Source organism: Hamadaea sp. (assembly GCF_013362815.1).
GTDB lineage: Bacteria > Actinomycetota > Actinomycetes > Mycobacteriales > Micromonosporaceae > Hamadaea.
The window spans coordinates 1-57,671 of the sequence record NZ_JABFVK010000069.1; the positions used below are offsets into that span (position 1 = coordinate 1).

At 68.8% G+C, this 57,671-nt stretch carries 49 protein-coding genes; 14 read left to right on the forward strand and 35 right to left on the reverse strand.

All coding sequences use genetic code 11. From position 1 onward, the window contains the following. Window positions 1-1,229, reverse strand: a 1,229-nt coding sequence (locus HOV77_RS27750) for an extracellular solute-binding protein (protein ID WP_290866806.1), incomplete at its 3' end; no start/stop codon positions are given. Between the two features lie 327 nt (window positions 1,230-1,556). Here HOV77_RS27750 and HOV77_RS27755 point away from each other — a divergent pair. Both HOV77_RS27755 and HOV77_RS27760 read left to right on the forward strand, forming a co-directional pair. Beyond that, complete coding sequence (locus HOV77_RS27755; protein WP_290866809.1) at window positions 1,557-3,410, forward strand: ricin-type beta-trefoil lectin domain protein; 1,854 nt, start codon at window positions 1,557-1,559, stop codon at window positions 3,408-3,410. A 363-nt stretch (window positions 3,411-3,773) separates the two neighbouring features. Continuing rightward, window positions 3,774-5,033 carry an ROK family transcriptional regulator gene (locus HOV77_RS27760; protein WP_290866812.1) on the forward strand — a complete coding sequence of 420 codons (1,260 nt, stop codon included), beginning with the start codon at window positions 3,774-3,776 and terminating at the stop codon, window positions 5,031-5,033. A 129-nt stretch (window positions 5,034-5,162) separates the two neighbouring features. Here HOV77_RS27760 and HOV77_RS27765 read toward each other — a convergent pair whose 3' ends face one another. Continuing rightward, window positions 5,163-6,404, reverse strand: coding sequence for a family 16 glycosylhydrolase (locus HOV77_RS27765; protein ID WP_290866815.1), 1,242 nt, complete (start codon window positions 6,402-6,404; stop codon window positions 5,163-5,165). Window positions 6,405-6,505: 101 nt separating this feature from the next. Here HOV77_RS27765 and HOV77_RS27770 point away from each other — a divergent pair, with 101 nt between their 5' ends. Next, window positions 6,506-7,513: a lactonase family protein gene (locus HOV77_RS27770; RefSeq protein WP_290866818.1), complete on the forward strand. Its 1,008-nt coding sequence runs from the start codon at window positions 6,506-6,508 to the stop codon at window positions 7,511-7,513. 75 nt (window positions 7,514-7,588) lie between these two features. On the opposite strand, the gene thrS is transcribed toward HOV77_RS27770, so the two are convergent. The 19 genes from thrS to HOV77_RS27865 form a co-directional block, all read right to left on the reverse strand. Beyond that, window positions 7,589-8,800 (reverse strand): threonine--tRNA ligase, encoded by a 1,212-nt coding sequence (gene thrS, locus HOV77_RS27775; protein WP_290866821.1) that lies wholly within the window; start codon window positions 8,798-8,800, stop codon window positions 7,589-7,591. A gap of 171 nt (window positions 8,801-8,971) precedes the next feature. After that, the gene (locus tag HOV77_RS27780; RefSeq protein ID WP_290866824.1) at window positions 8,972-9,952 is read right to left on the reverse strand and encodes a TAXI family TRAP transporter solute-binding subunit; all 981 of its coding nucleotides are present in this window, start codon (window positions 9,950-9,952) and stop codon (window positions 8,972-8,974) included. Next, window positions 9,949-10,356, reverse strand: coding sequence for a roadblock/LC7 domain-containing protein (locus HOV77_RS27785; RefSeq protein ID WP_290866981.1), 408 nt, complete (start codon window positions 10,354-10,356; stop codon window positions 9,949-9,951). The genes HOV77_RS27780 and HOV77_RS27785 overlap by 4 nt, the downstream gene beginning before the upstream one ends. A 76-nt stretch (window positions 10,357-10,432) precedes the next feature. After that, window positions 10,433-12,673 (reverse strand): nitrate- and nitrite sensing domain-containing protein, encoded by a 2,241-nt coding sequence (locus HOV77_RS27790; RefSeq protein ID WP_290866827.1) that lies wholly within the window; start codon window positions 12,671-12,673, stop codon window positions 10,433-10,435. A gap of 181 nt (window positions 12,674-12,854) precedes the next feature. Further along, window positions 12,855-13,865, reverse strand: a complete 1,011-nt coding sequence (locus HOV77_RS27795; RefSeq protein ID WP_290866830.1) for a sugar phosphate isomerase/epimerase family protein — start codon at window positions 13,863-13,865, stop codon at window positions 12,855-12,857. Between the two features lie 108 nt (window positions 13,866-13,973). Next, complete coding sequence (locus tag HOV77_RS27800; protein ID WP_290866833.1) at window positions 13,974-16,046, reverse strand: ThuA domain-containing protein; 2,073 nt, start codon at window positions 16,044-16,046, stop codon at window positions 13,974-13,976. Further along, complete coding sequence (locus HOV77_RS27805; protein WP_290866835.1) at window positions 16,043-19,249, reverse strand: carbohydrate-binding protein; 3,207 nt, start codon at window positions 19,247-19,249, stop codon at window positions 16,043-16,045. Before HOV77_RS27805 ends, HOV77_RS27800 begins: the two co-directional genes overlap by 4 nt. 203 nt (window positions 19,250-19,452) lie before the next feature. Continuing rightward, window positions 19,453-20,664, reverse strand: coding sequence for a Gfo/Idh/MocA family oxidoreductase (locus tag HOV77_RS27810; RefSeq protein ID WP_290866837.1), 1,212 nt, complete (start codon window positions 20,662-20,664; stop codon window positions 19,453-19,455). Between the two features lie 31 nt (window positions 20,665-20,695). Continuing rightward, window positions 20,696-21,742 carry a substrate-binding domain-containing protein gene (locus HOV77_RS27815; RefSeq protein ID WP_290866840.1) on the reverse strand — a complete coding sequence of 349 codons (1,047 nt, stop codon included), beginning with the start codon at window positions 21,740-21,742 and terminating at the stop codon, window positions 20,696-20,698. A gap of 87 nt (window positions 21,743-21,829) precedes the next feature. Continuing rightward, the gene (locus tag HOV77_RS27820) at window positions 21,830-22,825 is read right to left on the reverse strand and encodes an ABC transporter permease (protein WP_290866984.1); all 996 of its coding nucleotides are present in this window, start codon (window positions 22,823-22,825) and stop codon (window positions 21,830-21,832) included. 33 nt (window positions 22,826-22,858) lie between these two features. Further along, window positions 22,859-24,370, reverse strand: a complete 1,512-nt coding sequence (locus HOV77_RS27825) for a sugar ABC transporter ATP-binding protein (RefSeq protein ID WP_290866842.1) — start codon at window positions 24,368-24,370, stop codon at window positions 22,859-22,861. Beyond that, window positions 24,367-25,527, reverse strand: coding sequence for an ROK family transcriptional regulator (locus HOV77_RS27830; protein WP_290866844.1), 1,161 nt, complete (start codon window positions 25,525-25,527; stop codon window positions 24,367-24,369). Before HOV77_RS27830 ends, HOV77_RS27825 begins: the two co-directional genes overlap by 4 nt. A 208-nt stretch (window positions 25,528-25,735) precedes the next feature. Continuing rightward, window positions 25,736-26,587 (reverse strand): MauE/DoxX family redox-associated membrane protein, encoded by an 852-nt coding sequence (locus HOV77_RS27835; protein ID WP_290866846.1) that lies wholly within the window; start codon window positions 26,585-26,587, stop codon window positions 25,736-25,738. Between the two features lie 69 nt (window positions 26,588-26,656). Continuing rightward, a complete protein-coding gene (locus HOV77_RS27840) occupies window positions 26,657-27,271 on the reverse strand; it encodes a cell wall protein (RefSeq protein WP_290866848.1) in 615 nt (204 codons plus the stop codon). 12 nt (window positions 27,272-27,283) lie between these two features. After that, window positions 27,284-27,694, reverse strand: a complete 411-nt coding sequence (locus HOV77_RS27845; RefSeq protein WP_290866850.1) for a hypothetical protein — start codon at window positions 27,692-27,694, stop codon at window positions 27,284-27,286. Window positions 27,695-27,799: 105 nt separating this feature from the next. Beyond that, window positions 27,800-28,552: a peroxide stress protein YaaA gene (locus HOV77_RS27850; RefSeq protein ID WP_290866852.1), complete on the reverse strand. Its 753-nt coding sequence runs from the start codon at window positions 28,550-28,552 to the stop codon at window positions 27,800-27,802. 21 nt (window positions 28,553-28,573) lie between these two features. Continuing rightward, window positions 28,574-29,032 (reverse strand): NUDIX domain-containing protein, encoded by a 459-nt coding sequence (locus tag HOV77_RS27855; protein WP_290866854.1) that lies wholly within the window; start codon window positions 29,030-29,032, stop codon window positions 28,574-28,576. Window positions 29,033-29,041: 9 nt separating this feature from the next. Beyond that, window positions 29,042-30,001: a hypothetical protein gene (locus tag HOV77_RS27860; RefSeq protein WP_290866857.1), complete on the reverse strand. Its 960-nt coding sequence runs from the start codon at window positions 29,999-30,001 to the stop codon at window positions 29,042-29,044. A 331-nt stretch (window positions 30,002-30,332) separates the two neighbouring features. Further along, window positions 30,333-30,848: a DUF1877 family protein gene (locus HOV77_RS27865; protein ID WP_290866986.1), complete on the reverse strand. Its 516-nt coding sequence runs from the start codon at window positions 30,846-30,848 to the stop codon at window positions 30,333-30,335. A gap of 73 nt (window positions 30,849-30,921) precedes the next feature. Between HOV77_RS27865 and HOV77_RS27870 the strand changes: the two genes are divergently transcribed. Continuing rightward, on the forward strand, window positions 30,922-31,695 hold the full coding sequence (locus HOV77_RS27870; RefSeq protein ID WP_290866858.1) for a hypothetical protein: 774 nt from the start codon (window positions 30,922-30,924) through the stop codon (window positions 31,693-31,695). On the opposite strand, the gene HOV77_RS27875 is transcribed toward HOV77_RS27870, so the two are convergent. From HOV77_RS27875 to HOV77_RS27885, 3 genes are all read right to left on the reverse strand, one after another. Next, the gene (locus HOV77_RS27875; RefSeq protein WP_290866861.1) at window positions 31,670-32,476 is read right to left on the reverse strand and encodes an AAC(3) family N-acetyltransferase; all 807 of its coding nucleotides are present in this window, start codon (window positions 32,474-32,476) and stop codon (window positions 31,670-31,672) included. The two genes, HOV77_RS27870 and HOV77_RS27875, sit on opposite strands and share 26 nt — an antisense overlap. A gap of 61 nt (window positions 32,477-32,537) precedes the next feature. Then, on the reverse strand, window positions 32,538-32,918 hold the full coding sequence (locus HOV77_RS27880; RefSeq protein ID WP_290866864.1) for a DUF2784 domain-containing protein: 381 nt from the start codon (window positions 32,916-32,918) through the stop codon (window positions 32,538-32,540). Window positions 32,919-33,048: 130 nt separating this feature from the next. Further along, window positions 33,049-34,518 (reverse strand): beta-N-acetylhexosaminidase, encoded by a 1,470-nt coding sequence (locus HOV77_RS27885; protein WP_290866866.1) that lies wholly within the window; start codon window positions 34,516-34,518, stop codon window positions 33,049-33,051. A gap of 128 nt (window positions 34,519-34,646) precedes the next feature. Between HOV77_RS27885 and HOV77_RS27890 the strand changes: the two genes are divergently transcribed. Continuing rightward, window positions 34,647-34,853, forward strand: a complete 207-nt coding sequence (locus tag HOV77_RS27890; protein WP_290866869.1) for a DUF2277 domain-containing protein — start codon at window positions 34,647-34,649, stop codon at window positions 34,851-34,853. Between the two features lie 4 nt (window positions 34,854-34,857). Here HOV77_RS27890 and HOV77_RS27895 read toward each other — a convergent pair whose 3' ends face one another. Then, window positions 34,858-35,133, reverse strand: a complete 276-nt coding sequence (locus tag HOV77_RS27895; protein WP_290866872.1) for a DUF2630 family protein — start codon at window positions 35,131-35,133, stop codon at window positions 34,858-34,860. A 120-nt stretch (window positions 35,134-35,253) separates the two neighbouring features. Between HOV77_RS27895 and HOV77_RS27900 the strand changes: the two genes are divergently transcribed. Beyond that, the gene (locus HOV77_RS27900) at window positions 35,254-36,243 is read left to right on the forward strand and encodes a lysylphosphatidylglycerol synthase transmembrane domain-containing protein (protein WP_290866875.1); all 990 of its coding nucleotides are present in this window, start codon (window positions 35,254-35,256) and stop codon (window positions 36,241-36,243) included. Window positions 36,244-36,323: 80 nt separating this feature from the next. On the opposite strand, the gene HOV77_RS27905 is transcribed toward HOV77_RS27900, so the two are convergent. Further along, the gene (locus HOV77_RS27905; RefSeq protein WP_290866877.1) at window positions 36,324-36,734 is read right to left on the reverse strand and encodes a DUF2795 domain-containing protein; all 411 of its coding nucleotides are present in this window, start codon (window positions 36,732-36,734) and stop codon (window positions 36,324-36,326) included. 45 nt (window positions 36,735-36,779) lie between these two features. Next, window positions 36,780-40,706: a P-loop NTPase fold protein gene (locus tag HOV77_RS27910; protein WP_290866880.1), complete on the reverse strand. Its 3,927-nt coding sequence runs from the start codon at window positions 40,704-40,706 to the stop codon at window positions 36,780-36,782. Window positions 40,707-40,911: 205 nt separating this feature from the next. On the opposite strand from HOV77_RS27910, the gene HOV77_RS27915 reads away from it, so the two are divergent. Further along, window positions 40,912-42,135 carry an SLC13 family permease gene (locus HOV77_RS27915; protein WP_290866884.1) on the forward strand — a complete coding sequence of 408 codons (1,224 nt, stop codon included), beginning with the start codon at window positions 40,912-40,914 and terminating at the stop codon, window positions 42,133-42,135. Between the two features lie 85 nt (window positions 42,136-42,220). Here the strand turns inward: HOV77_RS27915 and HOV77_RS27920 are convergent, their stop codons facing one another. Beyond that, window positions 42,221-43,225 (reverse strand): serine hydrolase, encoded by a 1,005-nt coding sequence (locus HOV77_RS27920; RefSeq protein ID WP_290866886.1) that lies wholly within the window; start codon window positions 43,223-43,225, stop codon window positions 42,221-42,223. 190 nt (window positions 43,226-43,415) lie between these two features. Here HOV77_RS27920 and HOV77_RS27925 point away from each other — a divergent pair, with 190 nt between their 5' ends. The 3 genes from HOV77_RS27925 (at window position 43,416) to HOV77_RS27935 (ending at window position 45,886) form a co-directional block, all read left to right on the forward strand. Further along, window positions 43,416-44,459 (forward strand): DUF4037 domain-containing protein, encoded by a 1,044-nt coding sequence (locus HOV77_RS27925; protein ID WP_290866889.1) that lies wholly within the window; start codon window positions 43,416-43,418, stop codon window positions 44,457-44,459. A gap of 41 nt (window positions 44,460-44,500) precedes the next feature. Continuing rightward, window positions 44,501-45,034, forward strand: coding sequence for a hypothetical protein (locus tag HOV77_RS27930; RefSeq protein ID WP_290866892.1), 534 nt, complete (start codon window positions 44,501-44,503; stop codon window positions 45,032-45,034). Window positions 45,035-45,100: 66 nt separating this feature from the next. Next, window positions 45,101-45,886 carry an SdrD B-like domain-containing protein gene (locus HOV77_RS27935; RefSeq protein WP_290866894.1) on the forward strand — a complete coding sequence of 262 codons (786 nt, stop codon included), beginning with the start codon at window positions 45,101-45,103 and terminating at the stop codon, window positions 45,884-45,886. Here HOV77_RS27935 and HOV77_RS27940 read toward each other — a convergent pair. The 3 genes from HOV77_RS27940 to HOV77_RS27950 all read right to left on the reverse strand — a co-directional run bounded on the left by HOV77_RS27940 (window position 45,883) and on the right by HOV77_RS27950 (window position 48,581). Further along, entirely contained in the window at window positions 45,883-46,626 is a 744-nt protein-coding gene (locus HOV77_RS27940) for a hypothetical protein (RefSeq protein ID WP_290866897.1), read from the reverse strand. The two genes, HOV77_RS27935 and HOV77_RS27940, sit on opposite strands and share 4 nt — an antisense overlap. A gap of 175 nt (window positions 46,627-46,801) precedes the next feature. After that, window positions 46,802-47,194: a nuclear transport factor 2 family protein gene (locus HOV77_RS27945; RefSeq protein WP_290866900.1), complete on the reverse strand. Its 393-nt coding sequence runs from the start codon at window positions 47,192-47,194 to the stop codon at window positions 46,802-46,804. Further along, the gene (locus HOV77_RS27950; protein ID WP_290866903.1) at window positions 47,148-48,581 is read right to left on the reverse strand and encodes a peptide ligase PGM1-related protein; all 1,434 of its coding nucleotides are present in this window, start codon (window positions 48,579-48,581) and stop codon (window positions 47,148-47,150) included. The genes HOV77_RS27945 and HOV77_RS27950 overlap by 47 nt, the downstream gene beginning before the upstream one ends. 220 nt (window positions 48,582-48,801) lie before the next feature. Here HOV77_RS27950 and HOV77_RS27955 point away from each other — a divergent pair, with 220 nt between their 5' ends. Together HOV77_RS27955 and HOV77_RS27960 are read left to right on the forward strand one after the other, a co-directional pair. Beyond that, a complete protein-coding gene (locus HOV77_RS27955) occupies window positions 48,802-49,398 on the forward strand; it encodes a LemA family protein (RefSeq protein WP_290866906.1) in 597 nt (198 codons plus the stop codon). A 20-nt stretch (window positions 49,399-49,418) separates the two neighbouring features. After that, window positions 49,419-51,338 (forward strand): M48 family metallopeptidase, encoded by a 1,920-nt coding sequence (locus tag HOV77_RS27960; protein ID WP_290866909.1) that lies wholly within the window; start codon window positions 49,419-49,421, stop codon window positions 51,336-51,338. 87 nt (window positions 51,339-51,425) lie between these two features. Here the strand turns inward: HOV77_RS27960 and HOV77_RS27965 are convergent, their stop codons facing one another. Both HOV77_RS27965 and HOV77_RS27970 read right to left on the reverse strand, forming a co-directional pair. Further along, on the reverse strand, window positions 51,426-52,466 hold the full coding sequence (locus HOV77_RS27965; protein ID WP_290866912.1) for a hypothetical protein: 1,041 nt from the start codon (window positions 52,464-52,466) through the stop codon (window positions 51,426-51,428). Window positions 52,467-52,911: 445 nt separating this feature from the next. Then, window positions 52,912-53,484: an AAA family ATPase gene (locus HOV77_RS27970; RefSeq protein WP_290866915.1), complete on the reverse strand. Its 573-nt coding sequence runs from the start codon at window positions 53,482-53,484 to the stop codon at window positions 52,912-52,914. A 23-nt stretch (window positions 53,485-53,507) separates the two neighbouring features. Between HOV77_RS27970 and HOV77_RS27975 the strand changes: the two genes are divergently transcribed. Next, window positions 53,508-53,813: an MTH1187 family thiamine-binding protein gene (locus tag HOV77_RS27975; protein WP_290866918.1), complete on the forward strand. Its 306-nt coding sequence runs from the start codon at window positions 53,508-53,510 to the stop codon at window positions 53,811-53,813. Here HOV77_RS27975 and HOV77_RS27980 read toward each other — a convergent pair. Beyond that, a complete protein-coding gene (locus HOV77_RS27980; RefSeq protein WP_290866920.1) occupies window positions 53,795-54,913 on the reverse strand; it encodes a hypothetical protein in 1,119 nt (372 codons plus the stop codon). The two genes, HOV77_RS27975 and HOV77_RS27980, sit on opposite strands and share 19 nt — an antisense overlap. A 73-nt stretch (window positions 54,914-54,986) precedes the next feature. On the opposite strand from HOV77_RS27980, the gene HOV77_RS27985 reads away from it, so the two are divergent. Continuing rightward, a complete protein-coding gene (locus HOV77_RS27985) occupies window positions 54,987-57,098 on the forward strand; it encodes a DEAD/DEAH box helicase (RefSeq protein WP_290866923.1) in 2,112 nt (703 codons plus the stop codon). An 85-nt stretch (window positions 57,099-57,183) separates the two neighbouring features. On the opposite strand, the gene HOV77_RS27990 is transcribed toward HOV77_RS27985, so the two are convergent. Then, complete coding sequence (locus tag HOV77_RS27990) at window positions 57,184-57,630, reverse strand: carboxymuconolactone decarboxylase family protein (protein WP_290866926.1); 447 nt, start codon at window positions 57,628-57,630, stop codon at window positions 57,184-57,186. Window positions 57,631-57,671: the final 41 nt, after the last annotated feature.

Genomic DNA, 57,671 nt, shown 5'->3' on the forward strand with positions numbered 1-57,671 from the left:
GCGTCGGGCGTCTGCTTGCCCTGCTCCACACGGGTCAGGCCGTTCTGGATGGCGGTGTTGATGTCACCGGCCTTCGGCCCGAGGTACTGCGCCTTCATCGTCGTGATCGACTCGGAGAAGATCTTGCCGACGGGCGCGTTGTTGAAGAACGGGTTCTTGAAGTCGGTGATGACCGGGTCCTGGTACAGGGTGACCGTCGACGGGAAGTTGCCCGCCTTGCGGAACACCTTGGCCTGCTGCTCCGGGCTGGTCAGCCACTTCGCGAGCTCGTACGCCTCCTTCTGGTGCTTGCCCTGCTTCGGCAGGGTCAGGAAGGAGCCGCCCCAGTTGCCGCCGCCGCCGGGGATCTTCGCGATGTCCCACTTGCCGGCCGCATCCTTGGCCTGCTCCTGGATGTACGCCATCATCCAGGACGGGCAGGCGATGGTCGCGAACCGTCCCTTCTGGAATCCGGCGTTCCAGTCGGCCGACCAGGCGGCGATCTTCGCCGACAGACCCGCGTTGATCGCCTCGACCGTCTTGTCGAACGCAGCGCGCACCGACGGGTTGGACTCGACGATCACGTTGTCCTGGTTGTCATAGAGGCCCTGGTCGAACTGGCCGAGCACCGAGCGGTACATGACGGTCGGGCCGTCCATGAAGGCGGAGTTGGGCACCTTCGCCGCGGCGTACTTCTTGCCGGCGGAGATGTAGCCGTCCCAGTCCTTCCACAGCGCCGAGACCTGGTCCCGGTCGGTCGGCAGGCCCGCCTTGGCGAACAGGTCGGTCCGGTAGCACATGGCCAGACCGCCGACGTCGGTGCCGAGGCCGATCTGTGCGCCGTTCTTGCCGACCGAGGTCTGCCACTTCCAGTCCGGCCACTGCGACTTGATCTCGCTCGCGCCCAGGTCGTTGAGGTTCACGAACTTGTCGGGGGTGGCCTTGAACTGGCCGATCCAGCCCTCTTCGATCGCCTCGATGTCGGCCGCGCCCTGTCCGGTGGCCAGGTGGGCCGCGAGGTTCTTGTGGTGGTCTTCGGCCTTGGTGACCCGCTCGGTGATCTCGATGTCCGGGTGCGCCTTCATGTACTCGGCGTAGAGGTCCTTGTACCCGAACTCGCCGAACGTCGCGACGACGAGCTTGACCTTGCCGCCGCCGCCCGAGTTACCGCCGTCGTCGCCACATGCGGCGACTCCGGCGAGCAGTGCCACCGACATCGCCGCGGCACCGATTTTGTGCAGGTTGCGCATCAACTCCACCCCTTCACGGGCGCGTTCAAGAGGAACTCTGCAAGGGAGACCCGGAGAGCTGGAGGAGCGAGTGAGAGCGCTCTCCGGGCTTATTTCGTGATGCGATTTAAGGCCCGATCGCTCGCGGTGTCAAGCGTTGACTTCTTCGAAACACCGTGTTTACAGTTCCGCTCACAGAAGGCTCCATCGATGGATGTCGGGCAGGGCATCGTGATGGAAGCCGGGTGACGGGCCCGTGAGCTGCGGGTTCCCTGCGAGGTGCGTCGTGCCTGCTGCGCGGGACGGCGAAGGCCGTCACCGCCGATTCCCCCGCAGAAAGGCACATCCATGTCTCGACGTACTCCCCGGTTGGCTGCGCTCGCGGCGCTGGCCCTCGTCGCCGGGTTACTCGGACCGGTCCCGGCTCAAGCCGCCGGCGAGACCGTGAACGTCTGGCTCACCACGACCTCCGACTCCGGCGGCCGCACGGTGACCCGGGGACTCCAGCAGCAGACGCCGGTGGCGTTCGCGGCGAGCAGCCCATCCGGCAACCAGACCGTCACCGTCAACGAGAACGTGACCTACCAGCAGTTCGAGGGCGCGGGCGCGTCGTTCACCGACACCGCGGCGTACCTGCTCGACGGGGGCGTCCTCAGCACCGCGACGCGCGACGAAGTGATGCGCAAGCTGTTCTCCCCCACCGACGGCATCGGGGTCAGCTTCCTGCGCAATCCGATGGGCGCCTCCGACCTCGCCCGCTACAACTACTCGTACGACGACACGTGCTGCGACCTCAACGACTTCTCGATCAACCACGATCTGGCCGACGTCGTGCCGCTGACCAAGCAGGCGCGGCAGCTCAACCCCAACGGCGTCAAGCTGATGATGGTCCCGTGGAGCGCACCGGCCTGGATGAAGGACAACAACAACTTCATCGACCAGGGCTGGCTGATGTCGCAGTACTACTCGATGTACGCGCAGTACTTCGTCAAGACGCTGCAGGCGTACGAGTCGCAGGGCATCCATGTCGACTACATCTCGGTGCAGAACGAGCCGACCTGTTGCGGCGCGGGCACCACGTACGCCTCGATGAACTGGAACGGCAGCGGCCTGCAGTACTTCATGAAGACGAACCTGTGGCCGGCCCTGCGGGCCGCCGGGCTGACGACGAAGACGCTGGTGCTGGACTACAACTGGGGCAACTACAACGACCTGGGCTCGGTGCCGCTCGCCGACTCCGCCGTACGCGGTGACTCGCTGTTCGGCGGCATCGCCTGGCACGGTTACGGCGGCGACGTCAACCTCCAGACGACGGTCCACAACCAGTATCCGGGCGTCAACGCGTACATGACCGAGCACTCGGGCGGCACCTGGATCGCCAATCAGCAGACCGAGGACATGCTCAACCTCATCGACTACACCCGGAACTGGGACCGGTCCTGGGTGAAGTGGAGCCTGGCGGTCGACCAGAACCACGGGCCGCACTCGGGCGGTTGCGGTACCTGCACCGGCCTGATCACCGTCCACAACGGAGACTCCCGCAGCGGGCAGGTCGACTACACGATCGAGTACTACACGATGGGCCACCTGACGAAATTCGTACGCCCGGGAGCCGTCCGGATCGACTCGACCGCGAATTCCTCGGTGCCCAACGTCGCCTGGAAGAACCCGGACGGCAGCAAGGCTCTCATCGCGTACAACAACACCGGGAGCACGCAGTCGCTCAAGGTCAATTGGGGCGGCCAGTCGTTCACCTACAGTCTGCCCACCAAGACGTCGGCCACCTTCACCTGGTCCGGTACGCAGTCCGGCGGCGGTTCCCGCGTCGGTCAGATCACCGGATACGGCGGCAAGTGCGTGGACGTGGCGGCGGCCAACTCGGCGAACGGCACCCAGGTGCAGCTGTACGCCTGCAACGGCACGAGCGCTCAGCAATGGACTGTGGGGACCGACGGCACCATCCGGGCGTTGGGCAAGTGTCTGGACGTCTCCGGCGGCGGGACCGCGAACGGCACCAAGGTCCAGATCTGGGACTGCAACGGCTCCGGCGCTCAGCAATGGACCTACACCGCAGCGAACGACCTGGTGAACCCGCAGGCCAACAAGTGCCTCGACGCCACCGGGCCGAGTTCGGCCGACGGCACCCCGCTGCAGATCTGGACGTGTGGCGGCACCGCCAACCAGAAGTGGACGCTCCCCTGACCCTCGGGTTGGCGGATCGCGCCCAGATGATCTGACGTCCTTGGCGGAGATCAACGGAGAAAATGTGGGGTCATGGCACCGCGAATCTTCCGCTGATCATGGCCCACGGTCATGTGATCATGACCAAAGGGGCGGCGACACGCCGCAAACGGGGACCATAGGTTCATGATCAACACGAAAGGGCGCCCGCTTCAACGGTCCGAAGGCAGCGGCCGATGAAGCGGGCGCCACACGTGCGAGGTCTCAGGGCGAGGTGACACCGAGACATCTACACGCCTCTACTTTGAGACTTATTTCATATCATAAAATCGAGGCCTGAGGCATGCTGAGACGTTGCTCGAACGCAGAGGTAGGTTGCGACAGATGGTGGCGAGACGGGCGACGGTGCGAGACATGCGCCGGTCGAACAGGGCAGTCCTGCTCTCGAAGATCTACCTGGACGGTCCGCTGAGCCGGCACGAGCTGACCCAGCTCACCTCGCTGTCACCGGCGAGCGTGAGCACGCTGGTCGCCGAGTTCATCGAGGAAGGCCTGGTCGAAGAGGCCGGCTCGGTCGAGTCCGACGGCGGCCGCCCGCGGGTGCTGCTTCGGGTCGCGCCCAGCTTCGGCCACGTCATCGGGGTGGACGTCGGCGAGACCCGGGTGACCGTGGAGCTCTTCGACATGTCGATGGCGGCACTGGCCAAGGCCGACTACCCGATCGAGCCCAACCAACTCGAACCCAAGGTCACGGTCGCGCACATCCTCGAGGGGATCACCGCCGTCTGTGCACAGGCCGGGGTCGATCAGTCCACAGTGCTCGGAGTCGGCGTCGCCTTTCCCGGGGTCGTCGACTCCGGCGAGGAGGGCCTCGTCCACGCTCAGCATCTCGGGTGGGCGGACGGCGTACCAATTGGAACTATGCTGCGCGCGGGCACGCAGATTCCCGTCCACATCGACAACGGCGCGAAGACCTTGGGCCAGGCGGAGATGTGGTTCGGCGCGGGGCGCGGCACCCAACACGCGGTGATCGCGCTGGTCGGGTCGGGTGTCGGTGCGGCAGTCGTGGCCGACGGCGCGAGCTACCGCGGTTCGCGCAGCAGCGCGGGCGAGTGGGGCCACACGACGCTGGTCTACGGCGGGCGTCGGTGCCGGTGCGGCGCGCTCGGCTGCCTGGAGGCGTATGTCGGGGCCGAGGGCATTCTGGACCGCTATCGCGACGCGAACGGGCGGAGCGCGCCCGGAATCGACGAGGAGTCCGCGATCGGCGCGCTGATCGCCGCCGCCGATTCGTCACCGACCGCAAGCGAGGTGCTCAACCAGACCGTCGGTTACCTGGGCGCAGGCATCGCGACGTTGATCAATCTGTTCAACCCCGAGCGGATCGTGCTCGGCGGCTGGGCCGGCACCGCGCTCGGCGGCCGCTGGCTGCCCGAGATCCGCGCGGCGGCCGCGAAACACGCCCTCAAGCTGCCCTTCGCCCAGACCACCATCACCCTGTGCGAGCTCGGCCCGGACGCCGTCGCGCTCGGGGCCGCGACGCTTCCGGTCGCCCGTCTGCTCGCCGACGGCGGCTTGCGGCCCGCTGCGGCTGCTCAAGCAGCACTGGTACGCGGTCCCCGCGTTCGCATCCCACCGCGTTGATCATGAACCCAAGGTCCCCGTTTGCGGCGTGTCGCCGCCCCCAACGCCGTGATCAACACCGTCTCCCGGGTTGATCACGATGGATGGGGCGGCGACACGCCGACCGGAGCGATCAACGCTGAGCGGGGGTCACGGGAGGGTCCACTTCTGGTTGGCGCCGCCGCCACAGGTCCAGATCTGCAGCGGAGTGCCGTCCGCCGAGCTGACCCCGGTGGCGTCGAGGCACTTGTTGGACTGTGGATTCACCAGGTCGTGCCCGGACGTGTAGGTCCATTTCTGCGCCCCGGTTCCATTGCAGTCCCAAAGCTGGACCTTGGTCCCGTCGGCGGTTCCGCCGCCGGAGACGTCCAGGCATTTGCCCAACGCCCGGATGGTCCCGTCGGTGCCGACGGTCCACTGCTGAGCGTTCGTGCCGTTGCACGTCCACAGCTGGATCTTCGTACCATTGGCCGTTCCCGCCGAGGCGACATCGACGCACTTGCCGCCGTACCCGGTGATCGGGCCGACGTGGGTGCCGCCCGAGGTCCACGAGTACGCCCGGACATAGTCGATCGTCATGGTCTGCGGGAAGACCGTCGAGGCGTTCGGCGAACCGGGCCAGTTGCCGCCGACTGCGACGTTCATGATCAGGAAGAACGGGTGGTCGAAGACCCACGGATTGCCGTTGGTCTCGGCCGACGTGTGCCGGGAGTACTGAATGCCGTCGACGTACCAGGTCACGGCCCCGGGTTCCCAATCGACGGCGAAGGTGTGGAAGCCGTCGGCGAAGGACTGCCCGCCGGGCAACGTGTACGCACCACCGAGACCGCAGCAGCCGGAGTACCCCGGGCCGTGGATCGTTCCGTGCACTGTGGACGGTTCGAAGCCGACGTTCTCCATGATGTCGATCTCGCCGCTGTTGGGCCAGCCGACGCTGCCGATGTTGTCGCCGAGCATCCAGAACGCGGGCCACAGTCCCTGCCCACGCGGGATCTTCATGCGCGCCTCGAAGCGCCCGTACGCCTGGGTGAACTTGCCCTGCGTCTTCAGGCGGGCCGAGGTGTACTGACAACTGCCGTACCAGCAGCTGTAGCCGGACGGGTTGCCCGCCCGGGCGGTGATCACGAGGTTGCCGTTGCCGTCGAGCGCGGCGTTGCTCGTGCTGGTCGTGTAGTACTCCAGCTCGTTGTTGCCCCAGCCGGAGCCGCCGACGTCGTACGCCCATCGGGCGGAGCTGGGCGCAGTGCCGGCCGCGCCGGTGAATTCGTCGGACCAGGTGAGCCCGCCGATCGCGGCCGCGGCCGGCGGCGCTGCCGGTGCGGCCGCCAGTCCGGCGGCGAGGGTGAGTGCGGCGCTCAGGGCCAGAGCACCGCGAAGGAGGATTCGGGACATAGAAAGAACGCTATTCTTTACTAAATATTGTTGTCAATAAAAGTACCGAACAAAGCAGCGACCCCACTCTGGCTCCGATGATCAACCGGTACGCTGACCGAATGCTGATCTACGTGGGCGCGTACACCTCGACCGGGGGCGGCATCCGCTGCTATGAGCAGGACCCATCGACCGGCGTGCTCACGGAGGCACACCCTCCCACGACCGCCGTCGATCCTTCCTTCCTCGCCTGGGACGCCGCGAGGGCGAACCTGTACGCGGTCAGCGAGTCGACCGGTGGCGTCGAGGCGTTCGCCCGCTCGGATCACGGCCTGCTCACCTCGCTCGGCCAGCAGTGGACCGGTGGCACCGACCCCTGTCATCTGGTGGTCGACCCGACCGGGCGGTTCCTCGTCACGGCGAACTACGGCACCGGCTCGGTCAGCGTCCACCCGATCGAAGCCGACGGCTCCCTCGGTGAGCGGCGCGACCTCGTCGAGCACGGCGGCTCGGGGCCCGATGCCGAACGGCAGGAGGGCCCGCACGCGCACATGATCGCGTACCGGCCGTCGGGGGGTTCGTTCTACGTCACCGATCTCGGCACCGATCAGATCCACGAGTACGCACTCAGCCCGGACGGCGCGATCCTCCCCGTCCGCACGATCCCGGCCGAGGCTGGAAGCGGCCCCCGCCACGTCGCCATCCATCCCACGACAGGCATCGTCTACGTCTCGGCCGAGCTGGACTCCAGCGTGCTGATCTATCGGCCGCAAGGCGATGGGCTCACCCTGACCGGCAAGATCGCCGCCACTGCCGAGCTGCCCGCCGAACGCAACTACCCGAGTCACATCGAATGCTCGGCGGACGGCCGGTTCGTCTACGTCGGCAATCGAGGCGCGGACTGCGTCACCGTCTTCGAGGTCACCCCGGACGGGCTCACCCCCGTCATCGACGTGCCTGCCGGCGGCCGTTGGCCTCGGCACTTCGCCGTCATCGGCGACTTCTTCTACGTCGCCAACCAGTACTCCGGCACCGTCACGGCGGGGCGCATCGACCCGGCTACCGGCGTACCGGACGACCTGGTCGTCGTGGCCGAGGTGGCGGAGGCTTCCTGCGTCCTCGCCGGCTAGTTTTCTGGGACCAGATCACGGATATCCATGCTACGAAGCTCCATGATCACATGGATATCCGTGATCTGGTGGTAATTACAGGAGTGCAACCGAGCGAGCGGCGACGACGGACCGAATGAGGTCCAGCGCCTCCCCCACCGGCTGAGGATCGAGCGACCGCCCGTCCCGCAGACGCAGCGCGACCGCACCCGCTGCCGCCTCCCGTGCCCCGATGACGGCGGCATACGGGATCTTCCGTTGGGCGGCTTCGCGTACGCGCAACGACAATGAGCCTTCCTCCAGCACCTCCACTCGGAGTCCGGCGATCGAAGCCTGCGAGTGCAGAGCCCAGGCGGCGTCGCGCTGGTCCGCTCCGATCGGTACGACGGCCAGCTGCACCGGGGCGTACCAGGCGGGAAAAGCGCCCTGATGCACCTCGATGAGGTGGGCGAACAGCCGCTCCAGGCTGCCGATGATGCTGCGGTGCACCATGACCGGCCGCTGCTTCACGCCTTCGCTGTCCACATAGGCCAGATCGAATCGCTCGGGCTGCGCGAAGTCCACCTGAATGGTCGCCAGCGACAACTCCCGGCCCTGCACGTCGCGGATCTGCAGGTCGATCTTCGGGCCGTAGAACGCCGCTTCCCCCGGTGCCTCGAAGAACGAGACGCCCTCCGCGATCAGCGCGTCGCGCAGCATCCCCTCCGCCTCGTCCCACACCGAGGGCTCGCCGAGGAACTTCTCACCCCGCAGGGACAGCCGATAGGAGTCCACGGCGAAGCCCAGTGCGGCGTGCGCCCGCTTGATCAAGGCGAGCATCGCGGCGACCTCCGCGCCCACCTGATCCACGCGGCAGAACACGTGCGCGTCGTTGAGCGAGATCGCGCGTACCCGGGACAGACCCGACAGGACGCCGGACCGTTCGGCTCGGTACTGCCCGCCCAACTCCGCGATGCGCAGCGGCAGCTCCCGATAGGACCGGCCGCGCGCGCCGAACACCATCGCATGGTGCGGGCACATGCTCGGCCTCAAGACGAGCGCCTCCTCCTCGGGCGAAGAGGCCATCGGCGGGAACATGTCGTCGGCGAACTTCGCGACATGCCCCGAGCGCACGTACATCTCGTGCTTGGCCATCGGCGGCGAGTAGACGTGCTGGTATCCGGCGAGGCGTTCCTCCTCGCGGATGTACTCCTCGACCGCGTGACGCGCGGCCGCGCCGGCCGGCAGCCAGATCGGCAGGCCCGCGCCCACCAGCGGGTCCGAGTGAAACAGCTCCAGCTCACGGCCCAGCTTGCGGTGATCGTTCATCGCTCTTCCTCCCTAGGGGTATGCCCAAGGCCGGTCCGAAGAGCGCGAAACGGCTCCGGGACTAGCCCGGAGCCGTTCGGTTGACTGAAATGTCAGCAGGTCAACAGAAGGTCGCCGGGAAACCCGGCGTCGTCGTGCTCTGCTGCTGCTGATGCATGGATCAACCGTACCTCACACGCCGTAGTAACCGCGAGCACCCGGATGCAACAGCACCGGATCGGTTTTCGCGGCGACCCCGCGATCGATGTTCTTCCCCTCGGGATGCACCGCGGCGAGCTCGTCCTGGTGCTCGAAGAGCAGCCTAGTCAGCTCGTACGCCACCTCGACCGGCATCGACGGGGATACCACCAACAGCGCAGGGACCGCCACGGTCGGCACGTCCGCCGCCAACCCGTACGCACTCTGCGGGATGCTCGCCGCGGTGTAGACCCCCGGGTACGCCTTCTCCAGCGCGGGGAGCACGGCGTCGGCCCGCAGGAAGGCGACCTGGCCGGGCAGCTTGGCGAACAGGGCGGTGATGCCGACCACCGGCAGACCGGCGGTGTAGAAGAACGCGTCGAGCTGCCGGGCGGCGAAGGCGCTGGTCATCTGACTGAGCGAGGCGGTGACCCGCCGCACGTCCTTGTCGGGGTCGAGACCCGCCGCCGTCAGCACCCGCAAAGCCATGATCTCGGTGCCCGAACCAGCCGGGCCGGTCGCCACCCGCTTGCCCTCGAGATCGGCGAGCGACCGGATCCCGGCGTCCGAACGCACCACGACATGCGTGTACGCCGTGAACAGCCGGGCCAGCGCGCGTACCTCCACCGGCGAACCGGCGAAGGAGCCCTTGCCCGCCACGGCGTCCCCGGCGACGTCGGCGAACGTGAAGCCCACGTCGATGTCGCCGCGGACCAGCCGTTGCAGGTTCTCCGAGGCGCCGTTGGTCGGCATGGCGACCGCCTCGAACCCGGTCAGGTGCCGGTTCACGACGTCGGCGTACCCGCTACCGAGCTGGTTGAAGACGCCGTTGGTCGGGCCGGTGCCCACGGTGAGCCGGCCGTGCTTCCAGAGCTGGAGCCGGGCGTCCAGTTGCGGCTGCGCACAGCCGGTCGCCGCGACCAGCGTCCCGACCAGGAGCGAGAGGAAGGCGGCGGCCGCCCGGCGTGCCCTCACAACTGGCCCGGCACCCGGGCGCCCGGCTCGAGCGCCACCGCGACTCGCTGCGCCAGCAGGGCGGTCTCGTAACCGGTCTGGCCGAGGTCGCAGCCGGGTGCGGCGAGCACGGCGAGGTGCGCCCGGTCCCCGACCGCCATGATCAGCAGTACGCCGCCGTCCATGTCCACGACCGTCTGGCGTACGCGGCCGGTGGTGAGCACGGTGGACGCGCCCATCGTGAGGCTGACCAGGCCGCTGGTGATGGCGGCGAGGCGGTCGGCCTCGTCGAGCGGCAGGCCCTCGGTGGCGGCGAGGGCGAGGCCGTCGACCGAGACCGCGAGGGCGTAAACGATGTCGGGCACGCGCCGCGCGAAGGCGGTCAGCAGCCAGTCGAGGCTGGCCGGGTCGGTGCCGGTGGTCATATCGAGGGACATGCTGTTCTCTTTCTTGACGGGTGTGCTCCAACCGGCGGCTCACACCACCGGCTCACACCGGCGCTCACACCGGTGGTGGGGCGTGCCGCTGGGCGGCGGCGAGGCCGGAGGCCAGGCTGGACAGGCGAGCCCGGGCCAGGTCGGGGTCGATCACGCCGGTCGCCGCCGCCGCGACGACCGTGGCGCGTCCCCGGACGATTCCGGCGGAACCATTGAGGCTCGGAGCCGGCGAACTAGGCGTGTCAGACGTATTGGGTGGGCCGGAATCGGGCCGTATGCGCGGCATCACGGCGTGGGCGGGCAACAGCATCCGGTTGGGCAGCTGGACGAGGGCCACCGTGCCGGCGGACGGAGCGCTGCGCAGCTCGACCTGTACGCGCAGCCGCTGCGCGAGGCGGGCGACGACGAGCAGCCCCATCCGGCTGACGAGCTCACCGGTCAGCACGACCGGGCGGCGCAGCTGCTCGTTCAGCTCGGCGAGCTGTTCCGGGCCGATGCCGATGCCGTGGTCGTAGACGGTGATGGTCAGCTCGTCGACAGTCCTATGTGTAGAGACCTGCACCTTGCTACCGGGCGGCGAGAAGACCACGGCGTTCTCGAGCAGCTCGGCCAGGAGGTGCACGAGGTCGCCGACCGCGGTCGCGTCGATCCAGATTTCGGCGATCGAGCTCGTGTCGATCCGGGAGTACTGCTCGATCTCCGCAGCAGCGGCCATCACGACGTCGGCCAGCGACTCGGGTTCCACGAACGCCCGGCCGGGTTCGGCTCCGGCCAGCACCAGCAGATTCTCTTCGTTGCGGCGCATCCGGGCGGCGAGATGGTCGAGCTGGAAGAGGCGGCCGAGCGTATCGGGATCGGTCTCCGCCTTCTCGAATTCGTCGAGCAACTGCAACTGCCGCTGAACGAGGGTCTGACCGCGCCGGGATAGCGCCACGAAGATCCGGGCCACGTCCATCCGCAACAGCGCCTGGTCGGCGGCGAGTCGCAGCGCCTGCCGGTGCAACCCCGACAACGCCGTGCTCAGCTCGCCGATCTCGTCCGAACCGGGAGCCAGCCACGCGGTGACGCGTTCCTGCGAGGCGTGTTCGACGTCGCGGACGGTTTGCGGGCTCGGCGCGAGGCTGACCTCGGCGATCGCCTCCGGCAGTTCGGTGCTGGTGACCTGGTGGGCGCCCGCACGCAGTTTCCGCAACCGGCGGCTGGTCTGGACGGCCAGGGCGACCGCGGCTCCCAGGCTCATCGCGACCAGACCGGCCGTGACACCGGTGATCGTGGTCGCCTCGTTGCGCGAGTCGGCCTCCAGCACGGCCGCGTCCTGCTCCAGCATCGAGATGACGTCGAGCTGGAAGAGGTAGACCTTCCGCATCGCGTTGGTCTGCGCGATGTACCAGGTGTCCGGGTCGACCTTCAGCGCTTCCGGCTGGCTCTCGTACCGCAGCGCGCCCTCGACCAGGCGGGCGGCCTGTTCCACATCCGGGCCCTGCACGGTGGTGGCGTACCGCTCGCGGGTGGTGGTCGAGGCGACGCTGCTCAGCTGGGCGATCCGGTCGGACTCCGAGCCGCGCAACTCCGCGAGTTCGGCCAGCTCGCCCGGCTGGAACCGGCCCCGGCCGAACACCTCACGCAGAAGACTGCGCTCCTCGGCGGCCCGATGCTCGGCCGCGCTCAGGGTGGCCACGATCCGGGCGTTCTCGGCCAGCGCCGGGGCCATCGGCTCGGCTGAAATTGTTTCCGCCACGGTGACCAGGGCGTGCGTGAGGTCGTCGTAGGCCGCCTCCGGCGTACCGTCGTCGGGGGAGCCGGAGTGGCTGGAGTCGAACAACGCCTGGTCATCGTCTTCGTTCTCGGGATGCATCGCGGCGTCCCGGACCAGCGGCAGCTTCGCGAGTTCACCGCGAGCCGCGGCGACGGCGGCGGCCATGTCCGGCGCGAGCTTCGCCACCGCCGCAGCCGCCTGGTCGTAGTTCTCGACCGCCGCGTCGGTACGCGCCTGCTGCGCCGTCAGCAGTTGCTGCCCGGTCTTTCCGCCGCGCAGCAACAGATCCGCGGTCTCGGCGATCTCCTGCTCGACCTGGTGGTTGAGCTTCACCGTCGCGGTCAGCCCCCAGGCCAGCGTCCGGGCCCGTTCGCCCTCCTGCGCCGTGGTCAGCGCCGATCCACTCTGGAGGACGCCCAGCACCGTCATGCCGATCGTGGCCACGCCGATGGGCAGCAGGAGGCGAATGCGGATCGACCGCAACGGGCTGCGGCGGCCGTGCTGGGCCGGCTCCCGCTCGAGCCGGGTGACGCCGCTGGTTGTACGCATTTCAGATGACGACCTCCCCCGGAGTGACCTCTTGAGACTCCGCTCACGCCGGGGGCTGCCGCATCCTCCGAAGGGTTTGCCGTTATGTCACATGGCATTCAAAAACTTGACACATCACGCCATTGAGACCCGTCAAACCGGAAATATCACGCGTCCAACCGAAGCGTCGCGCCCGGCCGGATCACGGCGAGTCCGAACTGAACGCCGCGTCGAAGGCCGCCGACGGCGCGTCGAACGCGAGCCGCCGGACGAAGCCGACCGCCTCGGCCGCCCCGACGAGCCGGTCCATTCCGGCGTCCTCCCACTCGACCGAGATGGGGCCGGCGTACCCGATCGTGTTGAGCGCCCGGAAGCAGTCCTCCCACGGCACGTCGCCGTGGCCGGTCGACACGAAGTCCCAGCCGCGCCGCAGATCCGCCCAGCCCAGATGGGACGACAACCGCCCGCGCCGGCCGTCGCCGACGCGTACCTTGGTGTCCTTGCAGTCCACGTGGTAGATGCGGTCGGCGAAGTCGAGGATGAAGTTCACCGGGTCGATGTCCTGCCACACCATGTGGGACGGATCCCAGTTCAGCCCGAAGGCCGGCCGGTGGCCGATCGCTTCCAGGGTCCGCTTCGTGGTCCAGTAGTCGTAGGCGATCTCGCTCGGATGCACCTCGTGCGCGAACCGTACGCCCACCTCGTCGAAGACGTCGAGGATCGGGTTCCACCGCTCGGCGAAGTCGGCGTACCCGTTGTCGATCATCGACGGCGGGACGGGAGGGAACATCGCGACCGTATGCCAGATGGCCGAGCCGGTGAATCCCACCACTGTGGACACGCCGAGCTTGGCCGCGGCCCGAGCGGTGTCCTTCATCTCCTCGGCCGCCCGGCGGCGTACGCCCTCCGCTTCGCCGTCGCCCCAGATGCGGGCGGGCAGGATCGCCTTGTGCCGTTCGTCGATCGGGTGGTCGCAGACCGCCTGGCCGACGAGGTGATTCGAGATCGTCCAGACGTTGAGGTTGTACTTGGCCAGCGTCTCGCGTTTGCGGGCGACGTACGAGTCGTCGGCCAGCGCCTTGTCGACCTCGAAATGGTCGCCCCAGCAGGCGATCTCCAACCCGTCGTAGCCCCATTCCGAGGCCAGCCGGCAGACCTCCTCGAACGGAAGGTCGGCCCACTGACCGGTGAAAAGTGTGATCGGCCTGGTCATCTCGATTCCCTCTCGTTGTCTCGGTGGTGCCGGGGTGCCCGTCGGCGTCGGCCACCCCGGCTCATCAACTCGCCGTCCGCACCGCCACGGCGGACGCCGAGCCGTCTCTCACGGCAGGTTCCACCGCTGGGCGGCCCCACCGCTACAGGTCCAGATCTGGGCCTGCGTGCCGTCGGCGGTCGCGCCACCCGCCGCGTCCAGGCATTTGCCCGACTGCGGGTTGCGCAGGCTGCCGTCGGTCTGGGGACTCCAGTTCTGCGCGCCGGTCCCGTTGCACGTCCACAGCTGCGCCTTGGTCCCGTCGGCGGTGCCGCCGCCCGAGACGTCCAGGCACTTGCCCAGCGCCCGCCAGGTCTGCCCCACCGGCGACCACAGCTGCGCGCCGGAACCGTTGCAGGTCCAGAGCTGGATCTTCGTGCCGTCCGCGGTGCCCGCGCCGTTCACGTCCAGGCATTTGCCACCCGGCCCGATGATCGCACCGCTGCCGAGTGCGCGAGCCAGCGTGAAGTCGTCCACATCGAACAGCCCGCTGCCGCTGCCGGTGAAGGTCAGATACAAGATCTGCACTCCATTGGGTACGCCGGAAAGCTGCGTGCTGACCTCGGCGAAGGTCGTCCACCCACCCGTGTTCGGGACGGCCACCGAGCCGAGCACCGTTCCGGTGGCCGAACCGGCGCGGATCTGAATCGTGCCGCCGGGACCCCCGGAGACCACCCGCGCCTTGAACCTGGTCACCCCGGTGAGGTCGAGTCCGGCGTACGCCGCCCAGTCGCCCGGGTCGACGTAGCCGAGCGTCTGCCCGTTGTGCGCTCCGCTCTTCGTGTACGCCGAGACTCCCGACGCGCTGCTGAACGCCTCGGCCTGAACCGTGCGGTCCACCCCGGCCGGTTTGATCCGGACGTTGCGGAAGGAGACGTCGTCGCCGGTGCCGTGGTTCTGCAACCCGATGTACCCGGCCAGCGACCGAGCCGGGTCGGTGTTGGTGAAGTCGTTGACCTTCACCCCGTTGAGGAACACCTGCAGCCGCTCACCGGCGACCGTGATCTCGAAGGTGTTCCAGCTCCCCGGCGGGTTCAGTGCGGCGTCCCGGGCGGCCACGTCGGCCGACTGGAATCCGTAGACCGCCCCGGTCGTGCGATCGGCGCTGTCGGTCGCGTCGATCTGGATCTCGTAGCCGTTGTTCACCGCCGACCAGGGGTCCGCCGACGCCGGGAAGCCGATGAACACCCCGGAGTTGCCGTCGCCGGCGAGCCGCCAGTCGAGCTTGAGCGAGTAGTCGGTGAACTGCTGCGCGGAGTACCAGAACAGGCCCATGCCGTCGTAGGAGCTCAGCGTCGCGTCGGAGTTCGTGAAGCCGCCCGGCCCGGCCTGCGACCAGCCGGTCGTGGAGCCGTTGTAGAGCGTGGTGTATCCGGTCTCCGGACGGCAGTCGGCGTTGACCCGGCGGGCGGCGTACCGGATGCCACCGAGCAGGAGCGCCCGGAACCCGGCCTCGGAGTACGCGGCCTGCGTATGCCCGCTGCCGGTGTAGAACGATCGTCCACTCCCGACGGTCTTGCACCAGGTGTGGGGATGGTCGCCGCCCATGCTCCCGCCGGTGTAGCTGGACTCGTCCAGGCTGGCCAGGACGTGCGCGGTCGAACGCGGGTTGGTCTGGTAGTTGTACCACTCGTCGGTGCGGACCCAGGTAGGGCTGAGCCCGGCGGTGGCCGCGTGGGCGCGATCCTCGACCTTGATCGTGGCCTGCTGGATCGCGGGGTGCGAGGCGAACCACGCGCCCACCAACTCGCCGTAGAACGGCCAGCCGTACTCGGTGTCTGCTGCGGCGTGCACGCCGACATACCCGCCCCCGCCCCGGATGTACGCCTCGAACGCCGTCTGCTGCGCGTCGTCGAGCACGTCGCCGGTCGTGTTGAGGAAGACCACTGCCTCGTACTGGGCCAGATTGCTCGCGGTGAATGCGGCGGCGTCCTCCGTCGCGGTCACGGTGAAGTTGTTCGCCGCACCCAGGTCGCGGATGGTCTGGATGCCGACCGCGATGGAGTCGTGCCGGAAGCCCGCCGTCTTGCTGAACACCAGCACGTCGTACGCCGTGTCAGCGGCACAGGCAGCGGTTTCGGCTCCGGCGACCATGGTCGACGCGAGCGCGACCGACCAGAGAACGTTCCTCAGGATTCTCATGGCAGCGTCCACTTCTGGTTGGCGCCGGCCCCGCAGTCGTAGATGGTCAACTGCGTGGCGTCGGCGGTCGAGCTTCCGGGGACGTCGAGGCACCGCCCCGACTGCGGGTTGCGCAGCGTTCCGTCGGCCTGAGCGACCCAGTTCTGTGCGCCGGTGCCGTTACAGGTCCACAGCTGCACCGCCGTGCCGTTGGCGGTGTTGCCACCGGACACGTCCAGGCACTTACCCAGCGATCGCCAGGTCTGACCGACCGGGGACCACCGTTGAGCGTTGGTCCCGTTGCAGGTGTAGAGCTGGACGTGGGTGCCGTCGGCGGTGTTCGCCCCGGCGACATCCATACACTTGCCCGCCAGCCCGACGACCGCGCCGGCTGCGCCACTGCCGAGCCGGTTGAGCGTGAAGTTGTCGACGTCGAAGAGCGCACCGCTACCCCCGGTGAAGACCAGGTACAACGGGCCGGTGGCCGACGCGGTGAGGGTCGTCGACACCGTCTGGAAGGTCTCCCAGCCGCCGGTGACGGGTACTGCAACCGAGCCCAGCTGCGTACCGGTCGGGGAGCCGGAGCGGATCTGGATCGTGCCGCCGGCCCCGTTCGACGAGATCCGAGCCGAGAAGCCCACTGCGCCGGCCGTGCTGATCCCGGCGTACGCCGCCCAGTCCCCGTTCTCGATGTAGCCGAGCGTCTTACCCCCGGTCGCCGGCGTATGCGTGGCGATCCCGACGCCCGACTGCGACGTGTAACTCTCACCTTCGGCCGCCGCCGCGTTGTTCGTCACGAACGTGAACGAGTCGAGGTCGAACAGCGCTCCGGTGCCACCGGCGAAGACCAGGTAGAGCCGTTGCGTACCGGACGGTGGGGTGGTGATCGCACCGCTGACCGTGGTGAACGAGTCCCAGGCCCCGGTCACCGGTACGCTCGCCTGCCCGATCAGTTGTCCCGTCGGGGAGCCGACCCGCAGTTGCAGGGTGCCGCCGACCCCCGCCGACGAGGTACGCGCGACGAACGACGAGGCGTTGCCAACGGCGTACGGGTCGAACGCGATCCAGTCTCCGTTGTTGATGTCACCGACGGTCTTGCCCCCTTCGGCGGCCGTCTTGCTGAACTGGTTGATCCCCGAGGCGGTCGTGTAGTGCTCGGCCTGCCGATGCCTCGGCTGCGCGATGTTCTGTGCGTGCGTGGTCAGGGCGGGCTGGCCGTTCGCGCCGTTGTCGGTGTACTCCGCGTCGAAGACCCCGAAGATGTTCGCGGCGTCGTCGTGCTCCCCGTCCACCGGTACGCTGATCGACCCGGAACAGCCGAGCTGCGACGTGATGGCGTGGCCGTGGTTGTCGTGGCCGAGCACGTAGGTCAGTTTCACCCGGCCGCAGTCGATCGCGCCGTCCTCCGGATCGCTGACCGTGACCTGATAGGGCACCGTGTCACCGAAGGAGAAGAGCGCGCCGTCGGCCGGCAGCAGCACGCGTACGCTCGGCGCAGTGTTGCCGACCGTGACGATGACACTGGAGGTCCCCGTGTTACCGGCCGGGTCGCGTACCGTCAATGTCGCACTGAATTGGCCGTTGCTCGAGTAGGTCTTGCTGGGGTTGGCCGCGGTCGACGTGGTTCCGTCGCCGAAGGCCCAGCTGTAGGTGAGCGCTCCGCCTTCCGGATCGGCCGACCCGGCGGCGGAGAACGCGACCGTGAGGGGCGCGAGCCCGGAGGTCTTGTCGGCCGAGGCCTTGGCGATCGGAGCCCGGTCGGCTCCGGCGATGTACTCGATCCGGTAGAGCGCCGAGTTGGCGTCGCCGTTGAAGTAACCGGTCCCGTAGTCCAGGACGTAGAGCGCGCCGTTCGGGCCGAAGGCCAGGTCCATCACCTGTTTGCCGGTCCATGGGAAGTCGGCGATCGCGCCGGGCGAGCCGTCGGTGTTGACGTCGATCGCCTTGATCCAGCCGCGGCCGAACTCGCCGGCGAAGAAGTGGCCGTCCAGCTCGGCGGGGAACTTGACCGCCGACGTCGAGGCCGCGTTGTACCGGTAGACCGGCCCGCCCATCGGCGACTCCGAACCGGTGCCGAACTCCGGTGGCGAACCGGCGTCGCCGCCGTAGCGGATCCAGGCCGGGCGGGCGGCGGGCAGCGTCGTGAGCCCGGTGTTGCGGAAGGAGTTGTTCGTCGGCCCGGTGGAGCACGCGTACTTCGGTCCCGTGGTGTCGGTGGCGAAATTCCACTCGTTGTAGGTCTCGGTCGTCGTGTTCGTGCCGGTGCAGTACGGCCAGCCGTAGTTGCCGGGCGACGTGATCCGGTTGAACTCCACTTGCCCGGCCGGGCCCCGGTTGGGATCGGTGCTCCCCGCGTCGGGGCCGTACTCGCCGAGGTAGACGGTGCCGGTCGCCTTGTCGACGCTCATCCGGAACGGGTTGCGGAAGCCCATCGCGTAGATCTCCGGGCGGGTCTTCGCCGTACCGGGGGCGAACAGGTTGCCGGTGGGGACCGTGTAAGTGCCGTCGTCGGCCACCTTGATCCGCAACAACTTGCCGCGAAGGTCATTGGTGTTCGCCGCCGTACGCTGCGCGTCGTACGCCGGATTCCGGTCGGTGCGCTCGTCGATCGGGGCGTACCCGGCGGAGGAGAACGGGTTGCTGTCGTCGCCGGTGGTCAGATAGAGGTTCCCGGTCGCGTCGAAGTCGATGTCGCCGCCGACGTGGCAGCAGATGCCCCGCTCGGCGGGGATCGACAGGACGACCTTCTCGCTGGCCAGGTTGAGCGTCCAGTCCGCGTTCAGGGTGAACCGGGACAGCCGGTTGACGCCCTGCCAGGCGGAGAAGTCGGTGCCGGTCGCCGGAGCGTCGCCCGCCGGAGTGGACAGCGGTGGTGCGTAATAGAGGAAGATCGCCCGGTTCGCCGCGAAGTTCGGGTCGACGCCGACGCCTTGCAGCCCTTCCTCGTCGTGGGAGTAGACGGGCAGCGTGCCGATCACGGTGGTCGTTCCGGCCGCGTCGGTCCGGCGCAGCTTGCCGTCGCGCGCCGTATGCAGAACCGACGTGTCGGGCAGCACCGCGAGCGACATCGGCTCGCCCATCTCGGCTACGCCGCGGGCCATCTCGACCTGCTGATAGTCGGCGGCATTGATAACGGTATGCGCCGCGGCGGGACTGGCGGCCAACGGCACGAGGAGGAGTCCAGCGGCGAGCACTAACGTCGCGGGGAGAGTGGAGCGGTTCATGTGGGTGCCTTCCTGACTCGGGGGAAGCCAGGCGCGCGCCGCCGCGCCGTTTACGGGGGTAGGGCCTGCGAGCGGCTGGACGCTCGCCGCTCGCAGGCGGGTCGGCAGCGCTGGATCAGCGATCCGGGTCGAATCTTGGGGCAAGATTCGACCGAGAACCCTGATCCAGCGCTCGTGCCGGGCCGCCGAAGCGACCCGGCGAGTTACAGCGGAGCCGCCGAAGCGGCCAGGGCGGAGTCGACCTTGGTCCAGGCGGAGTCGTTGGCGGCCGAGCGCAGGACCGCGTCGAGCACCTGTTGCACCTGCAGGGCGTCCTCGAAGGACGGTGCCGGGTCGGTGCCGTCGGCGATGGCCTGCACGAAGTCGCGCATCTGATGGGTGAAGGAGTGCTCGTAGCCGATGATGTGCCCAGGCGGCCACCAGGCGGCCAGGTAGGGATGCTCGGGCTCGGTCACGAGGATCCGGCTGAATCCCTGTTCCGGCCCGGGCCGAGTGGCGTCGTAGAACTCCAGCTCGTTGAGCCGTTCCAGGTCGAACGCGAGCGAGCCGAGGGCGCCGTTGACCTCGACCCGCAGCGCGTTCTTCCGGCCGGTGGCGAAGCGGGTGGCCTCATACGTGGCGACTGCTCCCCCGTCGAGCCGGGCGGTGAACAACGCCGCGTCGTCCACCGTCACCCGGCCCAGCTCCGGCCCGTTGCCGGAGGCCGCGAGTCCACTAGAGACGGACGGCATCGGCCGCTCCCGGACGAACGTCTCGGTTAGCGCGCTGACCCCGGTGACGAGCTGTCCGGTGACGTACTGGGTCAGATCGACGATGTGCGCGCCGATGTCGCCCAGCGCGCCGGAGCCGGCCCGGTCCCGTTGCAACCGCCAGACCAGCGGGAACTGCGGATCGACGATCCAGTCCTGCAGGTACGCCGCCCGCACGTGCCGGATCGCGCCGAGCCGGCCTTGCGCGATCAGCTGCCGCATGAGGGCGACGGCGGGCACCCGGCGGTAATTGAACCCGCACAGGGTGCGTACGCCGGACCCGCGCGCGAAGGCCGCGGCGGTGGCCATGGCGGTGGCCTCCTCGACCGTGTTGGCCAGCGGCTTCTCGCACAGGACGTGCTTACCGGCGGCCAGCGCGGCGAGGGTGATCTCGGCGTGGCTGTCCCCCGGCGTACAGACGTCGATCACGTCGATGTCGTCCCGGGCGACCAGCTCCCGCCAGTCCGTCATCGCGGACTGCCAGCCGAGGCGGTCGGCGGCGGCGGCGACGTTGGCCGCGTCCCGGCCGCAGATCGCCGACATCCGCACTCGCAGGGGCAGCTCGAAGGCCCGATTCACGGTACGCCACGCCTGTGAGTGCGCTGCGCCCATGAACGCGTACCCGACCATGCCGACCCGCAGTTCCCCGCTGTCTGTCGTGGACACTGAGCAAACCTCCCGCCGAAAGCGATGAACGTCAGAACCCGAGCTTCAGGTACGTGCTCGCGTTCTCCTTCGTGATCGTCTCGGAGGAGAGGATGATCTCCTTCGGAACCTGCAGTTCGACGAGATCCGCCATCCCCCGTCCCTGGGCGATCAGCCGGGCCAGCGAGATCGCCGACGACGCCATCGAGGGGCTGTAGGTGACCGTCGCCTTGAGCACGGACTTGTCGGCCGCGATGTCCTCGATCGCCTTCTTCGACCCGGCGCCGCCGACCATGAGGAACTCGCTCCGACTAGCCGCGGTGATCGCGGCGAGGACGCCGATGCCCTGGTCGTCGTCGTGGTTCCACAGCGCGTCCAGCTTCGGCAGCGCCTGCAGGAGGTTCTGGGCCTCCTTCTGGCCGCTGTCGGCGGTGAACCGGGCGGCTCGCCGGTTGGCCACCTTGAAGCCGTAGGTCTTCAACGCGTCGGCGAAACCCTTGCTGCGTTCCTGGGTCAGCTCCAGCTCGTCCATGCCGGCGATCTCGCCGATCACCGGGCTCGCGATGTTCTTCGCCTTCATCGCCTTGCCGATGTAGTGCCCGGCGGCCACGCCCATGCCGTAGTTGTCGCCCTTGATCTGCAGCCGGTACGCCAGCGCGTCGGGGAACGCCCGGTCCAGGTTGACCACCGGGATGCCGGCCTCCATCGCCTTGAGCCCGAACGCGTTCAGCTCCTTGCCGTCGTGCGGCAGCAGGACGATGACGTCGGGCTTCTCCGCGATCAGGGTGTCGAGCGCGGCCCGCTGGGCGGCCGCGTCCTTGCCCGCCTCGACCTGCTTGAAGGTCACGTCCGAGTACGCCGAAGCCTGCGCCTTGGCGTTGCTCGTGATGGCGGCGATCCAGCCGTGGTCGGCGGCCGGAGCGGAGAACCCGATGGTGACCGCCTTACCGGCGGCGGTGTTGGCGTTGCTCGCGTCGGCGCCCTTGGTCTGCGCCGTGGTGGGGTTGTTCGACTCGTTGCTCGTGCACGCGGCGAGGACCGCGCCCGCGCCGAGGGCCGCGCCGCCGAACAGCAGGCTGCGGCGGGACGGGTGGTTCATGCGCATGACAACCTCCGGATTGGACGGAAAAAGGGTGCGAGGAACCCAGCCGTCGCCACGGAATGACGACAGCCGATCGGAGAAGGATCAGGGTTTGCGGAAGAGAGCGGTCAGCGAGCGGAACCGGATCTGCTGAATCAGCACGGCCAGCACGATGATGCCGCCCTTGACCATGTTCTGGACCTCGGTGGGCAGGTTGGCGATGGCGAAGAGGTTGGTGATCGCCGAGAAGACGATCACGCCGAACATCGAGCCGACGATCGTCCCGCGCCCGCCGGAGAGCAACGTGCCTCCGATGATCGCGGCGGCGATGGCGTCGAGTTCGTAGAGTTCGGCCGCGGCTGCCTGGGCGGAGGTGGCCAGCGAGGTGAGCATGATCGCACCGATGCCGCAGCACAGCCCGGAGAGGGCGTACAGGAGCAGGGTGTGCCGCCGGACGTTGATCCCGGCCAAACGGGCGGCCTCGGCGTTGCTGCCGATCGCGACCGTACGCCGCCCGAACGTGGTGCGGTTGAGCAGCACCCAGCCGAGCGCCGCGGCGACGGCCAGGATGATGACGAGCATCGGGATGCCGGCGACCCGGGTGGTCGCGATCCCGTTGATGAACTGGTTGCCCGACACCTGGGTCTGCTTGCCCGAGATCTGGGCGGCCAGTCCCCGGGCGGCGACCAGCATCGCGAGGGTCGCAATGAACGGCACGAGTCGCCCGTACGCGATGAGCAGGCCGTTGAGGGCGCCGGCGATGGTGCCGACCGCGATGGCGGCGAAGATCATGCCGCCCGCGCCGTAGGACTGCGTCGCCAAGGTCGTCGACCAGACTCCGGCGAGCGCGATCAGCGCGCCGACCGACAGGTCGATGCCGCCGCCGATGATCACGAAGGTGACCCCGACGGTGACCACACCGATGGCGGCCGCCTGCTGCAGGATCACCAGCATGTTGTTGACGACCCAGTCGGAGTCGCCGTACAGGTCGGGCCGGATGATCGCGCCGATCACGAACAGCACGACCAGCACCCCGACCAGGCCGAGGTTGCGCCACAGCGACTCGGTGGGGATCGTCCGCCACCAGCCGCCACGCTCCACAACGGACGTTTGAGCCGTCACCGCACAAGCTCCTTAGGACGAAGTGGGGCTCAGTGAGCCCGCCATCACCAGGTCGAGGACGTCGTCCTCGGTCAGTTCGCCGGCGGGCGCCTGCTTGATCAGGCGGCCCTCGCGCATCACGAGCACCCGGTCGGCCAGACCGAGCACCTCCGGCACCTCGCTGGAGACCAGCAGCACGCCGACGCCGCGGCGCGCGAGATCACGGATCACCTGATACAGCTCCGCCCGCGCGCCGACGTCGACGCCGCGAGTCGGCTCGTCCAGCAGCAACAGGCGGGTGTCGCCGAGCAGCCAGCGCCCGACGACGACCTTCTGCTGGTTGCCGCCGGACAGCGTGCCGGCCGGTCGGCGTACGTCGCGGGGGCGCAGCTCCAACGCGTCCGCGATCCGGCTCGCCTCCGCCTGCTCCCGGCCCGCGTCGGTGAAGCCGCCGTGGGCGTACCGGCCGAACGTGGTCAAGGTGATGTTGCGGTAGACCGGCTCGGCCAGCAGCAACGCCTGGCTCTTGCGCTCCTCGGGGGCCAACCCCAATCCCGCCCGGACAGCGGCGGCGACGCTTCCCGCGGGCAGGTTCCGGCCCGCGAAGCTCACCGTTCCAGACTCAGGGGTACGCGCACCGTAAACCGTCTCGAGCAGCTCACTTCGTCCGCTGCCCACTAGACCGGCGATACCGACGATCTCCCCTGTGCGTACCGTAAAAGAGACGTCATGGAACTCCTGAGCGCGAGACAACCCACTGACCTGAAGCAGCACTTCGCCGGGGGTGCCCTCGCGGGGCGGGAAGACGTACTCGATGGACCGGCCGGTCATCTTGCTGACGAGGTCCCGAGTCGGCGTCGTACGCGCGGGCAGGTCCACCGCGGACGTCCGGCCGTCCTTGAGGACGGTGACCCGGTCGCCGATCTCGCGGATCTCCTCGAGCCGGTGGGAGATGTAGACGACCGCGATGCCCTCGGCCGTGAGCTCGCGGATGATGCGGAAGAGGTTCGCGACTTCGTCGTGGGCGAGGACCGCACTGGGCTCGTCCATGATGATCAGCTTCGCCTCGTGCGAGAGCGCCCGCGCCATGCTGACGATCTGCTTGCCCGCTGAGGGCAACGCCTCCACCAGCCGATGGACGGGGATCTCCGGATGGCCGAGTCGTTGTAGGACAGTGCGCGTGCGGCTGGCTGCGGTCCGCCGGTGGACGAAGCCGAACCGGCTGGGTTCCTGTCCGAGGAAGACGTTCTCGGCGACAGAAAGATGGTCGACGAGATCGAGTTCCTGGTAGATCGTCGCGATCCCGGCCTTCATGGCGGCCTGCGGATTGGCGAAGCTGACCGGGCTGCCCTGCCAGGTGACCGTGCCGGCGTCGGGCTTGTGCACCCCGGCGAGCACCTTGATGAGGGTGGACTTGCCCGCACCGTTCTGACCGAGGAGGCAGTGCACCTCACCCGCCCGAACCTGAAGATGGACACCGTCGAGCGCCCGTACGCCGGGGAACTCCTTCACCACCCCGTCCAGCTCCAGCACCGTCTCGCTCATGACGCCTGCTCGAAGGCGATCTCGCTGGCCAGCAGCGCGGCCCCGGCGACGCCGGCCCGGCTGCCCAGCTCGGACAGCACGAGTGGCAGATTGCCGGTGGCGAGCGGGAGCGAGCGTTTGTAGACGACACTGCGGATCTCGGCCAGCATCACGTGCCCGAGCTGGGCGAGCCCACCGCCGATGACGATCAGCGACGGGTTGACGAAGCTCACCAGGCTCGCCAGCACCGCGCCGACGCGGCGGCCGCCGTCCCGGATCAGCTGCATGCATACGACGTCGCCCTCGGCTGCTCCGGCCGCGACGTCCACCGCCGTCACACTCCCGTTCGCGGCGAGCCGCTCGGCGAGCGCGGGCGAAGCCCCGGAGCGAGCCGCGGCGGTCGCCTCCCGAGCCAGGGCACTGCCGCTGAACACCGCTTCCAGGCAACCGTGGTTTCCGCAGGTGCACACCGGCCCGGCCGAGTCCACCTGGATGTGGCCGATGTCCCCGGCACAGCCGTCAGAACCCCGGTAGACCTCGCCGTTCAGATAGATCCCGCACCCGATGCCGGTGCCGATCTTGACGAACAGGAAGTTGTCGACCGAGTGCGCGACGCCGCCGTGGCGTTCGCCGACGGCCATGATGTTGACGTCGTTGTCCACCACCGCCGGGCAACCATGCTCACGGGTGAGCAGCTCGCGCACAGGATAGCGGTCCCAGCCGGGCATTATCGGCGGCGACACCGGGATGCCGTCACGGAAGCTGACCGGCCCCGGTACGCCGATGCCGATGCCGTCGAGGTGGGTGTAACTTCCGTCGGCTCTCGCCTTGGCCAGCAACTCGTTGACGCGGTGGAGGATCGCCTTCGGCCCGGAGCGGATGTCCGCCGGTTCGCTGTACGCCGCCACCGGTTCCAGCCGTCCGTCGGTGATCTCGACGTCGATCGAGGTCGCGCCGAGGTCGACTCCGGCGTACCGGATCGAGGGGTTCAGCTCGACGAGAGTGGACCGCCGTCCGCCCCGGGACTGCGCCGGTCCGGCCTCGGTGACCTGACCGGCCCCGACCAGCCGATCCAGCTCGGCGAGCAGGCGCGGCCGGGGAACGTCCAGCCGGGCGGCCAACTCGGCCCGGGACAACGGGCCTTCGTCGCGCAGGAGCCGCAGGAGCCTGACATGCATGCCGTCTCTCCTCTATGGACGCATCGACGCTCGCATGTGCGTTGTGTGGCGCACACGTTACGAGCTTTCCCCAGTCGTGTCCATAGTTTTGGCGTGCCCATCAAAACTTTTGCTCAACTGATCAAAAGTTCTCGTCGGATGCAGATCAGGGTTATGCAGGCTTCCCGCTCGCGCGGAAGGCTGCATAACCCTGATCTGCAGGTAACGGCTAGACGGCGTACTCGGGTTGCGCGTGCGACTCGACGGCGGCCAACGTCCCACCGTTCTCGTCGACGATGGCGGCCCGGACCGCCTGCGGGTCGTAGCGCAGACGCGGGACGGCGAACACCGCCGACGCGGTCGCTCCGGCGTACCGGGCGGAGTAGACCAGCACTCGCCAGTCCGCCTCGTCCCAGTGCTCGCGGACGTCCGAGGTGACGCTGCGGGCCAGGTCTCGCCACGCGCTGCTCTTGTGGAGTTGGTCCACGGTCGACTCCAGCGGGACGTCGAACGCGCCTGGCGAGGCGAGCGGATGGGACAGGCGGGCGTACAGGCGGCGCAGCGGCATCAGCCAGTGCTCGTCGAACTCCGGCGAGAAGACGACGATCGCGGCGAACTCGGCCAGCAGCAGGGCGACCCCGGCGACCGGATGCGCCGCGAACGCACCGGGCCAGGCTGCTCCGGAAACCAGCGCCAGCACCGATCCGGCCAGCATCAACCCGGCCCGGCCGAAGCTGCGGCCGTTGATCGGGATGGGCTGCGCGCTCAGGCAACCGCAGGACGCCTTGGGGTCCTTGATCTTCGCGTACGCGAGATAGCCGAGGAAACCAGTGCTCAGGGCGGTGGCGGCGACCGCCTCCAGGCGTACGAGTCCGGGCAGGACGAGAGCCGCGCCCAGCACCGCTTCGACTCCGGCGAGCGTGCGATAGGCGAGCACCGCCCGATCCTCGCCGAGCAGCGGGGCGAGCGCCGTACGCCGGGCGTGCGCGGCCGCGTACCGACTGAAGAGCTTGGCTTGCGCGGACCACAGCAGGACCGCGCCGAGCAGGAGAGGTTGCACCGATCCGATCCAGGCAAGCATCACTTTCTCCCCACGGGAACCGGGCAGCCGGGCGGCCGCACCCGCGCCGGACTGCCTTGTGCATACCAGTTAGTGGTTGTGCTCGATGGTGGAGGTGTAGAGGGTGGCGATCTCGATCTCGTTTGTGTCGGGGAGCCACGCCCCGATCACCTGAGCGTGCCGTCCTACCTGGACCATCGTCATGTCGGCGATGGCCGGGGTGCTGTTGTAGGAGGCGGCCGTGACGCCGGGCACGACGTGCCCGATGATGCGCTTGCCCCGATGGTCGAAGTGGATCTTCTTCGGAGCCAGCGCCGCGATGTGGACCTGGAGGTTCACGATGTTGACCCAGATCGCGTCGGCGGCGAGCGTGCCGTCGCCGAGACGTACGCCCCGGGCGTAGAGACCGTCACCCACCGCGACCTTGTCGAGGCTGGTCGGGTGCAGTTTCCAGATGCTGGACGCGTTCGTGACCCGGATGCGCCACAGGGTGCCGTCCGAGCCGGCCACCAGCAGCATTCCCTCATTGATGCCGGTGACCCGGCCTTCGGCGAAGTTCGGGTCGGGCGCGCCCGGTTCGACGTCGTCGCTCTTGGCGAACGCCGCCTCGGGGGCGAGCGAACCGAGCGCGGTAGCGCCGACGAGCGTGGCACTGCCGAGCACGGCCGAGGTGAGCAGGGACCGGCGGTCCATGTTGAGAGCCATCTCAGTCCTCCCCTACACGATGTCGATGTACGCGGGCCGCAACCCGTAGGAAAGGCTGGAGATGGCACTGAACGCCGCGGGCGTCAGGTCGATCAGCCGGTTGGAGCCGCAGACCGATCCACAGCAGGTGCGCTCGCCGCAGAACAGGTCGGTCTGCGGGCCGCAGTCGGCGATGGTGGTGCCGACCTTTTGACCCGTGCAGCGGTTGGTGGTGTAGTGCTTGAACCCGCAGGTACGGCGGCTGAGGCTCTCGCCGCAGGCTTCCGGGTTCGTGATCGAGTGACAGGCGTCGGACGTGTTCGGCCAGGCGTGCTGGCGGCTGCCTGAGTTACAGGTGCCGCAGGCGCCGTGCCCCGCCGAGCCGCAGGGTCCCCAGGAACTGCCGCAGCAGAACCACGAGACCTCGCCGTAAATCCCGGCCATGGGCTACTCCTTTCAGGACTGGGGGTATTCCTGGGAGCGTGCGATGGCCATCGACACTTGTCGTAATCATGACGATAAGATCGCTGTTAGTCAATCCTTAACGATTCACAACTCGTGGACGATAATGTCGAACCCCTTCGGCGTCGGCTCGGCGGTGTACTTCAAGTCCCGCAACGTTCCCAGCAACTCGTCCGGCGTCGTCGGCTGCGCCCCGGACAGCAGCAGGTCGCGTACCAACCGGCCCTTGGTCGCCTTGTTGAAGTGGCTTACCACCGTGCGCTTGCCGTCCCGCTCCTGCAGCACGCGTACCGGCACGACGCCGTGGGCGGTCCAGGTCGCCGCGTAAGCGCCGGACCGCAGGTCCAGCACCAGCTCGTGGCCGATCTCGCGGTTCAGCGCCGGATTCAAGGCTTTCTTCCAGTACGCCGTGAGCCCACCCAACGGCGGCAGACTCACCCCGATCGAGCAGCGGTAGGGCGGGATCTCGTCGTCGAGCCGGACGACGCCCCACAGCCCGGACGACACCAGGATCTTCGCCGTGTCGACCTCCGGCGGCAGGCTCGCCAGATCGAGGTTGTCGTAGAGCACGCCGGTGTAGACCTCCCGCGCCGGCAACGTCGCTGCGGTGAGGAGACCGGCGTCGCGTACCACCTCGTCGCGCTGACCCTCGCTGAGCCCGAGCGTCGCCAGCGCCTTGGCCTGGCCGGCCTTGCTCTTCGCCGAACACAGTTTGACCAGCGCCTTCAGTACGCGTTCCCGAGGCCGGCGCAATTGCGGCAGGAACAGCGAATCGAGGTCGACGGGCGCGCCGGAGCCGGCGTCGGCCTTTCCCTCCGAGGGCGGCAGCAGGATGAACACGCAGGTGAGCGTACCTTCGTCCTACTTCGGCAGGGTGACAGCCGCCTGCAACAGAGTCCGCCGGGTCCAGAGCGGGCAGGCGGGATGCGCAACCGCTTCCTCGGTCGTCAGCCAGAGGATCTCGGCGACCTCGTCCGGCGACGCGGCGTACGGCTCGACTCCCGGTGGCACTTCGGCGGTGAACACGACGTTGACGACGGTGTCGCCGTCGTCGCTGACGAACAGCGAGTTGCCCACGTACGCCATCGGTACGCCGTCGAGGTCGAGTCCGATCTCCTCGAGCACCTCGCGGCGACCGGTCGCCTCCAGAATGCCCGGTACGAAGCCGTCGTCCTCGACCTTGCCGCCCGGCCCGGCGAGGGTGCCCGCGGCATGTCCCTCGTTCCCCCGGCGGATGAGCAGCCAGCGGCCGTCCCGATGGGGCACTACCTCGACGTTGACCACGTACGCCGGCCGCCCGGCTTTCGTCGTGTGGATCACCGCTGGAGGCTACAGGGCGGCGAGGATCGCCGTGAGCACCTTCCGCGCCGTCGTCTCGTGCTTCGCGTACGCGTAGGGGTAAGCCGAACCCTGAACCGCCTGGGCGGCGAGCGTGAGCTCCATGTTCTGCCAGCCGGACACCCTGAGCAGCGATTGGAAGAACTTCGTCGAGGAGTACGTCGGGTTCATGATCTGCTTGACCGTGCCCCAGCCCATGCTCGTACGCTGCTGGAACAGGCCACAGGAGTCGTAGTCCACCGAGCTGCCCTCATGTGCGTAGTCGAACGACTCCGGCACCGCCGAGCTGGCCTGGTTGTAGAGGTCGCTCTCCTGCATCGCGGTCATGATGCCGACGAGCAGACCCCGCTGCGAGACACCCAGTTTCTGGCCGGTCTTGACGATCGTGAGAGCGTTGTTCATCTGCTTCTGGTCGAGTCCGGCGACCGGCTTGACCGAGGTCACGACCTTCTTCACGGTCGGCGACGGAGAGGGCGTCGCGCTGACGCTCGGCGTCGGGCTCACCGACGCTGTCACCCGGGGCGCGGACCGGTCGGCCGCCTCGGCGATCGTGTTGCGGTCGGCGACCTGCTGCGACGCGTTGTCCAGCTGCGTCGGGTTGCCCCGCTCGCTGGCGGCGACGGAGACGCCGAGTAGTGCGATCAGTCCCAGGGCGACGACGCGCCCCGCCTTCGCCGAGCTGTGCAATGCGCGTACCGGGCCGACGCCGGGGGTCAGCGGACCGGCCGGGGTCAGAAACCGTTCCGCCGTCTCGGTTGCCCGCTTGGCATCCGGCGTCTTCCCGGCCGGCTTCGCCGATTTCGCCAACCGGTGGCGGCCGGTCTCGCCCTCCGGACGATCTTCGCGAATACGCTCGAGAAAGAACGTCTGCGTGTCGGTCCACAGATCGGGCTTGGGGGTCTGCGTACGAGGGCTGGGTCGACCGTCATGGTCGTCATGCTGGGGGCGCATTGGTCGACCTTAAGCAGGGAAAACTCGACCGCAAACCCCCTAGGGGTGACCTGCGTCACACTGTGGCAGGTCTATCTTCGCGCCTGGTGACGCGTCGGGCGACGCTGATTTTTCGGTCATGTCCGGCATTTCCGCTGGGCCGGTCGATCCGGCCGACCTTATCGACATCACCTGATTGAGCTATGGCTTTGAACTGGGAGTTTCCTGCTGACGCGATCGGCCGATCGGGCTCGCCCGTTCGAGCCCGAATCGTCCCCATACCACGATCGTTTACGCTCCCGGCCACACTCCACTGTGGGTGATCGCCTTACCACCCACAGTCATCAAGCGATCACGAGATCCAGCAGACGATCGCGTCGCCGGAACTCGCCGCCGCCGCGAAGTACGCCTTGACGTCGGGGAAGAAGCTGACCGCCCATTCAAGCTCGCCCGGGCTCCCCCAGACACTGGGGTAGATCTCCGCCGCCGCGAGCTCGGCCTGATCCACCCCGCGGATAAGGTCCTCAGCGGTCAGCTCCTCCAACGCCTCCGACGCCCGCCGCACTTCGTCGGGCAACAGGAAGCCCGGCGGCGAATAGCCCCAGTACTGCGACTCGTCGTCGGTGTCCTCCGTGAAGAACCATTCGCCGGTGACGATGTCGATCGGAAAGTCCCGCCGGCCGAGCAAGAACATCAACGCGTGCCACGTCTTGTCACTGCCGAACGACCGTCGCTGCGCCACCGGCAGCTCCTCACCCTGGTCGCTCTCGACCTTCGACCGGTCCGAGGCGTATCGGTGGGCCCAATCCAGGTCCTCTTGCGCGCGCTCCAGTTCGGCCGGAGTCAGCCGGATCCATTCGCCATACATTCCCACATGAGCACCGTAGGCCAGGCGTACGACAGTTATAATGGTCGATCAGTGACTCACCCGGGGAGCGCCGGTGACCGGACCCTCGACAGCACGTGACGAGACCTTCGGCACGCAGCGCATCGTCGCGCGGTCGGTCCTGTTCGTCACCGTGCCCATCGGCTTCATCGTGTTGCTCGCGGCGAACTTGCTGTGGGACATAGTGCGGCAGAACGTCTCACCCGCCGCCCTGACCTCGTGGCCCCTACGGCTGGCGGTACTCGACACCCCCACTTCGGCCGCACTGCTCGGGGCTGCTGCCGGGTTGTACTTCGCCCGCCTTCAGTGGGCGTCGGCCAACCGGCCCGCCATCGGACTCGCGATCGACGATGAGGGCGGCCAGTTCGATCCGGACAGCCCGAGATGGCGCTTCTGGACCTACAACGCCGGACCGGGATATGCCGTCGTCAAACGCTTCGCGTACGCGATCCGGCCCTACGGCGTCGATCCGGCGGCCATGTCGACGGAGTGGTTGAGGCCGGCCGAACTCAACCATGTCTTCGAGCGCAGTGGCCTCGTCGACGGCGAGGACTACTTCGTCCGGTGGTACGCGGAGGGCGCGCCGTTCTCACCGGTTCCGCACTACTCGCAAGGCTCGATGGTCGCCTGGTTCCGGCCGGAAGCACTCGCTCGCTTCGCGCAGATCGACGTCCAGATGATCTTCCTAGACGCCAACGGCGACACTCACGAGCGCATATTTCCCTTCATGGATCGTCTGCCGAGCGTCACCGCCAAGAAGGTCGCTTCCATCCGTCGGAGCGGCTCGGTGCCGTCCAGCCCGGTCAGCGCCGGGCCGGTGGACGATTAGCTTCCAGCCATTTGGCGGCGAACCCGATCGCAGCCTCCATTGTGAACATACGGGTCGTCGCTGCGCCCACGCTGCCGAGCGCCACCGAATCGGTATGCCGTTCGAAATCGGCCCCCAATTCGGCGAAGTCTCCCGCGTTCAGCCGCACAGCTTCGTAGGTGACTCGGCGACGGCCCTCCGGAGTCGCCATCGGGGCGCTGAAGGTCTGCGTCGGAAGGTCGGGGAGCCGGGATTCGGGCAGGTGAAACGTGGTACACCGATCGAAGCCGACGCCCAACAGAACCACCAGGCCGCCGATCGACTCCATCCTCGCCAGCGGTGAGCCATCGCCGAGCGGCGACGTCAGGTCGTGATGATCCAGCAACTTGTGTGCATCAGGCCCCACTGCCGCGAAGGAGGTGTTCGGATGATTCGACCGAACCGCGCCGGGCCAGGTCCGAACGCGTTCTGCGATCGCTCCCATGCCCAGGCTCGGCGTCAGTGCCGGATCGAAGCCCGGCAACTCGTCACGAATCACGTCCCAAAATTCCTGGCTGACCTTCCGATGTGGCCACCGAGAAGGGTCGATGTAGTCGAGATTCTGGGCCGGTACGACGAGGGTCCCCGCTTCGTCGAGAACATCGAGAAAGGCTTGGACGACCGCGGTCGCTCCGCCACAGACGTAGCCCATCGCCCGAAGTGACGAATGCAGGAGAACCGTCTGCCCAGACCGCACACCCAGCTGCCCGAGATGCTGTCTGAGCTGGGCTCCAGTCCACGGTACGGCGTCGTCCGCGCTCACGTCGTCAGCGTATCAGCGGACCCGCCGACGGCTCGCCGATCAACTCGGCGGCGTACGCCGATCAGGTCGTCGTCAGCGTCTTCTCCCGGTGCAGGCGACGACGGCGCAGGACGAAGCCGAACCAGGAGATCGCCACGATCACGCCGACGGTGACCTGGATGAGGGTGGTGTACCGGGCGGGATAGACCACCCCGGTCAGGTAGGTGTCGATGAAGCCTCGGCTCAGGCCGGCTTCGCCGGCTCCTTGCCGCGCCCAGTCCTCCAGCGCGGTGAGCGGACAGTGCCAGCCGAACACCGTGCTGGTAAGCCCCCAGGTCGCCATGGCCAGGTGCGGCCAGATGACCCATGGCCAGCGCCAGGCGAGAAAGCCGCCCACCACCAGGAAGACGAGCAGTCCGAAGTGCACGACCATGGTCGCCTCGGCGACCAGCCGATACCCCATGAATCGAGATTAACCCGGCCGATCCATCCCCGCGCCCGAGATTCACTTCGCCGTCGAGCACTATCGCCCGGCAGTTGATCAGGGAGTCGCGGAGTCGATCAGGGAGCTGGGCGCACGACACGCCGGTCGATCACGCCCGATAGTTCATGATCGGCGAGAACGGGGGGAGGCCGAGGCGGTTGACGGTGACGCCGCGCTGCTCCAGGCGTACCAGATGGGCGTCGAGACGCCATTGGAAGTCGGCCGGATCGCGATCCGCGGACCAGGCCACCTCGGCGACGGCCGCGAGCCGCGGGAAGGCCCGAAACTGCACGAGCGCGGGCGTGGGGGTGTATTCGCTCCACAGCATGCCTTGCGTGCCCAGGACGCGGCCCGCGGCGCCGGTGGGCACGGGCTCGAAGCCGTAGACGCGCTCGAGCGGGGTGTGACCGCCGATGCCCTGCGGTTCGTCGGGCGACTGCGTCTCGTAGTGATCGAGGTAGACGAATTCCTGCGGCACCGCGACGACCTCGTGCCCGGCGTCCAGGGCAGCGGTGACGCGCTCAGCTCCGCGCCAGGCGAAGATCAGCGCGTCCTTCGGCGGCGCGGCCTCGACCAGCTCGTCCCAGGCCGCGATCTTGCGGCCGTGGGCGGCCAGGTGGTCACCCATCTGCTTGATCCACCAGCCCAGCAGCTCCGCCGTGCCCCCGAGGCCCTCGTTCGCGACCCGCTTCTGCGCGGCCTCGCTCGCCGCCCACTCGTCGAGCGGCACCTCGTCCCCGCCGAGATGCACGTACTCGAACGGAAAGACCGCCACGACCTCGTCCAGCACGTCGCGGGCGAAGGCCAGCGTCGCGTCGTCGGTGTTGAGGACATGCTTCGAGATACCCCAGGCGGTACGCACCGGGAGCTGTCGTGCGGGGTCATTGCCCAGCCAGGGGTACGCCGAAATGGCGGCCTGCATGTGACCGGGCAGGTCGATCTCCGGCATGACGCGTACGCCCCGGCGCTCCGCGTACGCGACGAGGTCCCGCAGCTCCGCCTGCGTGTAGTAGCCGCCGTGCGGAGTCCCGTCGAACTTCCCGTCGCGGGCATGCCCCGCGTTGGACTCCGTCCGGTGCGCGCCGACCTCGGTCAGGCGGGGGTACTTGCGTACCTCGAAGCGCCAGCCCTGGTCATCGGTCAGGTGCAGGTGCAGCGTGTTCAACTTGTGCAAGGCCAGCAGGTCGACGAATTCGCGCACGAACTCGATCGGATGGCACCAGCGGGCGACGTCCAGCAGAGCACCCCGCCAGGGCAGCCTCGGGACGTCGGTGATCTCGGCGTACGGGAGTCCGCCGGGACCGGCCAGCTGACGCAGCGTGGACACGGCCCAGCGCAGGCCGGTCTCGGTCGGGGCGAGCGCCTCGACCCCGTCGCCGTCGATCCGCAGCCGGTAGCCCTCCGGGCCCAGCTCAGCCGCCTCGATCAGACCGAACGTGCCGGAGACACCGGGCAACACCTCGCGGACGAGCTCGGCGATCGCCGGTGGCGCGGTGACCTGGGCCGATTCGGTCAACGGCAGTATGCCGGGCGGAAAGACGGCATGGGCGGGCCGGGGGATGATCGCGGGCTCGGGCATGGGAACTCCCTGCTGAGAGGACAGCGCTTTCCGCGTCCATGATCGCAGAGTTCCCCACACACCGGGACCCGGCCTTCGGTACGGCCGACGGGGCAGCTGATGTCGGTGGTCCGCGCCATAATCGGGCCATGTGCCGAAGCATCAAGACGCTGCGCCCGCCGTACCAGGAACTGGTCACCGAGGAGGACATCCGGGCCGCCGCCCTGCAATACGTCCGCAAGATCTCCGGGTTCCGAGCGCCCGCCGCGCACAACGCCGAGGCGTTCGACCGGGCGGTCGAAGCCGTGACTCAGGCGACCGCCGAACTGCTGGGCTCTCTGCAGGTCCGGCGGTAACCGCTCAGCCCAGGTAGCCCTCGACCTGCGCCGCCGAGCGGGCCTCGGCGTCGTCCGGGTTCTGGTGGGCCGCCGACTTCGCGCGCCGTTGCCGGAGCAGGTCCCAGAACTGGTCCAGCTCCACCTCGATCGCGGCCAGCCGGACCTGTTCGGACTCCGGGTTCAGCTGACCCGAGCCGACCTTCGCGCGCAGTTCGCGCTCCTCGGTCTCGAGGTCGTTGATGTGCTTGAGGATCTGGTCATCGGTCAGATGCCGGCGCTTGTCGGCCTGGTCGGACATCGGTGCTCCTCCTGTCAGGCATCCCCCGCGCGGTCGGGACACGTGCTCAGTCTGCCAGCGGATGTGTCCTCCGTCATCCGATCTTGCGGACCGGGCCGGGCCGGGAGCACGCTTTTCGGTGTGAGCGAGGCTGCGATCGCGGCGGCCCGTCCTTCGCGCAAATGGCTGCGGTGGACGGCGTACTCCGTCACAGCCGCAATCGTCTTCTACCTGCTGCGCGAGCGGCTTCCGCACCCCGCCGACGTCCTCGTGGCCGCCCGATCGGTAGACCTCCGCTGGTTCGCCCTCGCGACGTTCGCCCAGATCTGGTCGCTGGCCAACTTCGCCCGCCAGCAACGGCGGCTGCTCGGGGCGTTCGGCGTACGCATGACGCTCCCCCAGTCGATGGCCCTGACGCTGAGCCGCTCGGCCATCGCCATCAGCCTGCCCGCCGGGTCGGCCGTCTCCGCTGCCTTCGCCTTCCAGCAGTTCCGGGCGAAGGGAGCGAGCAAGCCGGTCGCGACCGCCGTCATGATCTTGTCCGGCGTGATGTCCTTCGTCGGGCTGGGCGTGCTCTACCTGATCGGCGGCACGATCGCGGGTCTGATCAGCGTGTGCGTCGGCGCAGCCACCTTGATCGGGCTGACCGCCCTGGTCGTGGTGCTCTGGCGGCGCTGGAACCCGGTCTCCGACAGCCGCATCGCCCGCCTCGTACGCTCAGCGCACGACGTCGCGCCCCGGAACTGGCTGCTCGCGCTGTTCTTCGCAGTGGTGAACTGGTTCGCCGACCTCGTCTGCCTCTTCGCCGTCGCGCGGTCGTTCGATGTGAGCCTGTCGATCAGCGCCATCGCGGCGACCTACCTGGGCGTGCAGATCGTCCGGCAGATCCCGTTGACCCCGGGCGGCATCGGCGTGATCGAGACGGGCCTGCTCGCCGGACTCGTCGGGGCGGGGGCCGCCAGTGCTCCGGCGGCGGCGACCGTGCTCGGCTACCGGGTGCTCTCCTGCTGGCTGATCATCCCGGTCGGCTTCCTCGCCTGGACCGCCCTTCGGCGGGCCGGTCGGGCGGCGGCCGACGCCTTCAGCTCCTCGCCCACGGCTGACGCCGAGCCCGAGCCCGCCACCGTCTGACCCCATTTGGCCTGCAGATCACGGTTACGCATGCTTCCCGGTCGGATTTGGCATGCGTAACCGTGATCTGCAGGTAAAGGTCAGAAGCGTTCGTCGATGCGAAGCCCCAGAGCGCCCCACAACTCGCGGGCGTTGGCGTACCGGCCGTCGGCGGGCAGCTTCTGCAAAGCGGTGAGCACGTCGTCCGGCGCGTTCTCCGCCTGAGCGGCGGCCACGACGTCGTCCCGGTTCGCCGGGAAATCGCTCTTGTGCAGGTAGGACCCGATCCTGGCGCGCCAATCCCGGCGATCGGCGTCGGTTTCGTCGCCTTCTGCGAGGTCTATGCCACCTTCGGGGGCCCAGCCGGGTTCGGGCTCGCCATCGGCCGGCGGTTCGGCTTCACGCCACTCCTCGCTGCGCGCGCCCGCGCCGCCGCCTTGCGTCAGGCCCTGTGTCTCGCGGGCCATCTGCTCGTCCAACTGGGGGCCGTGTTTGCTGCTCCCGCGTTCCATGAGCCCGGTGTACCCAGGTGTGAGCCGCTCGAACACCGATCAGGGTCAGAGATATCGCACCGCGATCGAGGCGAACACCTCGCGATCGGTTCCCGGCCGGTCGAACAGCCGGCGCAGGCCCCCGACGGTGGGATCTTCGGGATCGAGTCCGGCGGACGAGGCCGCCTGCTTCCACCGGTCCTCGTCGCCGGCCGAGTCGAGGAGTTCGGCCAGCGTCGTCCGGGCCGAAGTGCTTTCCTCGCCCCGGAGGGCACCGAGCGTGTCGAGCAGCCAGGGCCAGCGCACCATCAGCTCGACGAACCGGGCCATCTCGATGCTGTGCCGCTCGACCGCCGAGATGCTGCTGCTCAGATGGCCGGTGAGGTAGTCGAGCACCATGTAGAAGCGCCACAGGTTGAGGAAGGCCTTGGTCTGCCGGGGATTGCGCTGCGGCAGGTTCAGCACCGCCGTACGCAGAGCGAGCCGAACCGGTGGCAGGCGCTCCAGATCCTCGGCGAGCTGGGCGCCGCTGGCCGTGTCGGCGGGTGCCGACGGGTCGAGGGAGGCGAATGGCGCGGCGAGCCCGAGGGGGTCGGCGGCAACCCCGGCCGCGCGCGCTTCGACAACTGCGCCGGAGACCCGCTGCTGAGGAACTGAAGCCGCAGCCGGAGCGGAAGACGTGTCGAGCAGCGCGTCGAGATACGAGGCCATCGCCTGATCGCGTACGCGAGGAAGCCGGATCGGCAGGTCGAGGATCTTCTCCATGAACCGCCACCCGGTGTGCTGCAGGTGCCCGAACGTGGCGGGGTCGTCATGCGCCCGCCGCCGCAGTGATTCGTAGACCGTCTCCAGCTGCGCCGCGACGGTCGCCGGATCGAGCGCGATGACGAACAGGCAGTCGCCGAACGCCTTGTTCAGGAACAGGTTGACCGCCTCGATGGTGTCCGACACGATCGCCGGACTGCACCGGTCCAAGTCGTCGACCATGATGATCACCGGCGAGTGCGCGGTCGCGAGCGCGACGACTTCGCGTACGTCGTGCTGCAGCATGTAGAGGTAGCCGCGTTGGCTGTTCTCCAGCGGATCGCGGGCGGCTTTCCAGTCGCGATCGCCGCTGTCGGTCGTCGCGACGCCTTCAGCCGCCGGACGAGTCAGCACGCCGGGCGAGATCCAGCCGCGTACCTGTTTGAAGCTGGAGAACGCCAGGTTGCCGATGATCCAGGCGGCGGTGATGCCGATGACCGCACCCGAGCCGAGCAGCGCGTTGAAATCGGTGTTGTTCCAGGCCGCGACGCCGACCGCGACGACACCCATGATCACGATCACCGCAACGGCGAGCCCGATCAACATGCCGACCAGCGTCCGCGGGATGTAGCTCGCGAGGATGCGCTTGCGCATCGCGGCCGGATCGGTCCGCCGCAGATTCAGGTCGAACCACAACCGCTCACGCTGCGCCGGGGGCAACCGGTCCGTGATCGACGTCAGGATCTCCCGGGTCAAACCGGCCCAGACCTGGTCCGGCTTCTCGTACATCCACGGGTTGAACCACACGGTGATCGCGGCCCGATCGTCGGCGCCGGCCCGCGGCCGCATCTCGTACTCCAGTCGCGGGTCGCTTTCCGTGGGCCGGGCTATCTGCCGCCAGGCCCAGGCTCTAGTCAATCTGGTACGCACAACGCCGCCTTGCCAGCGCGTACGCCGGGCGGCGAACAGCCCCTTCAGCGGCTCCGCCGTCGGCCGGGCGACCAGCTCATGGGTGCTTTCGACCGCGGTCTTCGCGTCGGCGGCGGCCGCCCCAGCGGGGTCCACTTTGGAGCGCAGCTGCCGGAGCACGCTCGACTTGCCCTGACCCCACGGCGCGTGGATGCCCACGACGACGGGCGGTTTGGTGCTCGGCGACATCAGCACCGAGTGGATCGTGTCGATCAGCCCGTCACGGGACAGTTTGTCGAGGTCGGTCGGCTGATCCTGGAGCAGGATGGAGGCCGGGCGTACGGCGGATCCGATCGAGCCGCCCGAGCGCAGGAGACTGCCGGTGGCGATCGGCCAGAGGCGTACGCGGCCGTTGTCGTCCGCGGCGAACAGCGCCGGACGCGTGACGCTGGAGCCGCGGCCTTCCGGCGGCGCGATCTCGACGACGCCGAGCGCCCGCACGGTCGACGTGCCGAACCGGACCGGCTTGCCGACCGGGGTGCCGTCGGTCTGCCAGACCATCACCCGGCCGTCGTCGAACCCGCCGAAGATCAGCATCTCCTGGCCGATCCGGGCGGCCGCCAACGCCGAGACCTGCGCGCTGCTGAGGGTGTACCGGAATCCGGTGGCCACGGTACGCGCGACGGGGTCGATGTACTCGATCACGCAGGTGTCGCCGTCGGGCCGGGCGATGACGACCTGATGCCGGGAGCCGTCGTCGAGCGGGCAGGCGGCGGAGACCTGGTGAGTAGAGACAACCGCGACGGTCTCCGGGCTCTGCACTGCGACGACCCGTACGCCCCGGGTGGATGCGATCGTGAGAAGTGCATCGTCGGCGTTCGGGACGGCGACGAGCGCGTTCACCGCCCCACAGTCGCTGACCAGCACTTCCGCGGTGTCCCCTTCGGACAGTCCGCAGACCCGGACGGAACCGTCGGCGCTGCCGCTGGCGACGTACTGCGCTCCGCGCAGACGGAACGGGGCCAGCGCCCAGATCTCGCCCTGGTGTCCCATCGGGAGTTCGGACCGTAGCGCGCCGGAGACCGGGTCCCAGTCGAACACCCGCCGATCGGCCCCACCGCTGATCAGGTGCGGATTCAGCGCCGTGCCGGCCGAGGTCAGCGAGCGGACGGTGCTGACGTGGGCCTTCAACGCCAACGGCTGCCGGGCGGTGGACATGGGGTCGAAGCCGCCCGACGGCAGCTCGGTGTCGGGATCGAGGACGTGGACCGTCTGATCCACGCCCGCGCACGCGACGTACTGGCCGTTCGCCGTGACCCCGCTGACCGCGACCCAGGTCGTGCCGGGCGCGGCGAACAAGTCCCGCCCGGTGACGTCGCTGATCAGCTCGGTCTGCAACGGAGTCATCTCGACCCGGCCGTGCATGTCGCCGGAGGCGATCACGACGCCGCCGTCGGGCGTGGTGGCGCAGGCCAGCGCCCAGACCTCGCCGAGGTGCCGGGTGATCTCCCGGAGCGGCCGGTCGGTCGACCCGTCGAACCGCCACAACGACACCGCGCCGCTCGCGGAAGCCGAGACGAGCAACGGAGTCTCCGCGTCCCGGACGAACCGCAGGCGGCGTACCGTCGACGCCTCCAGCAGCGTCCGGCCCGCGCGCAGACCGGCTTCCCGGTCGGCGATCCAGAGCTTGACCGTGCCGTCGGCACTGCCGCTGGCCACGACGTAGCCCGAAGCCGGCTCGTCGACGGCGATCAGCGACCAGATCTGACCACCGTGGACGCGAGACTGCCGCGAAACCCGGCCGCGGTCGAGGTCGTGCAGATCCCAGGTGGCCATCGAGTTGTCGTTGTACGCACAAGCCAGCCACTGCGAGCCGAGTGCCCGATAGGCGCAGATCTTGAACGGGCGCACCTCGCCCCCACCAGCCGAATCCGGCAGCGGGGTCACCTCGGCCGAGCCCGGCATCCACAGGACCACTCCGTCGTCGTGGATCGCCCCGACCACCTGGGTGCCGTCCGCCAGCACGCCGACCGCGACGTCCTGCACCGCCCCTTCGCCGACCCGTTGCTCGGCGGCCTGCCGGCCGGTGGCCAGGTCGAAGAGCCGCACGACGCCGTCGGCTCCGCCGACCACGAGCCGATCCGGTACGCCGTCGCGCCCCGGCAGCCGGGCCACCGAGTGCGCCGCGATCCCCGTCGCGAACGTCCGGATGACCTCGTTGTCGGGCGCGGTACGCAGTTCGACGCCTTGGCTGCGGCTGGCTGCGACGATCAGCTGCCCGTCGAGCCGAAGGAACGTCATGTTCTCGACGGCGCCACCGAGCCTGGTCAGTTCCGCCACGCGGTCGTCCCCCGTTCGCCGTTGCGGTCTTGTTGTACTTTCTGGCAAGGCACTTCCATCGCACTTGTCGAAGGCACTACGTGGATATCATGCGGCGTTCCTGTTCGGGTGTCCGGTTCATGACCCATCCCGGTGTCACTTCCGGCTCGATCGAAGTGGGCGAAGGGTGAAGACGAGCACGCGACGGCGCCGTGAGGTGGCACTAGTGGACGAAGACCTCTCTGCCTCCACGACGGCGGCACCCCTGAGTGGCCGCCGGCTGCTGGGCCGGCTCAGCGTCATGGACTGGATCGCGATTGCCCTGCTGATCGCGGGCGTACTGGCCGCCGCGACCGGGTTGCTGCCGGCAGCCGCCGCCGGCGAGACGCTCAAGCGCATCCTGCCGATCCTGATCTTCCTGTTCTCCGTGGTGATCCTGGCGGAGCTGACGGCCGAGGCGGAGGTCTTCGACGTCATCGCCACCCGGGTCACGATCGCCGCCCGGGGCAGCAACGTCGCGTTGTTCTGGCTGTGCCTGGTGTTCGCCGCGCTGACCACGATGTTCCTCAACCTGGACACCACGGCCGTCCTGCTCACGCCGGTCATGCTGGCGACGGCGGTACGCGCCGGGGTCGCGCCGCTGCCGCTCGCGATGACGACGGTGTGGCTGGCCAACACCGCGAGCCTGCTGCTGCCGGTCTCCAACCTCACCAATCTCCTCGCCGCCGGTCGGGTGAAGCTCAGCCCGGTCGCGTTCGCCGAGCGGATGGCGCTGCCGCAACTCGCCGCGCTCGTCGTGGTCGCGGGCGCTCTCTGGATCTTCTATTGGCGGCGCAACCCCCCGCGTTACACGCCGCCCGCAGCGCACCGGGCCGCCAACCGGCCGCTGTTCTGGGTCGCGTCCGTATGCTGCGCGGTCTTCATCGTCGGGCTGCTGATGGACGTGCCACTGGAGTACATGACGCCGGTCTGCGCCGGTGTCCTGGTCGCCGCGTTCGCCAAGTGGGGCCGGCACCACCTGCGCTGGAGCCTCATCCCGTGGCGGCTGGTCGTCTTCGTCGCCGGCCTGTTCCTCGTGGTCGGCACGGTCGACGCGCACGGCCTGCACTCGGTCATGACCTCGCTCATCGGCTCCGACCCCGGCGCGAGCGGCACCTGGCGAGCGGCGATCAGCGGCGGAGCCTTCTCCAACATCCTGAACAACCTGCCGAGCTACGCCGCCGGTGAACTCGCCGTCCCCGAGGCCAACCACACGCAGCTTCTCGGCCTGCTCATCGGCACCAACGTCGGCCCGCTGATCACCCCGTGGGCGTCGCTGGCCACGCTGATCTGGGCCGAGCACTGCCGCAACCGGGGTGTCGCCATCGACTGGCGCAAGTTCGTCCTGACGGGAGCGGCCACGGCCGCCGCCGTACTGGCGGCGAGCGTGGCCGTCCTGATCGTCACCTGACTCGGCAGCGCTGGATCAGGGATCCGTGTCGAATCTTGCCTCAAGATTCGACCGCGAACCCTGATCCAGCGCCAAAAAGAGAGCGTCAGCCGCCGTTGGACGGCCGATAGGTCCGCGCCGTCAGCCGCGCGGCCTCGGCCGTCCCGCTCAACCGGGCCAGGATGCTCAGGAACGCCCGGCCCATCAAGGCCCGCGCCTGCACCGCGGGGTGGGTCGCCCCGAAGTCCTCCGGGTGCGCCTGACCACGCGCGAAGAAGGCGTACGTGAGCAGGGGCGCGCCCGCGGTGTCGAAGATGATCCCGGCCTCGTTGCGGCCGTCCTCGTACCAGCCGGCCTTGGTCGCGATGCGGGCCCGCTCGTCCGAGGACATCTCCCGGCGTACGCCGTCGGTGAAGGCGATCGGCGACCGCAGCAGCCCCAGCAGGTACGCCGTGGAAGCCGGGCTGAGCAGGTCGCCCCGGACCAGCGCCCGAAGCAGGTTGTGCATCTCGGTCGGCGTGGTGGTGCCGAGGAAGAACCGGTTCGGGTTGGCGACCGGCTGCACCTGCGTACGCGGGAAGCCCTTGGCGACCAGGATCTGATTGATCTCCAGGGCCGGTGCGACCAAGCCACAAAGGCGTACCGCCGTGTCGTCGGAGACCGTGAGCAACGCGGTGAGCGCGTGACCCAGGGTGACCGAGCTGGGGTAGGCCCCGTCGAGGCTGAAGATGCCGTCGCCGCCGGGGATGACGATGGCGGACGTGACCTCGATGCGCTGGTCGAGCGCGAGCAGCCCGCGGTCCACCTTGTCCAGCACCGCGATGGCGACGGGGATCTTGTTGACGCTGTACGCCTCGACAGTGTCGTCGACGCCCTCGTCGACGGCGCTGATCGGCCCGGTGGCGCCCTCGACGCTGACCTTGGAGTTCCAGGTGCCGCCCGCGGTCTTCGTGGCGGCCTTGTAGACCAGGCCGATCGCGGCGGCGGCCTGTTCCGGGGTGGCCTGGGCGGACACGGACGGGGCCTCCTGAGCTGCGGCGGGATCGGCGATGCCGAGCACGGTGGTCGCAGCTGCGACGCTACCGAATCCCAGCGCGGTCCGACGGCTCATCGAAGCAGTCATGCGATCACCGACCTGCGGCCGGCGCTCGCATGACTAGGACTGTGCTGTCTGATGATCGACCTGCGGCCGCTCATGTGAGTCCCTCCTCATGACGGATCTTGTGATCGTCCGTGAGGAAGACGCATGGAACGCGCAATTGCGTTGCGGGTCGGCGGGTATTTCCGGTTTGCTGGCGATCATGAAGGGCATCGACCTCTCCCGCTCGTTCGCCGCCGACGTCGTCGAGCCGCTGCTCAGGCAGCATTTCCCCGACCTGCCGTACGCCACCGCCCGGCTGGGTTCGGGGTCGGACGTGCTGGGCCTCGACGACGAGACCAGCCGCGATCACGACTGGGGCTGCCGGCTGACCCTCCTGCTGCCCGCTGCCGAACAAGATCGGGTCGAGGCCGTGCGCGCGTTTCTCGAACAGGAACTGCCGGAGGCGTACGCGGGGCATCCGGTGCGCTTCCCGGTGACCTGGAACCAGTCCGAGTCCCACCAGGTCGAGGTCGCTACCGTCGCCGACTTCGCCCGCAGCCGGCTCGGTGCGCGTACGCCGCTGACCACGAAGGGCTGGCTGACCGTCACGGGGCAGGGCGTCCTCGAAGTCACCGCCGGTCCCGTCTTCACCGACACGACCGGGGAACTGGCTCCGCTGCGCGAGTCGCTGCGGTGGTATCCCGACCAGGTGGACCGGTTCGTGCTGGCCACCTCCTGGATCCGGATCGGGATGCGGATGTCGTTCATCGGGCGTACCGCCCAACGAGGTCAGCCGCTCCAGTCCCGGATCATCTCGTCGGCCCTCGCCGGTGACCTGATGGAGCTTTCCTATCTGGTCCACCGCAAATGGGCCCCGTACGCCAAATGGCGTGAAGCCAGACTGCCCGCCCGTGACGAGCTCGCGCCGGCGTTGAACACGCTGCTGACCGCCGATGACTGGCGCGACCGGGAACGAGCCGTCCTCGACGCCGCCGAGCTGCTGCTGAAGGTCCAACGGGACTACGGACGCCCGGGTCCGGAGACGGCCGCCGCTCGTTTCTACGATCGCCCTCAGTGGACGATCGACGAGCAGGTCCCGTTCTCGCTGCTCGCCGAGGTCACCGACGAAGGGCTGCGAAAACTGCCGTACGGCATGGGCAGCGTCGGCCAATGGGCGGACTGCGACTCGCTGCTCAGCAACCCGGACAACCGCGCCGAGCTGTCGGTGATCTATGACAACCTCACGGGTGGGCTAACCAGTTAAGAGAGGGTAACTGGTTAGCCCGATCGTGAGGAGACACCCCCGTGCGTCTTATCCGAGCACTCGCCACCACCGCCCTGCTCACCGCCGTCGGCGTGGCGGCCGCCGTCAGCCCGGCCACCGCCGCCGGGCAGCCCGAGAGCCCCTACGGCGATTCGGGCTGGTTCCCGACGCCCAGTGAGCCCGCCGAGATCCCCGGCGGCGCGCTGTGCGCCTTCCCGATCCGGATCGCCGAACCGATCGACGGCGTACGCGGCCGGGTCGTCGCCACCGAACCCGAACTGCAGGAGGAGTACGTCGGGCCGCTGACGGTCGAGGTGACCAACCTGGACACCGGCGCGTCCACCACGGTCAACGCCAGTGGGCACGGGCACATCGTGACCTACCACGCCGACGGCAGCCAGACGTGGGACTGGTCCGGACCGGTCGCGGTCGGCTTCCGGCCGGATCGGGCCAACAACCACGCTCCTGGTCTTTACCTGCTGACCGGGCGCTACACCGCGGAACTCGCGCCCTGGGGCCGGACCATCACCTCCGCGCAGGGCACCGAGAAGGACCTCTGCGCCATGATCGCCTGAACGACGGCGAACCGGGGTGATCCGGCGCGATGATCACCTGCCGAAACCACAGTCGTTGAGCTCGGCGTGAAACTATTCGCGCTGGTCGCGGCGGCTGTCATCGTCGGCGTGGTGACTCCGGCCACCGCCGGACCCGGCGACGGCGCTGTCGACGTCCTCGTCGTCAAGGACGTGGACTTCGACGGCGTCTACACCCCCGGCGTCGACAAGCCGCAAGGCGACATCCCGATCACCCTGACCGACGCGGCCGGGCGAAGCCTGTCCACCGAGACGGACTCCTTGGGCCACACCGGTTTCGCCCCCGCCTTCGCCGACTTGGCCGGCGGCCGCTATCGGCTGGAGGCGCGACGGCCCGACCCGCCGCTGGTGTACATCCGCCCGGCCGCCGTCAATGGAGCGGAATGGGTGGCCTTCGTGGACGTCCGCGGCGGGCACGACGCGCACGTCGTCCTCGGCGTCGTCGACCCGGACGACCTGCCACCGGGCACCCCGAATCCGGTGCTGATCGGCGGCCGAGTCTGGCTGGACGAGCGCCCCGACGGCGTGCAACAGCCCGATGAGGACCCGGCGGTCGGCGTACGCTGTGAGCTGCGCTCGGGTTATCGGGAGGCGGTCGCCGTCACGACGACGGACGACCAGGGCCAGTACGCCTTCGCCGTGCCGGCCGACACCGCGTACCACGTGGTCTGCAATCCCCCGGCGGGACTGACGCCGACGGTCAAGCGCGCCGGGACGTCGAGGACGATCGACTCCGACGCGGACCAGGACGGGTCGATCGCCGTACGCGGCCACCGCAAAGCCGATAACGACGCCACTTATGATCTCGGACTTGTACCGGCCGTCGCCGGCTAGTTCTGCCCGGGATAGATCGCGACGATCATGACGTTACCGACGTCATCGGTACGCACGCCGTACCCGTCGACGTCGCCGCGCGCCACGTACAGCCAACTCTGCCCCCGAACGGCCTTCTCATACCGTTCCCGGCTCAGCTGGCGATGCAAGTCACCGTACGCGCGCGCCGCGATGTTCGTGCCGAGTTCGCTCGCTCCCCAGAGGAGGGCGAAACGCTGACCCGTCTCGGTCCGGCCGATCGCGATGAACCCGAAGTCGCGCCGGACCACACCTTCGACGACATTGGTCTCCCACCGAGTGCCGTCGTAGTCGACCCGGCGGTTCTCCGGCGAGATGCGCAAATGCGGGAAATTCGTCGCCAGCCATCGCTTCGCGAAGACGGACATCGCCGGGTCGCCTACCATGACGAACGACCCCCGGTTGGGGTGGTGGTCGTTCGGATGCACCAGATACATGTCGGTGTCGGGCTTGGCATCCCGGCAGAGCTGACCGATGCGGGCGATCGCCGCACCTTCGGCGAGGGACATCCGGATCGCGTTGACCGGCGTCCCCTCCGGCCCCGGCAATGTGCTCGCCGGGAAGACGACGGTGATCCGCTTGCCGCTGCCGACGAGGGCTCGCACATGGCCGAGTGCGCGTCGGCGGCGGAAGGTGGCGTACGCCCGCCCGCCGACGAAGCCGGAGACTGTGAAGATGACGGATGCCAGCAGGTTGAGGGCGAGCCCGCCGACGATTTCCACGAGTGTCCTTCCCAGCGCTGACTTCGAATCGGTGCTCGCAGAAGGACGGGCCGACAAGTCGCATATGGACAATCAGCGTGGAGAGCCGCCCCGTGCCAACCGCATCATAAGGCTTGCAGATGTCTCACGGAAGCGCTCTGTCGGAGCCTGCGTACCGATCGTAATCAGCGTCGGATCACAGCGCGGGCGCGTCGAAATACGTGCTGCGCGTGACAATTTGGCCGTTCTCCACCTCGAAGAAGTCGGCGAACGCCTGGGTGACCCGCCGACCGCCTTTGACGCGGCCTTCAAAGGTGCCCGTGACGGCCACTGTGGAGCCGTCGGTCACCACGGTGTGCAATTCGTGCCGACCCGACTCGATCACGCGGATTTGCTCATAGAATGCCAAGACCTGAGAAAGACCTCGCATCGGGGCATAGCCGGGGCGATGGTAGATCACCTCGTCGGCGAACAGTCTCGACATCGCCGCGAAGTCCTTCGCGTCGACCAGCTCGTAGTACCGGCGGACGATCCCGCTGACATCAGGAGTCGTCTCGCAGGAGCTCGCCGACAGCGTTTTGGAACCCAATCCTCGCCTCCTTTGGCGATTCCGCGATGGAACAGAGCCCGAGCTTCCCGGACTGGGCAAGGCTACCCATCTGATGCAGGGTGACGCCGGATCGCCGGGCGCGGTCGTACAGCAGCCCTGCGGCGCTCAAGACCTTGAGGACGGCGGCCGGTGGCCGGCCCACGAGCCGATCCCCCTGAACATTGTCGGAGGCGACGTAGTAGAAATCGGCACCCTGCGCGTCGACCAGGACCCCACGGCGCTGGTCGTACGCCGCACCGGTCAGTAGACGCGCCAGACCGAAGGGATGCGTGGTTCCGCCGAGCCGGAGGTTGATCTCTCCGAAGTAGATCTGTCGCTCGGTGTGCGAGACAAGGAAGTCGATCCCGAAGTGGCCGACGACACCCCGCTCGGCGAGGACGGCCGCGATCCGGCGTGCGTGCTCGACGATCGCGTCCCGGTACGCCGGCCGGGCCGGGAACTCGCAGCCGACGTAGACCTGACTTTCGAGGCCGCCCAGAATCTGGTCGTGTGTCGACACCACCTCCGGCTCCCGGCCGGGCTTGATCAGTAGTTGCACTGAAGGCGAGTCGATCGGGCCCGGCACCATCCGTTCGACCACACCGCCGCGCTCACGCAGCCGACGCGCGTAGTCCTCCCAGGACCTCACACCGTCGGGGAGCGCCGCCCAGAGCCCGGAGGCGATTTTCACGTCGTCGCCGCCCGGCCTTGCGCGCACGATCGCGTTCCCCATGCCGCTGAAGGAATCGTTGAGTTTGAGCACCGCCCGATCCGGCGTCTGCGCGCCGAGCGCCGCGAACGCCTTCTGGACGTCGTCGGCGGTATGCACGTTCTCCACCCCTTCGACGACGGGAACGCCCGCCGCCCGAGCTGCTATCCGGCCGCCGCTCTTGCCACCGAGGTACGCCGTCGCGGAGGCGGTGCCGTAGATGGGGACGCCAAGTCGTGCGCCGAGCTCTTCCTCTTGCGGGGTCACGTTGAACGGAAGCAGATACACCCGGGGGTCGTGGGCTACAAGCTCCCGGATCCCGTCGATCACCTCCGGATGCTGGAGGGTCTTGGTGGTCAGCGGAATCTGCCGGGCGTCGTGCAGCGGCGAAAGCACGAGTCGCCGCCGCGCGTCGGCCGGATCAGGCAGGAAGCGCAGATAGTAATCGAGGATCTCGGGATCGATGTCCGTACTGGACAGGAAGACGAGCCGTACGCCGGGCTCCCGGAGCGTCAGTAACAGGAAGAGCAGCCGCTCTTCGTAGTACTGGATACCGAGGACGTCCTTCAGCTCGTCCGTGGGAAGTGTCAGTGACGGGACGACCACCATCGTTCCGTCGGCCAGGTCGAAGGGACCCCGTCCACCGGCAGCGGCGAGGAAGGCGGCCTGCCGTCGCATCCACTCTTCATTGAGCAAATCTTGGTGCGCCACCTGGAACTCCGAAGACGAAGGAGCCTCACCCGACAGTCACTCAGCGTATTATGCGCCTGCTCGCGTGCCTCGGCGGGGAGCACCGGGCGGCCTCGAGGGCGGTCGCTCGGACGGCGGCACCACGACCAACGACTCAATGCTGATCAGGATGCGCCGCGAACTCGACACCATTGCTTAGGCTGGGCCCATGGAATGGGTTATCGGCATCATCTGCGTGCTTCTGCTGGTCCTGGTCGTCGGCGGGTGGGGAGTCTCCGTCTACAACGGGCTCGTCCGCGCGCGCAACGCGTACAAGAACGCCTTCGCCCAGATCGACGTGCAACTGACCCGGCGGCATGACCTGATCCCCAACCTGGTGGAGACGGCCAAGGGGTACATCAAGCACGAGCGGGAGACCCTCGAAGCCGTCACGGCGGCACGGACCCGGGCTGTCGCGGCGCAGTCCGCCGCCACCGGCAAGCCGGGCGACCCGGCCGCGATGCAGGAGCTGGGCGGGGCCGAGGGCATGCTGACCCAGGCGCTGGGCCGGCTGTTCGCGGTCGCCGAGGCCTATCCGGACCTGAAGGCCAACCAGAACATGATGCAGCTCTCCGAGGAGCTGACGAGCACGGAGAACCGGGTCGCGTTCGCCCGGCAGGCCTACAACGACTCCGTCATGGCCTACAACAACAAGCGTGAGGTCTTCCCGGCCAACCTGGTCGCCGGCATCGGCGGCTTCACCCCGGCCGCCCTGCTGGAGATCGAGGACCCGCAGCAGCGGCAGGCGCCCAAGGTCCAGTTCTGACCTCGCCGCGGACCCCTCGGATGGACTTCTTCGGCCGCCAGCAACAGGTACGCCGCATGTCGGCGCGCCTGGTCGTGCTGTTCGTCGTCGCCGTGATCGGCATCATCGTCACCGTCTCGCTGGCGGTGATCACGGCGTTCGGCGCTTGGGATGAAGACCCCACGACGATCGTCGGCCTGGCCGTCCTCGCCGCGGCCGTCACCGGCCTGTCGATCGGGCTGGCCAGCCTGTTCCGGACGGTGAGCCTGCGCGGCGGCGGCGGGAAGGTCGCCATCGAACTGGGCGGCGTCCTCGTCCCGCAGGACACGACCGATCCCCAGCTCCGGAGGCTGCGCAACGTCGTCGAGGAGATCGCCATCGCGTCCGGCGTACCGGTGCCGCAGGTGTATGTGCTGCCCCAGGAGCAGGGCATCAACGCCTTCGCCGCCGGTTGGTCGCCGACGGACGCGGCCGTCGCGGTCACGCAGGGGTCGCTGGATCGGCTCAACCGCGACGAGCTGCAAGGCGTCATCGCGCACGAGTTCAGCCACGTCCTCAACGGCGACATGCGGCTCAACATCCGGCTGATCGGCCTGCTGTTCGGGATCCTCTTCCTCACCGTCATCGGCCGGGAGCTGTTGCGCTGGGGCTTCTTCGCAGGCAGCGGGAACAACCGATCCAAGGACGGCGAGAAGTCCGGGGGCAATCCGTTGCCGCTGATCGGGCTGGCCATGGTGTTCGCCGGCCTCATCGGCGTCTTCGCCGGACGCCTCATCCAGGCCTCGGTGTCCCGGCAACGGGAGTACCTCGCCGACGCCTCGGCGGTGCAGTTCACCCGGCAGACCTCGGGTATCGCGGGCGCGCTGAAGAAGATCGCCGGGCTGCCCACCGGGTCGCAGATCCGTAACCCGCGTGAGGAAGAAGTCGGGCACATGCTGTTCGGCTCCGGCCGCCGGCTCACCTCGCTGTTCGCGACCCACCCGCCGCTGGCGGATCGGATCAAGGTGCTGGAGCCGGAGTTCGACCCGGCCGAGCTGGACCGCCTGGCCCAGCAGTGGGCGCAGCAGCCGCCGGACGGGCAGCAGGAGGACATCGCGCTCGGGTTCGCCCCACCGGCTCCGGTCGCGCCGAAGACCCCTCCGAAGGCGGCCGTCCAGCCGTCCGTAGTGGTCACCCAGGTCGCCGCGCCGACCAGTGAGTCCTACGAACGGGCCGGAGCGCTGCTCGGCGAGATCCCGGCGGACGTGCTGAGCCGGGCGCGCGATCCGCGTACGGTCGCGCCGTTGACGCTGGGACTCCTGATGGCGGAGGACGCGTCGGCTCGGGACGCCCAGTACCGGACGTTGCAGGAGAAGGTCGGACTCCGGATCGCCGACGCCGCCCTGGCCGAGGCGAACGAGCTGAGTACGCTCGCCCCGGCGCACCGGCTGCCGTTGGCCGAGATCGCCTTCCCGGCGTTGCGTTCGCTGGCGACGGCGGATCAGCAGGCCATCCTCGGCGCGGTGTTCGCCCTCATCCACGCCGACGGCCGGATCACGGTCTTCGAGTACTGCCTGTCCCGGCTGCTGCTCGACCAGCTCCAGGAGTCGATGTCGCCGAAGTCCGGCTGGCGGGAGCCGTCGCGTACGCTCGCGAACACGACCGACGCCGCGCTGATCCTGCTCGCCGTCCTCGCTCAGGCCGGTGCGGTCAGCTCGACGCGGGCGCAGAGCGCGTTCGACGCCGGAGTCGCCGTCCTGCTGCCCGGCAAGCAGGCCGAGTACGTCGCTCCCCCGCGCGGCATCGTCGAACTCGAATCGGTCTGGGCTTCGCTCGACGGCCTCGTCCCGGACGACAAGTCCCGGCTGGTTCAGGCCATCGTCGCGGTGATCGCGTCGGACGGCACGGTCACCGTGGCCGAAGGCGAGTTGCTACGGACAGTGTGCTCACTGCTCCACTGCCCGCTGCCGCCGCTCGGCTGAGTCGGGCTCTGTTGGGGCTGGATCAGGGATCTGGGCCGAATCTCGCCGGGGAGCCTCTTGGGCGAGCCGCCAGGAGTGCAGTCAGCTTCAAGATTCGACCGAGATCCGTGATCCAGCCTCGGCGTTCCGGTATTTGTCGAGCTGTTCGGCGCGCTCGTCGTACGCCAATCGGGTCAACTGCGAGCTGAGTGTCCACATCGTACGTTCCTCGGACAGCCCCTCCGGCAGCCGCAGGCCCAGCGCTTCCGCCAACGGGACGCGGCCGACGTTCACCATCGCGCGTACCGCTGCGGCCCAGTCGTCGGTGGTGACGACGGCGGCCCGATACCAGCCGACCGACAGCAGGAGCAGGGCCGCGACGGAGATCCACAACTGGACGGAGCCGGTCACCGTCCCGCTCAACACCGCACCGACGGCGACGGCCGCCACGATGAGGTGCCCGAAGAGCAGGCTCACGAAGAAGTCCACAGTGGTCCGCGCCTGATCCACCTGCTTGGCCGTACGCTCCGGGACCACCGCGGTCAGCTCGTACCAGAAGACCTGAGAGTCGAGGCGGTAGCGGTCGTAGCCGTACTCCTCCAGCCGCCGGATCGCGTTGCCGAGCCGGGTCGCCACGACTTGGCCGTCGTCGACGGGGAAGCGGCGCAACCGTTCGTGCATCAGTCCACGCTGGACGGACCCACGCCGGGCGTCGGCCGCGACGTGCCGGCCCACCAGCGGGTGGGCTCGCATGGCGGCGAGCGCGGCCGCCCCCGCCTCGTCGAGGGTGCCGTCGGCTTCCGCGTCGGCCAGCCGGGCCGCGTCGAGCCGGTCGGCGAGCAGATGCTTGCGGCGCAACATGCGACGGCGTCCGGCTGCGACGAGCGGGCGTGGCCAGCCGAGGTAGCCCTCGAGTATCCGGAACAACGGCGTCTGGACCGCAGCGAGCAGCAGTCCGCCGAGAATCGCGACGGCCAGCGCCACCAGCCCGGTACGCGTGGCGTCGTCGGCGATGTCACCGAGGCGCGGCAGACCGGCGACCCCCGGCAGCAACCAGACCGCAAGGAGCACGTTGACGGCGGCGGGCAGAATCCAGCCGACCACGAGCCCCCAGCCGCCGCTCAGGACTCCCTTGACGATGTCGCTCACGAGCGACCTCGGAGGCGGCGGAACAACCGCGTGAAGAACGGCTCGTGGTATTCGGTCCGGGGACCGGGAACTGCGATCCGACCACCGTCCGTCATGAACGGTCCGGGTGGCGGCCCACCGGGCGGGCTCATCGACCACGGCTCATCCGTGACGAACGGGCCGGGCGGCGGCCCACCCGGCGGGCTCATCGACCAAGGTTCATCAGTGATGAACGGGCCGGGCGGCGGTCCACCGGGCGCCCTCGGACCCCAGTCGTCGTCGCTGAGGTACGGCCCGGGCGGTGCCGAACCAGGCGGCTGCACCGGTCGCGACCAGTCGCCTTCCGGCGGCCGGAGCTGCGGCGGAACAGGCGATTCATCGGGTGTGGACATACGCGACCTCCCCAGGCCGGGAACGGAAAGCGCCCACATCGTACTGCCGGGAAACGCGGGCCGAAGCCCGCTCGTCAGCGGCCCAGAATTTCCGCGACTTGCTGGGCGAGCGCCGCCCGGTCGCCTCGATTGTCGACCCGTTCGTGCGGCACACCCGGCGCCTGGTCGGGCCGGATCCGGGCCACATACGCCGCGTAGTCCGCGAGCTTGGCTCCGTCCCGCGCGAGTCCCCGGGATTCGATCCGGCCCCGCAGTGTCACCGGATCGGTGTGCACCCAGACGAGGCGTACGCGGGGACCGCCGAGCGCGCCGACCCAGGCGCTCCATCGGCCCGGGTCGTGGATCTGGCCACTGAACGGCCCCGACAGCAGCACCGGGCAGCCGTGCGAGCGCACTTCCCGCGCCGTGGCGGTGAGCCCGGCGTACTCGTGGCTCTTGATGTGCTCGTCGTACCAGGGCCCCTCGCGTTCGCCCTCGGGCCGCCCGTACGCCGCCAGCGTCGCGGCGACGAAATCGCCGTACAGGGTGTCCTTGTCGAGCAGCGCCGGCACCGGATCGAGCCGCTCCAGCAGGAGATCCGCGACCGTCGACTTACCGGCCCCGGGCGGCCCGGCGACCACCCACACGTCCGCCACCTGCGCTTTCACGCCCCGATGATAGCCTCGTGATCATGTCCGTTCTGGTCGCGTTCAGTGTTTCCCCGGTCGGCACCGGCGAGGACGTCGGAGAGATCGTCGCCGAGGCCGTACGCGTCGTCCGCGCGTCCGGTCTGCCGAACCGCACCGATGCCATGTTCACCACGATCGAAGGCGAGACCTGGGACGAGGTGATGGCCGTCGTGAAGGCTGCCACCGAGGCGGTGCACGCCCGCTCTCCGCGTACCGGTCTCGTCCTCAAGCTCGACTGGCGCGACGGCGTGAACGGAGCACTCGACGCGAAGATCGCCACGGTCGATCGCTATTTGGGCGAGGACTGACGCTGAGCCGGGACGGTTCGCGTCAGGCGTACCGCCGTGTCCGCCGAAAGCGGAGGAAGCGCGAGCCGGATCGTGCCGTCGGTCGTGACCACCGTGTTCTGCCGCAGCGCGGACCCGTCGGCCGCCGCGCACCAGGTGGCGGTGTACGCGCCCGGCGTGAAACCACCGAGCGCCACGGAACCCTCCGAAGTGGAGGGAAGCCAGAGCAGCGCGCGGTTCGGCGAGGTGAGCGCGAGGGCGGGGCCGGCCGCGACCGGCGTGAACGACCCGAGGCACTCCCCCGCGAGAAACCTGCTCAGACCGTTGAACCGCAGGTCACCGAGGTGACCGGCGAACCCGGAGAAGATCGTCGCCCACGGCGAGCGGTCGCCTTCGTACACCACCGGCAGGTCACCGAGGCCCGGGCCGATCTCGAAGTCGGCGCCGACGATCGGGTGACCGTAGGGGTCGACCGCGCGAAGCGCCTCTGTCCACTCCAGACTCATCGATGACCAGGCGAACAGTGCCGGGTGCGCGGCCCAGCGCGCGCCCGCGTGCAGCGTCCAGTCGGTCGCGGGCAAGGTCATGATCACCGCAATGCCGCGCTCGACAGCCAGATCGAGCACCTCGTCCAGCAGCCGGGCCGGCTTGCCCGGCGGTTCGGCGGCCAGGCGGGTCACGGTCGCACCCGCCGCGGCCAGCTCCGCGAGACGGCGCGGCGCGTCGGCGAGCGGCCCCAGGTCCGCGCCGAGCGGCAGGAACGGCTCACCAGACTCGTAGCGAAATGCCCTGTCTTGTGGGTGAATCGCCCCGCGGGCCGCCGGATCCGGGTCGACGTCCAGACCGAGCGGCGGACTCAACTCCACTCCGTGACTGGCCACCACCTGCCAGTGACCAGGCAGCGGCGGCGCGAAGCGCACACGCCAGCCGGCCCCGTCGGGAAACGCCGGCACCGCCGTGGTCAGTCCGGCCGGGCCGGTCACGGTCAGGATCGGCTCTTCCTCGCCCATCTGGGGATATGCGTGACGCACTTCCCCGTCAGAGTGACGCACCCCGTCCAGGGTGAACTCGGTCGGCCGGTGCACCGCGGTCTGACCGGGCCCGGTGAGGATCAAGGTCACGGCGCAAACGATTTCATCGATCCACAGCGGCGGGCAACCGCCGTTCGGAGGGTCCGCCTGTAGTGTCTGTGGCGTGGAGCTGCGTGATCAGGCTGAATCGGTCCTGCGTGAGCTGGTCGGCCCCGGCGGCAGCAGCGCGCCGACGTTGCGGGAAGATCAGTGGACGGCGATCGAGGCTCTCGTCGTACGCCGCCGGCGGGTGCTCTGCGTACAGCGCACCGGGTGGGGCAAGTCGGCCGTCTACTTCATCGCCACCGCACTGCTTCGGCGGGCAGGCAGCGGGCCGACCGTCATCGTGTCGCCGCTACTGGCGCTGATGCGTAACCAGGTCGCCGCAGCCGAACGCGCGGGCATCCGGGCGCGTACCATCAACTCCGCCAACCTGGAGGAATGGGACCAGATCACCGACGAGATCCGGGCGGGTGCGGTCGACGTCCTGCTGATCAGCCCGGAACGGCTGAACAACCCCGACTTCCGCGACACCGTCCTGCCGAAGCTCGCCGCCACGGCCGGTCTGCTCGTCATCGACGAGGCACACTGCGTCTCCGACTGGGGCCACGACTTCCGGCCCGACTACCGGCGACTGCGTACGCTGCTCGGCGAGTTGCCCGGCGGGGTTCCCGTGCTGGCGACGACCGCCACGGCGAACGGCCGGGTGTCCGCGGACGTGGCCGAGCAGCTCGGCACGGATGTCCTCGTCCTACGCGGACCGCTCGGCCGGGACTCCCTGCGGCTCTCCGTGCTGTCGTTGCCGTCGGCGGCGCATCGGCTGGGCTGGCTCGCCGACCATCTCGACGGCCTGCCGGGATCGGGCATCATCTACACGCTGACCGTCGCCGGAGCCGGCGAGACCGCCGAGTTCCTCCGCTCTCGCGGGTACGCCGCCGCCGTCTACACCGGACAGGCGGAAGACGGCGAACGCCGTCAGGCCGAGCAGGATCTCCTCGACAACAAGGTGAAGGCGCTCGTCGCGACGTCGGCGCTGGGCATGGGTTTCGACAAGCCCGATCTCGGATTCGTCGTGCACCTGGGCGCGCCCGCCTCGCCGATCGCGTACTACCAGCAGGTCGGCCGGGCGGGACGGGCGGTGGAATCCGCCGACGTCGTGCTCCTGCCCGGCCGGGAGGACACTGCGATCTGGCGATACTTCGCCTCGCTCGCCTTCCCACCCGAGGACCAGGTACGCCGAGTGCTCGACGTCCTCGATCAGGCCGGCCGGCCGCTGTCGACCCAGGCGATCGAACCGCTCGTCGACCTTCGGCGTACGCGGCTGGAGATGATGCTCAAGGTGCTCGACGTCGACGGCGCGGTCCGCCGCGTACGCGGTGGGTGGTGTGCGACCGGCGAACGCTGGACCTACGACACCACCCGGCTCGGGCGCGTCGCCGACGCCCGGGAGTCCGAACAACGCGCCATGCTCGCGTACGCCTCCACTTCGGACTGCCGGATGCATTTCCTGCGGCAGCAGCTGGACGATCCCGAGTCGACGCCGTGTGGCCGCTGCGACACGTGTGCCGGGGACTTCCTGCCGTCGGCGGTCAGCGACGAGGCGCTGGCGGCGGCGACGGCGTACCTGCATCGTCCGGGTGTGACGATCGAACCGCGCCGTCAGTGGCCGACCGGGCTGTCCGCCGTCGGGCTCGACCTGTCCGGCCGGGTGCCGCCCGACGAGCAGGCGTCGGCGGGGCGGGCCATCGGGCGGCTGTCCGACCTGGGTTGGGGGCCTCGACTGCGGTCGCTCCTGGAAGCCGGGGACGGACCGGTGCCGGACGACGTCCTGAAAGCGCTCGTGGAGGTGCTCAAAGACTGGGCCAAGGGCGACGATCCCTGGCCGGTACGCCCAGCCGGCGTGGTCGGCATCGGCTCGCGCCGACGCCCCCAGCTCGTGACGTCGGCGGCCACCCGGATCGCCGAGATCGGCCGGCTGCCGCTGCTCGGACTGACCACCCCGCTCGGGCCGTTGTCGCCGAAGGCGGGCGGCAACAGCGCGCAGCGGCTGCGTCTCGTCCACGGCACGATCGAGATCGGCGCGGACCTCGCTTCCGCGCTGTCCACAGTCGATGGTCCGATTCTGCTGGTCGACGACGTCGTCGACAGCGGCTGGACCGCGACGCTCGTGGCCCGGGAACTGCGTCAGGCCGGAGCGGCGGCGGTGTATCCGCTCGCCCTCGCCCTCAACTCCTGACCCGGCGAGCCGGATCACGGATCTGGGTCGAATCTTGAGCGGAATATGACCGAGATCCGTGATCCAGCACCGAGAAGAGCGGGAGTCACCAGGTCTGGGAGCCCGCGGGCTGCCGAGTCGTCACGTTGACCCGGTTGTAGAAATTGGTGGTGGCGACCCACAGCACCAGCGCGGCGAGCTGCTGCTCGTCGTAGTGCTTCGCAGCCGCCTCCCACACGTCGTCCGGCACGGCGTCGGCCCGGTCGGCGAGGCGCGTCATCGACTCGCTCAGCGCCAGGGCGGCCCGTTCGGCGTCGGTGAAGTAGGGCATCTCGCGCCAGGCGGCGACCGCGTGGAGGCGCTCATCGGTCTCGCCGGCCTTCTTGGCGGTCTTCACGCCGTAATCGACGCAGAATCCGCAGCCGTTGATCTGGCTGGCCCGCAGGTGCACCAGCTCCAGCACGGCACCGGGTACGCCGGTGGCCTGAACCGACTGGCTCAACGCGTACACGGCCTTCAGTGCGCCGGGGACGACGGAGACGGGGTTGGTCATCCGAGCCTGCATTGTTCTTCTCCTTCACATTGGTTCGTCGT

Bases quoted from the DNA above. Each gene is read 5' to 3' on its own strand.
- HOV77_RS27790 (WP_290866827.1), bottom strand. From the start codon at position 12,673: ATGCGTACAACCAGCGGCGTCACCCGGCTCGAGCGGGAGCCGGCCCAG.
- HOV77_RS27865 (WP_290866986.1), bottom strand. From the start codon at position 30,848: ATGTATGGCGAATGGATCCGGCTGACTCCGGCCGAACTGGAGCGCGCG.
- HOV77_RS27805 (WP_290866835.1), bottom strand. From the start codon at position 19,249: ATGAACCGCTCCACTCTCCCCGCGACGTTAGTGCTCGCCGCTGGACTC.
- HOV77_RS27885 (WP_290866866.1), bottom strand. From the start codon at position 34,518: ATGCCCGAGCCCGCGATCATCCCCCGGCCCGCCCATGCCGTCTTTCCG.
- HOV77_RS27785 (WP_290866981.1), bottom strand. From the start codon at position 10,356: ATGACCACCGGCACCGACCCGGCCAGCCTCGACTGGCTGCTGACCGCC.
- HOV77_RS27905 (WP_290866877.1), bottom strand. From the start codon at position 36,734: ATGGAACGCGGGAGCAGCAAACACGGCCCCCAGTTGGACGAGCAGATG.
- HOV77_RS27955 (WP_290866906.1), top strand. From the start codon at position 48,802: ATGGAATGGGTTATCGGCATCATCTGCGTGCTTCTGCTGGTCCTGGTC.
- HOV77_RS27755 (WP_290866809.1), top strand. From the start codon at position 1,557: ATGTCTCGACGTACTCCCCGGTTGGCTGCGCTCGCGGCGCTGGCCCTC.
- HOV77_RS27960 (WP_290866909.1), top strand. From the start codon at position 49,419: ATGGACTTCTTCGGCCGCCAGCAACAGGTACGCCGCATGTCGGCGCGC.
- HOV77_RS27890 (WP_290866869.1), top strand. From the start codon at position 34,647: ATGTGCCGAAGCATCAAGACGCTGCGCCCGCCGTACCAGGAACTGGTC.
- HOV77_RS27895 (WP_290866872.1), bottom strand. From the start codon at position 35,133: ATGTCCGACCAGGCCGACAAGCGCCGGCATCTGACCGATGACCAGATC.
- HOV77_RS27880 (WP_290866864.1), bottom strand. From the start codon at position 32,918: ATGGGGTATCGGCTGGTCGCCGAGGCGACCATGGTCGTGCACTTCGGA.
- HOV77_RS27760 (WP_290866812.1), top strand. From the start codon at position 3,774: ATGGTGGCGAGACGGGCGACGGTGCGAGACATGCGCCGGTCGAACAGG.
- HOV77_RS27990 (WP_290866926.1), bottom strand. From the start codon at position 57,630: ATGACCAACCCCGTCTCCGTCGTCCCCGGCGCACTGAAGGCCGTGTAC.
- HOV77_RS27920 (WP_290866886.1), bottom strand. From the start codon at position 43,225: ATGAGCCGTCGGACCGCGCTGGGATTCGGTAGCGTCGCAGCTGCGACC.
- HOV77_RS27835 (WP_290866846.1), bottom strand. From the start codon at position 26,587: ATGCTTGCCTGGATCGGATCGGTGCAACCTCTCCTGCTCGGCGCGGTC.
- HOV77_RS27765 (WP_290866815.1), bottom strand. From the start codon at position 6,404: ATGTCCCGAATCCTCCTTCGCGGTGCTCTGGCCCTGAGCGCCGCACTC.
- HOV77_RS27860 (WP_290866857.1), bottom strand. From the start codon at position 30,001: ATGCGCCCCCAGCATGACGACCATGACGGTCGACCCAGCCCTCGTACG.
- HOV77_RS27925 (WP_290866889.1), top strand. From the start codon at position 43,416: ATGAAGGGCATCGACCTCTCCCGCTCGTTCGCCGCCGACGTCGTCGAG.
- thrS (WP_290866821.1), bottom strand. From the start codon at position 8,800: ATGAACGATCACCGCAAGCTGGGCCGTGAGCTGGAGCTGTTTCACTCG.
- HOV77_RS27830 (WP_290866844.1), bottom strand. From the start codon at position 25,527: ATGCATGTCAGGCTCCTGCGGCTCCTGCGCGACGAAGGCCCGTTGTCC.
- HOV77_RS27840 (WP_290866848.1), bottom strand. From the start codon at position 27,271: ATGGCTCTCAACATGGACCGCCGGTCCCTGCTCACCTCGGCCGTGCTC.
- HOV77_RS27800 (WP_290866833.1), bottom strand. From the start codon at position 16,046: ATGAGAATCCTGAGGAACGTTCTCTGGTCGGTCGCGCTCGCGTCGACC.
- HOV77_RS27825 (WP_290866842.1), bottom strand. From the start codon at position 24,370: ATGAGCGAGACGGTGCTGGAGCTGGACGGGGTGGTGAAGGAGTTCCCC.
- HOV77_RS27950 (WP_290866903.1), bottom strand. From the start codon at position 48,581: ATGCGACGGCAGGCCGCCTTCCTCGCCGCTGCCGGTGGACGGGGTCCC.
- HOV77_RS27975 (WP_290866918.1), top strand. From the start codon at position 53,508: ATGTCCGTTCTGGTCGCGTTCAGTGTTTCCCCGGTCGGCACCGGCGAG.
- HOV77_RS27795 (WP_290866830.1), bottom strand. From the start codon at position 13,865: ATGACCAGGCCGATCACACTTTTCACCGGTCAGTGGGCCGACCTTCCG.
- HOV77_RS27815 (WP_290866840.1), bottom strand. From the start codon at position 21,742: ATGAACCACCCGTCCCGCCGCAGCCTGCTGTTCGGCGGCGCGGCCCTC.
- HOV77_RS27845 (WP_290866850.1), bottom strand. From the start codon at position 27,694: ATGGCCGGGATTTACGGCGAGGTCTCGTGGTTCTGCTGCGGCAGTTCC.
- HOV77_RS27770 (WP_290866818.1), top strand. From the start codon at position 6,506: ATGCTGATCTACGTGGGCGCGTACACCTCGACCGGGGGCGGCATCCGC.